The organism is Kribbella sp. NPDC051936 (genome assembly GCF_040680955.1).
Lineage (GTDB): Bacteria > Actinomycetota > Actinomycetes > Propionibacteriales > Kribbellaceae > Kribbella.
This window is the reverse complement of record NZ_JBFAXS010000007.1, coordinates 115,344-160,622: the sequence shown is the minus strand read 5'-3', so window position 1 is coordinate 160,622 and position 45,279 is coordinate 115,344. Positions and strand designations below refer to the sequence as shown.

General features: G+C 69.5%; 39 protein-coding genes and 1 riboswitch (1 of these 40 cut by a window edge). Of the genes, 11 read left to right on the top strand and 28 right to left on the bottom strand.

Annotated features, from left to right (window positions below; all coding sequences use genetic code 11):
• Positions 1-127: 127 nt before the first annotated feature.
• The 4 genes from AB0L64_RS25185 to lpdA all read right to left on the bottom strand — a co-directional run bounded on the left by AB0L64_RS25185 (position 128) and on the right by lpdA (position 6,355).
• Complete coding sequence (locus AB0L64_RS25185) at positions 128-1,906, bottom strand: DUF222 domain-containing protein (RefSeq protein ID WP_363713767.1); 1,779 nt, start codon at positions 1,904-1,906, stop codon at positions 128-130.
• 44 nt (positions 1,907-1,950) lie between these two features.
• A complete protein-coding gene (locus tag AB0L64_RS25180) occupies positions 1,951-2,838 on the bottom strand; it encodes a TIGR01777 family oxidoreductase (RefSeq protein WP_363713765.1) in 888 nt (295 codons plus the stop codon).
• A 99-nt stretch (positions 2,839-2,937) separates the two neighbouring features.
• The gene (sucB, locus tag AB0L64_RS25175; protein WP_363713764.1) at positions 2,938-4,842 is read right to left on the bottom strand and encodes a 2-oxoglutarate dehydrogenase, E2 component, dihydrolipoamide succinyltransferase; all 1,905 of its coding nucleotides are present in this window, start codon (positions 4,840-4,842) and stop codon (positions 2,938-2,940) included.
• Positions 4,843-4,981: 139 nt separating this feature from the next.
• On the bottom strand, positions 4,982-6,355 hold the full coding sequence (gene lpdA / locus AB0L64_RS25170; RefSeq protein WP_363713763.1) for a dihydrolipoyl dehydrogenase: 1,374 nt from the start codon (positions 6,353-6,355) through the stop codon (positions 4,982-4,984).
• 159 nt (positions 6,356-6,514) lie between these two features.
• Between lpdA and AB0L64_RS25165 the strand changes: the two genes are divergently transcribed.
• Positions 6,515-6,832, top strand: a complete 318-nt coding sequence (locus tag AB0L64_RS25165; RefSeq protein ID WP_363713761.1) for a hypothetical protein — start codon at positions 6,515-6,517, stop codon at positions 6,830-6,832.
• 25 nt (positions 6,833-6,857) lie between these two features.
• On the opposite strand, the gene AB0L64_RS25160 is transcribed toward AB0L64_RS25165, so the two are convergent.
• Complete coding sequence (locus tag AB0L64_RS25160; protein WP_363713759.1) at positions 6,858-8,363, bottom strand: leucyl aminopeptidase; 1,506 nt, start codon at positions 8,361-8,363, stop codon at positions 6,858-6,860.
• A 99-nt stretch (positions 8,364-8,462) separates the two neighbouring features.
• Here AB0L64_RS25160 and gcvT point away from each other — a divergent pair, with 99 nt between their 5' ends.
• The 6 genes from gcvT to AB0L64_RS25130 all read left to right on the top strand — a co-directional run bounded on the left by gcvT (position 8,463) and on the right by AB0L64_RS25130 (position 15,998).
• The gene (gene gcvT / locus AB0L64_RS25155) at positions 8,463-9,575 is read left to right on the top strand and encodes a glycine cleavage system aminomethyltransferase GcvT (protein ID WP_363713757.1); all 1,113 of its coding nucleotides are present in this window, start codon (positions 8,463-8,465) and stop codon (positions 9,573-9,575) included.
• A gap of 292 nt (positions 9,576-9,867) precedes the next feature.
• On the top strand, positions 9,868-10,875 hold the full coding sequence (locus AB0L64_RS25150) for an ABC transporter permease (protein WP_363713755.1): 1,008 nt from the start codon (positions 9,868-9,870) through the stop codon (positions 10,873-10,875).
• Between the two features lie 40 nt (positions 10,876-10,915).
• Positions 10,916-12,676: an ABC transporter substrate-binding protein gene (locus AB0L64_RS25145; protein WP_355688538.1), complete on the top strand. Its 1,761-nt coding sequence runs from the start codon at positions 10,916-10,918 to the stop codon at positions 12,674-12,676.
• 92 nt (positions 12,677-12,768) lie between these two features.
• Positions 12,769-13,761 carry an ABC transporter permease gene (locus AB0L64_RS25140; RefSeq protein WP_355688537.1) on the top strand — a complete coding sequence of 331 codons (993 nt, stop codon included), beginning with the start codon at positions 12,769-12,771 and terminating at the stop codon, positions 13,759-13,761.
• Complete coding sequence (locus AB0L64_RS25135) at positions 13,758-14,936, top strand: ABC transporter ATP-binding protein (protein WP_363713752.1); 1,179 nt, start codon at positions 13,758-13,760, stop codon at positions 14,934-14,936. The genes AB0L64_RS25140 and AB0L64_RS25135 overlap by 4 nt, the downstream gene beginning before the upstream one ends.
• A gap of 18 nt (positions 14,937-14,954) precedes the next feature.
• Positions 14,955-15,998, top strand: coding sequence for a dipeptide ABC transporter ATP-binding protein (locus AB0L64_RS25130; protein ID WP_363713750.1), 1,044 nt, complete (start codon positions 14,955-14,957; stop codon positions 15,996-15,998).
• Between the two features lie 55 nt (positions 15,999-16,053).
• On the opposite strand, the gene AB0L64_RS25125 is transcribed toward AB0L64_RS25130, so the two are convergent.
• The 13 genes from AB0L64_RS25125 to AB0L64_RS25065 all read right to left on the bottom strand — a co-directional run bounded on the left by AB0L64_RS25125 (position 16,054) and on the right by AB0L64_RS25065 (position 28,159).
• Positions 16,054-17,301, bottom strand: a complete 1,248-nt coding sequence (locus AB0L64_RS25125) for a sugar ABC transporter permease (protein WP_363713748.1) — start codon at positions 17,299-17,301, stop codon at positions 16,054-16,056.
• The gene (locus tag AB0L64_RS25120) at positions 17,298-18,116 is read right to left on the bottom strand and encodes an ATP-binding cassette domain-containing protein (RefSeq protein WP_355688531.1); all 819 of its coding nucleotides are present in this window, start codon (positions 18,114-18,116) and stop codon (positions 17,298-17,300) included. Before AB0L64_RS25120 ends, AB0L64_RS25125 begins: the two co-directional genes overlap by 4 nt.
• 30 nt (positions 18,117-18,146) lie before the next feature.
• A complete protein-coding gene (locus AB0L64_RS25115; RefSeq protein ID WP_363713745.1) occupies positions 18,147-19,232 on the bottom strand; it encodes a substrate-binding domain-containing protein in 1,086 nt (361 codons plus the stop codon).
• Positions 19,233-19,313: 81 nt separating this feature from the next.
• Positions 19,314-20,489 (bottom strand): ROK family transcriptional regulator, encoded by a 1,176-nt coding sequence (locus AB0L64_RS25110; protein ID WP_363713743.1) that lies wholly within the window; start codon positions 20,487-20,489, stop codon positions 19,314-19,316.
• An 80-nt stretch (positions 20,490-20,569) separates the two neighbouring features.
• Positions 20,570-21,343: an adenosylcobinamide-GDP ribazoletransferase gene (gene cobS, locus AB0L64_RS25105; protein ID WP_363713741.1), complete on the bottom strand. Its 774-nt coding sequence runs from the start codon at positions 21,341-21,343 to the stop codon at positions 20,570-20,572.
• Positions 21,340-21,867 (bottom strand): bifunctional adenosylcobinamide kinase/adenosylcobinamide-phosphate guanylyltransferase, encoded by a 528-nt coding sequence (locus tag AB0L64_RS25100; protein ID WP_363713739.1) that lies wholly within the window; start codon positions 21,865-21,867, stop codon positions 21,340-21,342. Before AB0L64_RS25100 ends, cobS begins: the two co-directional genes overlap by 4 nt.
• Positions 21,860-22,669 carry an ECF transporter S component gene (locus AB0L64_RS25095; RefSeq protein ID WP_363713737.1) on the bottom strand — a complete coding sequence of 270 codons (810 nt, stop codon included), beginning with the start codon at positions 22,667-22,669 and terminating at the stop codon, positions 21,860-21,862. Before AB0L64_RS25095 ends, AB0L64_RS25100 begins: the two co-directional genes overlap by 8 nt.
• Complete coding sequence (locus AB0L64_RS25090) at positions 22,666-24,276, bottom strand: ATP-binding cassette domain-containing protein (RefSeq protein WP_363713735.1); 1,611 nt, start codon at positions 24,274-24,276, stop codon at positions 22,666-22,668. Before AB0L64_RS25090 ends, AB0L64_RS25095 begins: the two co-directional genes overlap by 4 nt.
• Positions 24,273-25,358 carry an energy-coupling factor transporter transmembrane component T gene (locus tag AB0L64_RS25085; RefSeq protein ID WP_363713733.1) on the bottom strand — a complete coding sequence of 362 codons (1,086 nt, stop codon included), beginning with the start codon at positions 25,356-25,358 and terminating at the stop codon, positions 24,273-24,275. The genes AB0L64_RS25090 and AB0L64_RS25085 overlap by 4 nt, the downstream gene beginning before the upstream one ends.
• Position 25,359: 1 nt before the next feature.
• Positions 25,360-26,076: an SCO2322 family protein gene (locus AB0L64_RS25080; protein WP_363713731.1), complete on the bottom strand. Its 717-nt coding sequence runs from the start codon at positions 26,074-26,076 to the stop codon at positions 25,360-25,362.
• Positions 26,077-26,190: 114 nt separating this feature from the next.
• Positions 26,191-26,271, bottom strand: a riboswitch (cobalamin riboswitch).
• A 42-nt stretch (positions 26,272-26,313) separates the two neighbouring features.
• A complete protein-coding gene (locus tag AB0L64_RS25075; protein WP_167214214.1) occupies positions 26,314-26,523 on the bottom strand; it encodes a hypothetical protein in 210 nt (69 codons plus the stop codon).
• Complete coding sequence (locus AB0L64_RS25070) at positions 26,520-27,530, bottom strand: aldo/keto reductase family protein (RefSeq protein WP_355688516.1); 1,011 nt, start codon at positions 27,528-27,530, stop codon at positions 26,520-26,522. Before AB0L64_RS25070 ends, AB0L64_RS25075 begins: the two co-directional genes overlap by 4 nt.
• Positions 27,531-27,571: 41 nt before the next feature.
• Positions 27,572-28,159 carry a DUF3043 domain-containing protein gene (locus AB0L64_RS25065; RefSeq protein ID WP_363713728.1) on the bottom strand — a complete coding sequence of 196 codons (588 nt, stop codon included), beginning with the start codon at positions 28,157-28,159 and terminating at the stop codon, positions 27,572-27,574.
• A 167-nt stretch (positions 28,160-28,326) separates the two neighbouring features.
• Between AB0L64_RS25065 and AB0L64_RS25060 the strand changes: the two genes are divergently transcribed.
• The 4 genes from AB0L64_RS25060 (at position 28,327) to AB0L64_RS25045 (ending at position 31,789) form a co-directional block, all read left to right on the top strand.
• Positions 28,327-29,136, top strand: a complete 810-nt coding sequence (locus tag AB0L64_RS25060) for a PspA/IM30 family protein (RefSeq protein ID WP_355688512.1) — start codon at positions 28,327-28,329, stop codon at positions 29,134-29,136.
• Positions 29,133-29,408 (top strand): hypothetical protein, encoded by a 276-nt coding sequence (locus tag AB0L64_RS25055; protein ID WP_355484288.1) that lies wholly within the window; start codon positions 29,133-29,135, stop codon positions 29,406-29,408. Before AB0L64_RS25060 ends, AB0L64_RS25055 begins: the two co-directional genes overlap by 4 nt.
• 238 nt (positions 29,409-29,646) lie before the next feature.
• Positions 29,647-31,173, top strand: a complete 1,527-nt coding sequence (locus AB0L64_RS25050; RefSeq protein WP_363713725.1) for a sugar transferase — start codon at positions 29,647-29,649, stop codon at positions 31,171-31,173.
• A 46-nt stretch (positions 31,174-31,219) separates the two neighbouring features.
• Complete coding sequence (locus AB0L64_RS25045; RefSeq protein WP_359932978.1) at positions 31,220-31,789, top strand: sigma-70 family RNA polymerase sigma factor; 570 nt, start codon at positions 31,220-31,222, stop codon at positions 31,787-31,789.
• 42 nt (positions 31,790-31,831) lie between these two features.
• Here the strand turns inward: AB0L64_RS25045 and AB0L64_RS25040 are convergent, their stop codons facing one another.
• The 10 genes from AB0L64_RS25040 to AB0L64_RS24995 all read right to left on the bottom strand — a co-directional run.
• The gene (locus AB0L64_RS25040; RefSeq protein WP_363713723.1) at positions 31,832-32,188 is read right to left on the bottom strand and encodes a hypothetical protein; all 357 of its coding nucleotides are present in this window, start codon (positions 32,186-32,188) and stop codon (positions 31,832-31,834) included.
• A 5-nt stretch (positions 32,189-32,193) separates the two neighbouring features.
• Entirely contained in the window at positions 32,194-33,768 is a 1,575-nt protein-coding gene (locus AB0L64_RS25035) for a right-handed parallel beta-helix repeat-containing protein (protein WP_363713721.1), read from the bottom strand.
• Between the two features lie 11 nt (positions 33,769-33,779).
• Positions 33,780-34,991: a glycosyltransferase gene (locus AB0L64_RS25030; protein WP_363713719.1), complete on the bottom strand. Its 1,212-nt coding sequence runs from the start codon at positions 34,989-34,991 to the stop codon at positions 33,780-33,782.
• A complete protein-coding gene (locus AB0L64_RS25025; protein WP_359932990.1) occupies positions 34,988-36,223 on the bottom strand; it encodes a hypothetical protein in 1,236 nt (411 codons plus the stop codon). Before AB0L64_RS25025 ends, AB0L64_RS25030 begins: the two co-directional genes overlap by 4 nt.
• The gene (locus AB0L64_RS25020) at positions 36,220-37,851 is read right to left on the bottom strand and encodes a hypothetical protein (RefSeq protein ID WP_363713716.1); all 1,632 of its coding nucleotides are present in this window, start codon (positions 37,849-37,851) and stop codon (positions 36,220-36,222) included. The genes AB0L64_RS25025 and AB0L64_RS25020 overlap by 4 nt, the downstream gene beginning before the upstream one ends.
• Entirely contained in the window at positions 37,848-39,065 is a 1,218-nt protein-coding gene (locus tag AB0L64_RS25015; RefSeq protein WP_363713714.1) for a Wzz/FepE/Etk N-terminal domain-containing protein, read from the bottom strand. The genes AB0L64_RS25020 and AB0L64_RS25015 overlap by 4 nt, the downstream gene beginning before the upstream one ends.
• A gap of 68 nt (positions 39,066-39,133) precedes the next feature.
• Positions 39,134-41,059, bottom strand: a complete 1,926-nt coding sequence (locus AB0L64_RS25010; protein WP_363713712.1) for an alginate lyase family protein — start codon at positions 41,057-41,059, stop codon at positions 39,134-39,136.
• Positions 41,056-43,209 (bottom strand): bi-domain-containing oxidoreductase, encoded by a 2,154-nt coding sequence (locus AB0L64_RS25005; RefSeq protein WP_363713710.1) that lies wholly within the window; start codon positions 43,207-43,209, stop codon positions 41,056-41,058. The genes AB0L64_RS25010 and AB0L64_RS25005 overlap by 4 nt, the downstream gene beginning before the upstream one ends.
• Before the next feature lie 18 nt (positions 43,210-43,227).
• Positions 43,228-45,147 carry an asparagine synthase (glutamine-hydrolyzing) gene (asnB, locus tag AB0L64_RS25000; RefSeq protein ID WP_363713708.1) on the bottom strand — a complete coding sequence of 640 codons (1,920 nt, stop codon included), beginning with the start codon at positions 45,145-45,147 and terminating at the stop codon, positions 43,228-43,230.
• 1 nt (position 45,148) lies between these two features.
• Positions 45,149-45,279 carry the 3' portion of a glycosyltransferase family 4 protein gene (locus tag AB0L64_RS24995; RefSeq protein ID WP_363713706.1) on the bottom strand. Its footprint extends 1,108 nt past the window's final position, so 131 of the gene's 1,239 nt are visible here — the last part of the coding sequence; its start codon lies off the right edge, out of view; the stop codon is at positions 45,149-45,151.

Below are 45,279 nucleotides of genomic sequence, written 5' to 3'. Positions count from 1 at the left end.
GGTGTCGAGCTTGGGGTCGAGCTTGGGGTCGGGCCCAGTGTCGAGCTTGGGGTCGGGCTCAGCGTCGACTTCGGAGTTCAGCTTGGAGTCGAGGTGCGGTGTTGCTGTTTTGGGCAGGCGTGGTGGGTCAGAAAGGCGGGGGACCGAGGGGGCTGGATGACGGGTGGCGTGCGGGTGGGGAGGTTTGGGGGTGGTCGGTTGGGGGCGGGTCTTGTGGGGGTGCGATGGGGCCTCGGGCGGGTGGGACTGTGGTGTAGCGGTGGCCTGTGGGGGTTGTGAGTGTGACCGAGCCGTCGGGGTGAGGCGTTGTGGTCCAGCCCCAGGCCGGGGTGTCTTTGATGACGTGGTGGTACGCGCAGTACGGGATCAGGCCGGCGAGGTAGGTCTGTTTGGATTTCGCGAAGGGGGTTGCGTGGTCGCGGTGGCAATCGCGGGAGGTGCGGTTGCAGCCTGGCCAGGCGCAGACGGGGTGCCGGGCGAGGAGCGTTTCGGTGACGAGTACGCCGGGGTCGTGGCGGGTGGTGGAGGCTTCTAGGACTGTGCCGGTGGTGGGGTCGGTGAGGAGTCTGCGCCAGGTGCCGTCGGCGGCGATGCGGCGGGCCATGTCGGCGGGGATGGGCCCGTAGCCGGTGAGTTCGCAGGGGTCGTCGTCCATGCCGAGCAGCGTGGTGACGGGGATGAGGACCTCGATGTGCGGCCGTCTGCGGTGCTGATCGGGCAGGCGGCGGCCGAGCCAGTCCAGGCCGTTGTGCAGCATGTATTCGAACAGATCCGCCACGGCATCCGCGCGCCGCTGTTCCGCTGTCCGCTTTGGCCCCGCGGCTGGCTCTGGCGGGTCCGACGCTTGTGTGCCGAGCTTCTGTGCGCCAGGCACCGCCCGTTCCGATACTCCGGATTGGTGGGCGGCGTTGGTGGGTGGGGTGGATTCAGGAGTCGGGATGGTGCGTTTGGCGAGGGTGGCCATGGCTTGGATGACTACCCACATCTGCTGGATCTTGTCGGCGGTGTGGACGACCCAGAGGCCGGCCATGCCGTCGGAGAGGGGCACGATCTTGCAGGTCCGCTCGGTTGCGGCGGCTCGGTGGTGATCGGTGCCGCCAGGCGCGGCGTTGCGAGTGGTGTGCTTGGCGACCTGGCGGCGCAGAGAGGCGTTCAGGTTGGCGTGGGTCTGGCCGGGGGCGCGGCGCAATACGTGGGATTCGACGGCGTGCGCGGCGGCTGGGGGCAAGGGGCGGGTGGCCTCCGAGATCGCTAGTGCCTTGGACCAGGTGAGGGCCCCGCATCGGAGTGCTGTGTGGGTCGCGGTCAGCGCGCCGGTCAGATGGAGGGCGGTGTCGATGTGCCGGCCGACTGTCTGGGGCGACAGTTTGAGGGCGGCGGCGATCTCCGCCGACCAGGACCGCTCGGGGTCGATCGGGCGTCCGTGGGAGTCGAGTTGTGCCGGGCGGGGTGTGTCGACGGACTGAGCCTTGCGTTGCCGGTAGAACGACGCCATCGCGGCGGCCTTGATGGACGCGGCCCAGGCTTCCATCCGGGACGCGGCCTTCATCGCCTCGATCAGGGCGACGGGCGACTCGAGCTGCGGCCGCAGCTCTTGCAGGGCTGCCGCCAGCTCGGCGCCCGGCGGGAGGGACACCCACGCGGGCGCCTTCAGGCGCAGCATCTCCCGCTCGGCGGCGTCCTGATCGACGCCGGCCCACAACTCCCATTCGAGTTCGTCGACGCGCGACATCGGCGGCAGGTCGTCGTACAGATCCTCTTCGCTCAGGAAGCGCGGAGGCTGTGGGTCGTCAGGGTCGTACAGATCGTCGGGCGGAGGCCTGTACTGGTCCGCCTCGGCAGTCGTGAACCACGGCTCGGTCGGCGCTGGTGCGCCGAGGGGTGGGTTGATCGCGACGGCCGTCATGCGAGTACATTAGAACACCTGTTCGATTGGATCAAATCGAACAGCTAGGCGAGGGCGGCGGAGATGGCGGTGGTGATGGTGGGGTGGTGGAAGGTGAAGCCGGTGGATTGGAGGCGGGTGGGCAGCGCCCGTTTGCTGCCGAGGAGTTCCCAGGCGAATTCGCCGAGGGCGAGCTTCATGAGGATCGCGGGCACCGGGACGAACGCGGGGCGGTGCAGGGCGGTGGCCAGGGCTTCGGTGAGTTCGGAGTTCGTTGCGGGTGCCGGGAGGGCGACGTTGACGGGGCCGCTCACGGCGTCGTTCTCCGCGACGTGCCGGACGGCGCGGATCCAGTCGGTCAGCGAGACCACCGGGAAGTACTGCGTCCCGGAGCCGAACCGCCCGCCCAGGCCGATGCGGAAGGGAAGGGAGAGGAGTTGAAACGCCGGAGCCTTGCGGTCGAGGACGACGCCCGTGCGCAAAGCGGCCACCCGGCTGCCTGCCGCGCGGGCCGGCTCGAGTGCGCCCTCCCACAGCCGGACGACGTCGGACAGGAAGCCTTCACCGAGTTCGGAGTCCTCGGTGAGGATGCGGTCGCCGAGATCGGTGCCGTAGCCGCCGATCCCGCTCTGGGTGATCAGCACCGGTCGCCGGTCGAGCTGTCCGGCGGCCGCGGCCAGCGTCGCGGTCGTCGCGATGCGGCTCTCGCGGATCGTGCGGCGGTACGTCGGTGTCCACGGGCGGCCGATGTTCGCGCCGGCCAGGTTGACCAGGACGTCGGGATCGTCGAGCGCGCTCAGGTCGAGATCACCCGCCGCCGGGTCCCAGCGGACCTCGTCCGGGGCCGACGGCGGCCGCCGGACCAGCCGGACGACCTGGTGGCCGTTGGCAACCAAGTCGCGGGCGAGGGCCCTGCCGAGGAAACCGGAGGCGCCGGCCAGTAGGTACTTCATCCCGTTCAGCTCCTTGTCCGCTCACACCTGGCGCGTCAACATAACAGCGCCGGTGCCCATCTCCGGGGAGACGGGCACCGGCGCCGGTGTCCGATCGGATCAGACGTCGAACTGGGCCTCTTCGAGGCGCTGCTTGACCGCCGTCAGGTAGCGGGCCGCGTCGGCGCCGTCGACCAGGCGGTGGTCGTAGGTCAGGGCCAGGTACACCATCTGCCGGATCGCGATCGTCTCGCCGAGCTCCGGGTGGGTGATGACGACCGGGCGCTTCACCACGGCGCCGGTGCCGAGCATGCCGACCTGCGGCTGGTTCAGGATCGGGGTGTCGAACAGCGCGCCCCGGCTCCCGGTGTTGGTGATGGTGAACGTGCCGCCCGCCATCTCGTCCGGCAGCACCTTGTTGTTACGGGTGCGGTCGGCGAGGTCGGCGATCTTCTTCGCCAGGCCGGCGATGTTCAGGTCGCCGGCGTTGTGGACGACCGGGACCATCAGGCCGCGCTCCACGTCCACCGCGATGCCGAGGTGCTCGGCCGCGTGGTACGTGATCTCGCCCTTCTCCTCGTCGATCGACGCGTTCAGCTTCGGGTACTGCTTGAGCGCGTCGACCGCGGCCAGCGCGAAGAACGGCAGGAACGACAGCTTGACGCCCTCGCGGGCCTCGAACTCCGCCTTCTTCGCGTTCCGCAGCCTGGCGATCTCGGTGACGTCGACCTCGACCACGGTGGTCAGCTGGGCCGACACCTTCAGGCTGTTGACCATGTGGGCCGCGATCGCCTTGCGGATCCGGCTCATCTTCTCGGTGGTACCGCGCAGCGGGCTGATCGGCGCTGCCTTCGCGGCGGCCGGGGCCGGAGCCTGGGCGGCCGGCGCCGGTGCGGCCGCGGCGGCCTTCTTCGCCTCGGCGGCGGCGATCACGTCCTGCTTGCGGATGCGGCCGCCGACGCCGGTGCCCTGTACGGCGTTCAGGTCGACCTCGTGCTCGGCCGCGAGCTTGCGGACCAGCGGGGTGACGTAGTTCGGGCCGTCGGCGGCGGCGCCGTTCGGCGACACGGACGGAGCGGCCGGCGCCGGAGCAGCCTGGGCAGGAGCGGGAGCCTGGGCCGGAGCGGGAGCCTGAGCAGCCGGAGCCTGAGCAGCCGGAGCCTGCGCCGGAGCGGCAGCCGGTGCGGGAGCAGCAGCCGGGGCCTGAGCGGGAGCCGGAGCCTGAGCGGCCGGAGCGGGGGCCGGAGCCGGCGCAGCGGCGGGAGCAGGAGCGGCGGCAGGAGCAGGAGCGGCGGCAGGAGCCGGGGCCTCGGCGGGCGCGGCGGCGGCCGGGGCGGCCGATCCCGAGCCGACGATGGCCAGTTCGGCGCCGACCTCGACGGTTTCGTCCTCGGCGACCTTGATCTCCAGGAGCTTGCCGGCGATCGGGCTCGGGATCTCAGTGTCGACCTTGTCGGTGGAGACCTCGAGGAGCGGCTCGTCGACGGCAACGTCGTCGCCGACCTGCTTCAGCCAGCGGGTGACCGTACCCTCGGTCACGCTCTCACCGAGCGCGGGCAGTGTCACCGACGTACCCGAAGCAGACCCGCCGGCAGCCTCAGCGGCAGGCGCCGGAGCAGCAGCCTCGCCGGCCGGAGCGCTCTCCGCCGGCGCAGCCGCAGCAGCCGCAGCAGCCGCAGCAGCCGGAGCGGCCTCGGCAGCCGGCTCAGGAGCAGCCTCGGCCGCGGGCTCAGGAGCAGCCTCGGCGGCGGGCTCGGCCGGAGCCGCAGGAGTGGAGCCGGCCTCGCCGGCGTCGCCGATGACGGCCAGTTCCGCGCCGACCTCGACGGTCTCGTCCTCGGCAGCCTTGATCTCGAGCAGGGTGCCGGCGACGGGACTCGGGATTTCGGTGTCGACCTTGTCGGTCGAGACCTCCAGCAGGGGTTCGTCCACGGCAACCGTGTCACCGACCTGCTTGAGCCAGCGGGTGACGGTTCCTTCGGTGACGCTCTCCCCGAGGGCCGGCAGGGATACAGAGGTCGGCATGACGGTCGTTGCTCCTTCGTCTGATCGGTCGAGTGTCAGCCTACGGTGCCGCCTGAGCGCGCGGGATCCGGGTCACACGGACCCGCACGCTGCACACGGCTCTAACCTACTCGGGCAATCCAGCAGGCTGCCGGGTAGCTCAGTCATGGAAGTGCAAAGGTTTCCCGGCGAGCGCGAGGTGGGCCTCGCCGAGGGCCTCGGTCTGGGTCGGGTGCGCGTGCACGAGCGGCGCCACGTCCGCCGGGTACGCCTCCCAGTTGTAGATCAGCTGGGCCTCGCCGATCAGCTCGCCGACACGCGAACCGACCATGTGCAGACCGACGACCGCACCGTCGCGGGCGCGGACGAGCTTCACGAAGCCCGCGGTCTTCAGAATCTGCGACTTGCCGTTGCCGCCCAGGTTGTAGTTGAGGATCTCCACGTCGCCGTACTTCTCCCGGGCCTGCTCCTCGGTCAGCCCGACCGACGCGACCTCGGGCTCGGAGTACGTGACGCGGGGGATACCGGCCTCGTCGATCGGCGTCGGCGCCAGGCCCGCGAGGTGCTCGGCGACGAAGATGCCCTGCTGGAACCCGCGGTGCGCGAGCTGCAGCCCCGGCACGATGTCGCCGACCGCGTACACGCCCGGCACGCTCGTCTGCAGCGTCGCGTCGACGGTCACGAACCCACGGTCGAGAGCGACACCTACCTCTTCATAGCCGAGGCCCGTCGTGTTCGGCCCGCGGCCGACCGCGACCAGGAGGACCTCGGCCTCGATGACCTCGCCGCCCGCGATCCGGACCTGCACCCCGGAATCGGTCAACGAGACCGACTCGAACGGCGTACCGGTCTTGAACGCGATCTTCCGCTTCCGGAACGCGCGCTCCAGCGTCTTCGAACAGTCCGCGTCCTCGGCCGGGACCAGCCGGGGCAGCGCCTCGACGATCGTCACGCGCGTGCCGAACGAGGTCCACGCGGACGCAAACTCGACGCCGATCACGCCGCCGCCGAGGATCACCGCGGACTCCGGCACCCGGTCCAGGGTCAGTGCGTGCTCGCTCGCGATCACCCGGTGCCCGTCGAGCTCGAGACCGGGGAGCGAGCGGGAGTAGGAGCCGGAGGCAAGAATGATGTTGCGGCCGGTGTACGTCGTGTCGCCGACCTGGACCGTGGTGGGGGAGGTCAGCCGGCCCTCGCCCTCGATCACCGTGATGCCGCGGGCCTTCAACTGACCCTGCAGCCCCTTGAACAGCCGGTCGACGACGCCGTCCTTGTACTTGTTCACACCGCCCATGTCGACGCCCTCGAGCGTCGTCCGGACACCGAACTGCTCACCCTCGCGGGCCGAGTCCGCGACCTCGGCGGCGTGCAGCAGCGCCTTGGTCGGGATGCAGCCGCGGTGCAGACAGGTCCCGCCGACCTTGTCCTTCTCCACCACCGCCACCGACAGGCCGAGGGTCGCGGCGCGTAGTGCGGCGGCATAGCCACCGCTGCCGCCGCCGAGAATCACCAGGTCGTACGTCGTACCAGTCACAGGTTCCTCCGGATCGCGGGTTCCAACCTCGGCGTCATCTTGTCACCGATCGCGGCCGGATCCATCCCCGGGCCGCCCGTGGCGCGCAGGCCGGATCCGGCCGCAACCGTTATCCAGGATTTCGGCCGGGACTTGCACAGATAGTGGACACTTACTCCCATGAAGTGGTTCGGTCGCCGGCAGAAAGCCGGAACGATGCGCCGGTCGGACAACCCCGACCAGGCGCACCTGCGGGAGTTCGCGCAGACCCGTCAGGGAGTGGAGGGCTTCGTCGAGCCGCGGACCGCGGTGACCGACTACACCCTGCTGCTGGTCGCGGTCGACGGCGAGTGGACCCGGCGCCGGGTCCCGTCGGTCAAATGGGCGCACGACTTCGCGAACCGCCTCGGCATCCCGTCGTACGACGCGGCCGTCGTCGGCTACCCGCCCCGGATGCGTGAGTACAACGCGCGGATGAAGCGGAACGGCGGGGCCTGACCACCGGCCAGACCCCGCACAGGACTCAGCTCGCCGAGGCGGCGAGTTCCACCAGGGTGCGGACGGCGTAGCCGGTGCCGCCGTTGGGGGTGTAACCGGAGGCGCCGCCGTCGTTGAAGGCGGGGCCGGCCACGTCGAGGTGCACCCAGTCGATGCCATCGGCAACGAAGTCGCCGAGGAACGCGGCCGCCGCGAGCGCGCCGCCCCATGCCTCGCCGGTGATGTTGGCGAGGTCCGCGACCTTGGAGTGCGACTTCAGCTTGTCGAGCATCTCGGCCGGGATCGGCAGCGGCCACATCGACTCGCCGGCCGCCACCGCCGCGTCCACCACTCGGTCGCGGGCGGCGTCGGTGTTGCCGAACGCGCCGGCCACCTTGGTGCCCAGGGCAACGACGCACGCGCCGGTCAGGGTGGCCACGTCGACGATCAGGTCGGGCTGGTCCTCGCCGGCCCGGACCAGCGCGTCGCCGAGCACCAGCCGGCCCTCGGCGTCGGTGTTCAGCACCTCGACGGTCTTGCCGCCGTACATGGTCAGCACGTCGGACGGGCGGGCCGCCGACCCGGACGGCATGTTCTCGGCCATCGCGGCGTACGTCGTCACCTGGACCGGCAGCTCGAGCCGTGCGATCGCGATCGTGGCGCCGATCACCGCGGCGGCACCGGCCATGTCGGACTTCATGCTGACCATGCCGGACGACGTCTTCAGCGACAGGCCGCCGGAGTCGAACGTGATGCCCTTGCCGACGAACGCGAGATGCGTGACTGGCTTGCGCGGCGTGTAGGTCAGCCGGACGAGCCGCGGCGGGTTGGCCGAGCCCTGGCCGACCCCGAGGATGCCGCCGTACCCGCCCTTCGCGAGCGCCTTCTCGTCGAGCACCTCGACCTTGACGCCGTACTCCTTGCCGAGCTTGACCGCGCCGGCGGCGAACTCGGCCGGGTGCAGGTCCGACGGCGGGGTGTTGACCCAGTCCCGCACCTGCGCGACGGCCTCCGCGGTCACCTGGGCCCGCTCGAGCGCGGCCTTGGCCTCCTTGTTCCGGGCCAGGTCGGTCAGCACCGTCAGGTTGCCGGGGGCTTCGGCCGGGCCGTCGGAGGACTTGTACGCCGTGAACGAGTAGCGGCCCATCAGCGCGCCCTCGGCGATCGCCCGCACGCACTCGGCGTCCGGCGTCGGCAGCGCGAAGGCGACCGACTGCGCCGCCTTGGCGGCGCGGACGCCGGTGCCGGCCGCGGCCCGCAGGTCCTCGGTCTTCAGTTCGCCGTCGGGCGCGGCGCCCAGGCCGACCGCGATCAGCGTGGCCGACTTGCCCGGCTTGTTCAGGTGGGGCCCGGGCACCTTCGTCACCTCGCCGGTCTTGCCGGTGGCGCCGAGACCGGACAGCACCTCCACCAGCTTCCCGCCGTACGCGGCGTTCAGCGACTCGGTACCGGCCGGCAGGGTGACGCCGCCGCCGAGTTTGACCACGCCGATGACCACGGCGTCGCTCTTGACGCCGGCGGCATCTGACTTGCTCAGGGTGATGGTGGTCACGAAATCCTCAGTCCTCCTTGACCGGCGACTCAGATGCGCCGGTCGTGACGGTACGTGCAAGCTGCCTCCGCATGCTACGCGTCAGGTAGTTTGCGCTCCATGACCACGTCACCGACACCGTCGACCGAGTTGAAGAAGTCCCCGCTGCACGAGCGCCACGTCGCGCTCGGCGCCAAGTTCGCCGAGTTCGGCGGCTGGGAGATGCCCCTGGAGTACTCCGGTGTGGTGGCCGAGCACACCGCGGTGCGGACATCGGTCGGAGTCTTCGATGTCAGCCATCTCGGCAAGGCCACGGTCAAGGGACCGGGCGCCGCGGCGTACGTGAACGCGTGCCTGACCAACGACCTCGGCAAGATCGCGCCCGGGCAGGCGCAGTACACGCTGTGCTGCAACGAGCGCGGGGGAGTGGTCGACGACCTGATCGCCTATCTGCACGCCGACGACGACGTGTTCCTGATCCCGAACGCCGCGAACACCGCCGAGGTCGTCCGCCTGCTCCAGGCCGGCGCCCCGGACGGCGTCGAGGTCACGAACGTGCACGACGACTACGCGATCCTCGCGGTGCAGGGCGCGCACAGCGACGAGGTGGTGTCCGCGATCGGGCTGCCGACCGGCCACGACTACATGTCGTTCGCCACGGCCGACGTCGACGGTACGCCGGTGGTGGTGTGCCGCACCGGGTACACGGGCGAGCGCGGTTTCGAGCTCGTCGTACCGAACGCCGCCGCGGTGGCCGTGTTCGACGCGCTGCTGGCAACCGGCGAGCAGTACGGCATCGTCCCGGCCGGGCTCGGGGCGCGGGACACGCTCCGGACCGAGATGGGGTACCCGCTGCACGGTCAGGACATCTCGCCGGACATCACGCCCGTCCAGGCGCGGTCCGGCTGGGCCGTCGGCTGGAAGAAGGAGCACTTCTGGGGCGACGAGGCCCTGCGGGCCGAGAAGGAGCGCGGACCGGCCCGGATCCTGCGCGGCCTGCTGGCCACCGGCCGGGGTATTCCGCGGCCGCACATGTCCGTTCTGGCGCATTCCGGAACGGCGCTCGGTGAAGTGACGTCCGGCACGTTCTCGCCGACGCTGAAGAAAGGTATTGCGTTGGCACTGCTCGACGCGTCGGTGAAAGAAGGCGAACAAGTGACCGTCGACATCCGCGGCCGCAAGGAAACCTTCGAGGTCGTGAAACCGCCCTTCGTGACGGTCCACGTGCGCTGACCGCGATCTGCACCGTTTGTGTCTTTTCGTTACATTGCGTGAGATCTTGGCACAAAATGGCCACTGTCGGTGCTGTGCCGACGCGTTTTGCGCAGGCTCGACTGCGGGCAGTGACGAAATGGGGCAAATGTTCCATCGGGGTACGCGGTCCGGTAACGATTTGTGCACTGCTGCCGGACACCGCTGGTTTGGTGTCACGGTGTCGGGCAGGCTAGCGCGCGGCTGTGCGGACAACGCCTGTCAAGAGAATTTGACGGACCGAAATCCGGTCGACTGAAGCTACGGAGTGCGAATGACAATTGGGTCACCCGACTCGACCGTGGGGATCGAAGAACACCCGGCGTCGGCGGAACCAACTCGGGGTTCTGCTGTACCGCACGGCAAGTCCCCCACCCGGGTGGCAGTGGACCGGCTCCGCAAGGACCGAGTCGCCGTGGTCTGCGCCGGAGTGGTGCTCTTCTTCATCCTGATCGCGGTCCTGGCACCGTTGCTGACCAAGATCGAGGGCAGCGACATCGGCACGTTCCACCCGGAGCTCGTCGACGAGTACGGCTTCCCGACGTTCGCCGCCAACGCGCAGCACTGGTTCGGCGTCGAGCCGAAGACCGGGCGGGACAACTTCGCCCGCTGGGTGTACGGCGCCCGTCCGTCGCTGGTCGTCGCGTTCGTCGCGACGCTGTTCGGCACCATCGTCGGCGTGCTGATGGGCCTGCTCGCGGGCTTCCTCGGCGGCTGGGTGGACCGGGTCATCTCCTGGCTGGTCGACTTCGTGCTGAGCCTGCCGTACCTGCTGTTCGCGATCGCGCTGGTGCCGATCGTCGAGAGCATGCGCGGCGGGTCGTTCAACCTCTCGCCCGAGGAGCAGGCCTCGACCCGCTTCATCGTGCTGATCTTCGTGCTGTCGTTCTTCGGCTGGGCCGGTCTGGCCCGCATCATCCGAGGCGAAGTGCTGTCCCTGCGCGAGCGTGAGTTCGTGCTCGCGGCGAAGGCCATCGGCGTCCCGACCTCGCAGGTCCTGTTCAAGGAGCTGCTGCCGAACCTGGTCGCGCCGATCGTGATCTCGGCGTCGCTGGCCCTGCCGGCGTACGTGACCGCGGAGGCGGGACTGTCCTTCCTCGGCGTCGGTCTGATCGAGCCGGTCCCCTCCTGGGGCCAGACGATCGCGACCGCGACCAACTGGTTCAAGGCGGACCCGCTGTACCTGTGGCTGCCCGTGCTGGGTATCACCGCGCTGGTTCTGGCGCTGGCCCTGCTCGGTGACGCAGTCCGCGACGCCTTCGACCCCAAGACTCGCCGGTAGCCCGGCGTTGCCCCAGCGGCAGAAAAGGAGAAACACAACAATGCAGTGGAAACGGATCACCGCTGTCACGGCGACGGTCATGCTGGCCGCCGTGGCCTGTGGCAGCCCGTCGTCCAACAGCGGCAAGGACGGGGCCAACGCGGGTGACGCGGGTACGGCCCAGGAGAAGGCCACCGACGCGACCGCGAAGGGCCCGGCTCCGGAGCTCGAGGGTGCCAAGAAGGGCGGCACCGTGAGCGTCCTGTCGGACGTCTCGCCGGACACGATGGACCCGACGAACATCTACTTCACCGACACGAACCAGATCGGCAAGTTGATGTACCGGGCGCTGACCCAGTACCGCCTGGACGGTGACAGCCACAAGCCGGTGCTCGTTCCGGACCTCGCCGAGGACCTGGGCACGAAGTCTGCCGACGGCCTGACTTGGACCTTCAAGCTGAAGAAGGGCATCAAGTACATGGACGGCACGCCGGTGAAGGCGGCCGACTACGCGTACGCGATCAAGCGGTCCTTCGCGCACGACCTGTACGACGCCGGACCGGTGTACCAGGACCAGTACTTCAAGGACGGCAAGACCTACAAGGGCCCGTACGGCCCGAACGGCGCCAACTACTCCGGTGTCGAGACGCCGGACGACAACACCCTGGTCATCCACCTGGCGGAGAAGTTCGACGACCTGCCGTACTACGCGGCGTTCCCGATGTTCACGCCGATCCCGCAGGCCAAGGACACCAAGAAGTCCTACGACCTGAAGCCGATGACCACCGGCCCGTACCAGGTCGACTCCTACACGCCGGGTTCGGAGCTGAAGCTCAAGAAGAACCCGAACTGGGACCCCAACACCGACCCGGTGCGGTACCAGTACCCGGACGCCTTCGACTTCAAGTTCGGTCAGGACACGCTGAAGGTTCAGCGTCAGGTGCTGGCCAGCAACGGTCCGGACGCGAACGCGCTGAACTACTCCGACCTCGACTCCAGCCTCGTGCCTGAGGTCAAGGACCAGAGCCAGCTCGTCACCGGTCCGCAGCCGTGCACCACGGTCTGGGGCCTGGACACCCGGAAGATCCCGATGGAGGTCCGCCAGCTGATCGCCAAGGCGTACCCGTTCGACACCTACCGCAAGGTTGCGGGTCTGACGCCGAAGAGCGCCATCCCGGCGTCGACGATCATGCCGCCGGCCGTTCCGGGCTACGAGAAGTACGAGCTCCCGGGCCTGGTCGGTACCGGCAAGGGCGCTGAGGACCCGGCCGTCGCGAGCGAGGTCAAGGCGAAGCTGAAGGAGCTCGGCAAGGAGAACTTCGAGCTCAGCTGGTACTACGCCAACGACGACAAGATCGCCACGCAGGTCACCCAGCTGCGGACCCAGGTCTACACCTCGGCCGGCTTCAAGGTGAAGGCCATCGGTGTCGCGAAGGCCAAGCTGCGGACCTTCCGCAACGACCCGGCTGCTCCGGTCAACATCGGCCAGGGTCCGTCGGGTTGGTGCTCCGACTGGCCGTCGGGTGCCAGCTGGTTCCCGGTCCTGTTCCGGTCCGACGCCGTCGAGCTGAGCAACAGCATCGGCATGCTGCAGGACAAGGCGCTGGACGCCGAGCTCAACCGCGTCAACGCCCTGAGCGCTGACGAGCAGCTCAAGGAATGGCCGAAGGTCGACAAGATGATCATGGAGAAGTACCTGCCGCTGATCCCGCTGTACTACAGCGCGAGCAACTACCCGGTGGGTAAGAACCTCGGCCACGTCATCAACGACCCGACGCAGGGTCTGCCGGAGTTCACCTCCATCTTCCTGAAGCAGCCCTGATCGGCCTTCGGGTAACAGCAGTCTGATCGTCTGACGACGGATGGTGGCCGGACCCCGGTCCGGCCACCATCCCTCAGCGAGGAGAATCCTTCGTGCTCTACTTCGTGGCGCGCCGGCTGGTGAGCGCGCTGAGCGTCGTGCTGGTCACGCTGATCGTGACTTTCGCGCTGTTCTTCGTTGCGCCGACCGACCCGGCCGGCGCGATCTGCGGTGATCGCAACTGCACCCAGGAGCGATACAACGAGATCAAGGAAAACCTGCACCTGGACCGGCCGCTGGTGCAGCAGTTCACCGAGTACACGGTGGGCATCTTCGCCGGACGTACCTTCGAGACGGCCGGCGTCAAGCAGCACTGCTCGGTGCCTTGCCTGGGCTTCTCCTTCAAGAACGACCGGCCTGTCACCCAGATGCTGAAAGAGCGACTACCGGTCACGGTGTCGCTGGTCGCCGGCTACGCGGTGATCGTCCTCACGATCGGTGTCTTCGTGGGCTCGATGGCCGCGAAGAGACGGGGGACGCTGGGCGACCGCGCGCTGATGAGCAGCACGCTGATCCTCAGCTCGGTGCCGTACTACATCGTGGCGCTGATGATCTCCCTCTACCTGACGATCCTCTACCAGATCCTGCCGCGCGGCGGATATACGCCGTTGACCGAGAATCCGGTGTCCTGGTTCACCGGGCTGCTGACCCCGTGGTTGGTGCTCGGTCTCTACAGCTGTACGCAGTACGCGCGGTACTCGCGCGGCTCGATGGTGGAGGCGCTCAGCGAGGACTACATCCGGACCGCGCGGGCCAAGGGCCTGTCGGACCGGGTCGTCACCTACAAGCACGGCCTGCGCTCCGGCATGATCCCGGTCATCACGATCTTCGGCCTGGACATCGCCGGCAGCCTCTCGGGCGCGATCTTCACCGAGCGGATCTTCGATCTGCCGGGCCTCGGCAACCTGGTGCTGGAAAGCCTGAGCAACTACGACCTGCCGCTGATCATGGGCACGGTGCTGGTCTCTGCGGCCATCCTGGTCGCGATGAACTTCCTCGTCGACATCGCCTACTCGCTGATCGACCCGCGGGTGAGGCTCGCATGACGACACCAGCCAACGACGACGGTAAGGACGTTCAGGACAACATGCCGGAAACGTCGGAAACGCCGGCCGCGGACGCCGGCGCGGCCGCGGCCAAGCGCGGCCCGGCGGTCGCCACTCGTGAGCGCCGCCAGGGCGCGACCAACCCGAGCGGCGAGACGCCGTACCTGGTGGTCGAGGACCTGGTCGTCAAGTTCCCCACCGCCGACGGCGTGGTGAGCGCGGTGAACGGGCTGAGCTACTCGGTCCCGCTCGGCCGCACGCTCGCGATCGTCGGCGAGTCCGGTTCCGGCAAGTCGGTGTCCAGCATGGCCGTGATGGGCCTGCACGACCGCAAGCGGACCCGGATCACCGGGTCGATCCGGCTCGGCGGCGAGGAGCTCATCGGCCTGTCCGAGAACGACCTGATGAAGGTCCGCGGCGACGCGGTGTCGATGGTCTTCCAGGACCCGCAGTCCTCGCTGCACCCGCTGTACACGATCGGCAACCAGTTGGTCGAGGCGTACCGCGTGCACCACAAGGTCTCCAAGGAGGTCGCGAAGAAGCGGGCCCTGGAGATGCTCGACCTGGTCGGCATCCCGAACCCGCAGCGCCGGTTCGCGCAGTATCCGCACGAGTTCTCCGGCGGTATGCGGCAGCGCGCGATGATCGCGATGAGCCTGATCAACGACCCGAAGCTGGTGATCGCCGACGAGCCGACCACGGCCCTCGACGTCACCGTGCAGGCGCAGATCCTGGACCTGCTGAACAACCTGCAGAAGGAGTTCGGCTCCGCGATCGTGCTGATCACCCACGACCTCGGGGTGGTCGCCGAGATGGCCGACGACGTCCTGGTGATGTACGCCGGGCGCTGCGTCGAGTACGGCACCGCCGAGGACGTTCTGGCGAACCCGCGGATGCCCTACACCTGGGGCCTGCTCGAGTCGATCCCGACGGTCTCCGCGGCGAACGAGAAGCTGCGTCCGATCAAGGGCCTGCCGCCGTCGCTGCTGAACCTGCCGGGCGGCTGCTCGTTCAACCCGCGCTGTCCGTACAAGGACCGGGTCAAGGGCGAGCTCTGCACGACGCAACTGCCGGAACTGCTGCCGGTCGACGGCGCCGGTGCGCACACGTCCCGTTGTCACCTGCACGACAAGGTCTCGATCTACGAGACCGAGGTCGCGCCGAGACTGGGCTGACGAGGGGACTGAGGAGCCATGAGCCAAACTGTGAGCGAAACCGGGAGCGAGACTCTGCTGCAGGTCCGCGACCTGAAGATGCACTTCCCGATCAAGGAGGCCGCCGGCCTCGGCCGGACCAAGAAGGTCGTGCAGGCCGTCGACGGCGTCGACTTCGACCTGAAGGCGGGCGCCAGCCTGGGCCTGGTCGGCGAGTCCGGCTGCGGCAAGTCGACCACCGGCCGGATGATCACCCGGCTGCTGACGCCGACGTCCGGCCAGATCCTGTTCAAGGGCACGGACATCGCGCAGCTGAAGGAGAAGGACCTCCGTCCGTTCCGCCGCCAGCTGCAGATCGTCTTCCAGGACCCGTACAGCTCGCTGAACCCGCGGCAGACGGTCAGCAACATCATCAGTACGCCGCTGCGCGTCCACAACCTGGTGCCGAAGGGCAAGGAGCTCGGACGGGTCCAGGAGCTGCTGGAGCGGGTCGGCCTGAACCCCGAGCACCACAACCGCTACCCGAACGAGTTCTCCGGCGGTCAGCGGCAGCGCATCGGCATCGCCCGGGCGCTCGCGGTGGAGCCGGAGGTGATCATCGCCGACGAGCCGGTGTCCGCGCTCGACGTGTCGATCCAGGCACAGGTGATGAACCTGCTCGAGGAACTGCGCAAGGACCTCGGCATCGCGTTCGTGTTCATCGCGCACGACCTCGGCGTCGTCCGGCACTTCTGTGACGAGGTCGCGGTGATGTACCTCGGCAAGATCGTCGAGCAGGGCAGCCGGGACCAGATCTACAACGCGCCGCAGCACCCGTACACGCAGGCGCTGCTGTCCGCGGCACCGGACCTCGGCACGATCCGCGGCGTCCCGCCGAAGGAGCGGATCCGGCTGGTCGGCGACGTACCCTCGCCGATCGACCCGCCGAGCGGCTGCCGGTTCCGGACCCGCTGCTGGAAGGCAGAGGACATCTGCGCCACGCAGGAGCCGCTGCTGGAGATCAAGCCGCAGTCGAGCACCGGCCACACGGCCGCCTGCCACTTCGCGGAGCCGAAGGTCGATCTGATCGCGGAAACCGCCTGAGCGCAAGTAAGCCCTCCGTCAAAGGCGACGGAGGGCTTACTTGTGTCTTGACTGGTTATGCTCGCCCATGCGCCTGCCGGCTGCGGCGGCTGAGCGAGTCGATGGTGACGGCGATCAGCAGGACGCCCGCGGTGACGATGTAGCGGACGTTGGAGTCCAGGCTGAGCAGGGCGAGGCCGTTGGAGATCGACATGATCACCAGCGCGCCGAGCAGGGCGGAGTACGCCGAACCGCGGCCGCCGAACAGGCTGGTGCCGCCGATGACGGCCGCCGCGATGGCGTTCAGGTTGGTGTCCGTACCGCCGCTGGCCTGCCCGACCGCGACCAGCCGGGCCGCGGCGAGGATGCCGCCGACGGCCGCGAACGTCGAGCACGCCGCGAACACCGTCAGATAGATGGTCCGGACGTTGATACCCGCCCGCCGGGCGGCCTCGACGTTGCCGCCGACGGCGAACACCGAGCGGCCCCAGCGCGTCCGGCGGACGGCGAGGTCCGTGATCACCACCAGCGCGAGGAACAGCAGGAACATCGACGAGACGCCGCGGTCGCCGTTCAGGATCGCGACCGGGATCAGGAGCACGACCGCGAGGCCGGCGGCCTTGATCGCGATGACCGAGGTCGGCGCCGCGGACAGACCGGCGGCCGCCCGCGCCGTCCGGCCCTGCAGCCGGGTGAGTGCGTAGGCGACGACGACCAGCGCGACCAGTGCGTAGGCCATCGCGGGCGGCAGGAAGCTCCGCGTCGCGAACCCGACCAGCGCGGAGTCGTACGGCAGGTTGATCGTGCCGTCCTTGCCGAGCACAAGCAGTTGGAGCCCGAGGAAGCCGAGCAGACCGGCGAGCGTGATCACGAAGCTCGGTACGCCGAACCGCGTGTACAGCAGACCGTAGAACAGGCCGACGGTCACGCCGAGCGCGACGCCGGCGACCAGCGACAGGACGAGCGGCCAGCCCTGGTTGACGAAGGTGACGCCGACGAGTGCGGCCGCGACACCGCTGACCGAACCGACCGAGAGGTCGATCTCGCCCAGCAGCAGGACCAGGACGATGCCGAGGGCAATCACTCCGACCGAGGTGGTCTGCAGCGTGAGGTTGACCAGGTTGCGGCTGGACAGGAACGAGCTGTTCGCGATCTGGAAGACCACCCAGATGATGACCAGCCCGACGACCACCGGGACCGATCCCAGGTCACCGGAGCGCAGCCGCGCGGTGAACGCCGACACGGCGCCGCTGATCCCGCTGCTCGCGATCAGCCGTTCGTCCTGGAGGTCGGCCGGAAGCTGGGCCGAGTCTTGCGCGGTCATGAGTCCTCCCGGCTTCGGCGCGCGGCGCGCTCGGAGACGGCGTTGTCGGTGGCGCCGGTGATCGCGGCGATGATGTCTTGCGTCTTGGTCTCGCTGACCACGAAGACGCCGTTGTTGCGGCCGAGCCGCAGCACGGCGACCCGGTCCGCGACCGCCATCACGTCGGCCATGTTGTGGCTGATCAGGATGACGGCCAGGCCGCGTTCGCGCAGCCGCTCGACCAGATTGAGGACCTCGGCGGTCTGAGCTACGCCGAGGGCCGCGGTCGGTTCGTCCAGCATCACGACCTTGGGCCTGCCGAGCAGGCTGCGGGCGATCGCGACGGTCTGCCGCTGGCCGCCGGACAGGCTGGCGACCGGGATCCGAACCGACGGGATCTTGGCGGAGAGCTGGCGGAGCAGTTCCCAGGACTGCCGCTCCATCTCGACCTCGTCGAGCACCCGCCCCTTGCGGAGCTCGCGGCCCAGGTACAGGTTCGCGACGACGTCGAGGTTGTCGCACAGCGCCAGGTCCTGGAACACGGTCGCGATGCCGAGTTGCTGCGCCTCGGCCGGGCTGCCGACCCGGACCGGCCTGCCGTCGAACACCATCGACCCGTCGTCGGCGGTGTAGACGCCCGCGATGGTCTTGACCAGCGTGGACTTGCCGGCGCCGTTGTCGCCGACCAGCGCCAGCACCTCGCCGGCCCGGACGTCGAGCTCGATGTTCTTCAGGGCCTGGACGGCGCCGAACCGTTTGGAGATCCCCTGCAGCGTCAGCACCGTGCCGGCGCCGACGTCCAGGGGAGCGGGAGTAGCAGGTGGAGTCACAGTCACTCGATCAGCCTCCTGGGCATATCCTGCTGGTCAATTTGTGGTAAGGCCAGCATTCAGGCATGCGGCCGCGAAGGACGCGGTGCAGATGTCGGTGACCTTGTAGATGTTGTCCTTGACCACGGTGTCCTTGATGTTGTCCTTGGTCACCGCGACCGGGTCGAGGATCGTCGACGGTACGCCGTTCTTCTCGGTGGTGGACTCCGGCTTGCCGCCGTTCGCCAGCGCCACGGCGCCCTTGGCGGCGGCCTCGGCCTGCGGCTTGACCGCCTTGTAGATGGTCATCGCCTGGTCGCCGGCGACGATCCGCTGGATCGCGGCCAGTTCGGAGTCCTGCCCGGTGACCGGCGGCAGCGGCGTCACGCCACCGCCCTTGAGCGCCGCGATCGCGCCGCCCGCGGTGCCGTCGTTGGCGGCGTACACACCGACCAGGCCGTTCTTGATCGCGCTGAGCTGGCCTTCCATCCAGGCCTGCGCCTTGTCCGGGCTCCAGTCCGGGGTGTCGAACTCGGCGGCGACCTTGTAGCCGCTGGAGTCGAGCACGCTGTGCGCGCCCTTCTTGAAGTCGGCGGCGTTCGGGTCGGTCGGCGAGCCGTTGATCATGGCCAGGTTGCCGGAGGTCTTGCCGGCCGCCTTGAGGGCGTCGACCAGGGTCTGGGCCTGCAGCTTGCCGACCGCCTCGTTCTCGAACGACACGTAGTAGTTGGCGTTGTCGATGAACCGGTCGTACGCGACCACCGGGACGTTCTGGCCCTTGGCGGAGTTGACCACCGCGGCGGCGGCCTTGCCGTCGACCGGGTCGAGGACGAGCACGTTCGCGCCTTGGGTGAGCGCGGCCTCGGCCTGCTGTTGCTGCTTCGCGGCGTCCTGGTCGGCGTTGCTGTAGATCAGCTCGCAGTTCCCGCAGGCCGCCTTCAGCGCCTCGGTGAACAGCGGGCGGTCGAGCGCTTCGTACCGGGTGGTCTTCGACTCGGGCAGCAACAGCGCGATCTTCTTCGCGCTGCCTGAGCCGCTGCCGGAGTCGTCGCCTCCGTCGTCCTGGCCACAGGCCACCAAGGAGACGGCGAGGGCCGAGACGGCGATGCCGAGCCCGACGAGACGTGTTGCGGAGAGGGACATATGGCGACTCCTTGACGGAACAGGCCCTGATTGGCCTGCCCGAAGTCAAGCTGTCCGGCGTCTTGGCGTCAAGACTTGAATTCAAGAAATGGAGATATTGGTGTGACTCAGCATCGACGCGCGGTGGATGGCGCCGACGATGTCCGCCTCGTCGCCGAGCTCGGCGGGCCGCAGGTCGACGGTCGCGGCGGCACTCGGGATCGCGCACCGGTCCAGGGCCTCGCGGAGCGGGCCGAGGATGAGTTCACCGGCCTCGGCCATCAGGCCGCCGACCACGATGGTTTCCGGGTTCAGCAGGTTCACGACGCCGGCGACAGCGACGCCGACGCGCCGGCCGGCGTCCTCGATCACCCGGCGGCAGCCCAGGTCGCCGCCGAGCGCCCGGGTCACGATGTCCTTCAGCCGCAGCGGTCCGTGCGACGCGGCCAGGCTGGTGATCAGCGCCCGGGAGCCGACGAACGTGTCCAGGCAGCCGCGGTTTCCGCAGCGGCAGATCGGCCCGTTCTCGTCGATCGTGACGTGCCCGATCTCGCCCGCCGTACCGGCCGAGCCGCGGAACACGTCGCCGTTGATCACGATGCCCGCGCCGACGCCGTACGAGAACTTCAGGTAGCAGCCGTTGCGGACCCCGCGCAGCGCGCCGGCGTGGAGTTCGCCCAGTGCGGCGAGGTTCGCGGTGTTGTCGAGTGCGACCGGGGCGCGCAGGTAGCCGGACATCGCCTCGGTCACGTTGACGCCGCGCCAGCCGGGAAGTACTGCGTCCGAGCCCGCCTCGCCGCTGATCGCGTCGACGGGCATCGGCAGTCCGAATCCGATCGCGGAGATGTCCTCGACGCCGGAGCTGACGGTTTCGGCCAGGTCCGCGAGGAGGCGGGCGGCGCGTTCCATCCCTTCGTCGGCGACATGGTCGGCCTGCAGCGGCATCAGTTGCTGGGCGAGGATCTCGCGGGAGCCGTTCGCGACCGCGACGCGGACGTCACGCTCGCCGAACGCGACCCCGGCCAGCAGTCCGCCGCCGGACGCCAGCGAGACCAGGACCGCGCGGCGGCCGTTGCGGATGCTGCGGGACAGGCCGACCATGCCGGCCTGGTCCAGCTCGCGGACCATGTTCGAGACGGTGGCGGCGGAGAGTCCGGAGGCGGCCGCGATCTCGACCTGGGTGAGCGGGCCGTGCTGGCGGACCACGCCGAGAACGCGCGCACGGTTGGCCTCGCGCAGCGAAGCCTGCGAGCCCGGGGCCGGGCGGGTTGCGTTCATTACATAAAGATAACGGATAGCGGTGCACTCACGAGCGCGACAGTAGACCACCATGGCGGCCGTGCGAGGGAGGGGAGCGCTCACACGGTCAGGGCGAGTGTCACCAGGGCCACCGGGAGGGCCAGCTCGACGGTCGCGCCGAGGACGTCGCCGGTGGTTCCGCCGAGTGCCCGGCGGGCTCGACGGCTCGTGACCAGGCTGGTCGCGACAGCGAGCAGGACCGCGGCCGCGGCGCCGATCGTCCGGGGCGGCACGGACCAGGCGAGGCTCGCGGCCGCGGCCAGGACGACAACTGTCGCCGTCACAGCCGTCACTGGCCGGACGGTCGCGGCGACCAGGCTTCCCAATCCGTCCGGGCGGGCCGCGGGGATGGATCTCAGGCAGGACCACGGGAGCGTGAGGCGGCTCGCTGTGGCCCCGATCAGGATCGCCTGCCAGCCGAAGCCGGCCTGCACACAGGCGGTGAGGGCGGCGACGTCGAGCAGCAGGACGGCGACGATGGCGACCACACCGAACGGACCGATGTCACTCTGCTTCATGATCCGTAGCATCGTCTCTCGATCCCGCCGGCTGCCGAGCGCGTCGGCGAAGTCGGCGAGCCCGTCGAGATGCAGGCCGCCGGACAGTCCTGCGACGACGAGGACGCCGAGCACGGCCGCGAGCAGGTCCGCGTCCGGATTCACCAGTTGCGCCAGCACCACGACCGCGGCTGCGATCCCACCGACCAGCGCCCCGACCATCGGGGCGAGCGCCATCGCCCGCCCGCCCACAGTCCGATCCACTCGCGAGGGCATGCCGGCGGGCAGCACGCTGAGCGTGCCGAGCGACAGCCGCGCCGCGTCGGCCCAGCTCATGTGAGAGGCAGGATTCGGCCGGCGATGGTCCAGAGGACCTGGTCCGAGGCCAGCGAAACCGTGGTGTTGAGGCGGCCCATGAGGTCGCGGAACAGGCGCGTGCCGGCGTCCGCGGGGACGATGCCGGAGCCTACGTCATTGCTGACGGCAACTACGTGGCGCGGGGTGGCGGACCAGGCCTCGGCGAGCGCGGTGATGTGGGTTTCGACCTCGCCCGCACGGGACAGGTCGGACCACACGTGAAGCCTGTCCATCGTGCGCGACAGCCACAGCGTCAGGCAGTCGATCAACAGCGGTGGCCCGGCGGACTCGAGCAGCGGGACCAGGTCGATCGTCTCGGCCAGACCCCACGTCGCGGGCCGGCGGGCCCGGTGCTTGGCAACCCGCTCGGCCCACTCGGAACTCCCCGAGTCGTCTCCACCAGTGGCGACGTACACGACGTCCGGTACGTCGGCGAGCAGCCGCTCCGCGGCGATCGACTTGCCCGAGCGGGCGCCGCCGAGTACCAGGATCCGGTCAGCCATGCGTCCTCCCGGACTCGAAAACCACCGGCGCCTCGAAGGCCGCCTTGCGGGCGGTACGCCGGAACGCGTTCAGCATCGGCCGCCCGAGGGTCAGGACCAGCGCCGCGGACAGGATGCCGCGCGGGATGTCCCATCCGAGTGACGTCGCCACCACGAACAGGAAGTACCGGTGCAGGTTCGCCGCGAGCACGTCGCCGGGGACGAACGAGAAGTCGCTGCCGAACGTCGCGTACGGCCAGAACCACAGGTTCATGATCACGCCGTACAGCACGCCCGAGACCAGCGAGTACGCCGCGAGCATCAGCACCTCGAGCCGCCCGCCGACCCGCGGCAGCAGCCCCGCCAGGCACCCGACCCACGCGCACGCGAACATCTGGAACGGCATCCACGGCCCGACCCCGCCGCTGATCATCGCCCCGCCGAGCAGCGACACCGCCCCGAGCACGAACCCGAACCCGGCCCCGAACGCCCGGCCCGCCAGCACCAGCAGGAAGAACCCCGGCTCGAGCCCCGCGGTCCCCGGTCCCAGCGCCCGCAGCGCCGCGCCGATCGCGGCGAGCATGCCGAGCAGTGAGATCACCTTCGCGTCGATGCCCGCCTCGGACAGCTCCGCGAGCACGACGGCGACCAGCAACGGCAGCAGCAACACGAACAGCCAGGGTGCATCCGTTGTGTGGCCGATGGCCGACTCGCCCGCCTGTGAGGTCCGGAAGACCAACGGCCACCCGAACGCCAGCACACCGACCGCCGACGCGATCAGCAACATGACCGTGCTCCGCGGCCTGAGCAGGATCAGCTTCACGATGCCCGATCCAGCGCGTCGGCGACCTCGCCGACCGTCAGGAACGGCAGCGGCGCCAGGATCTTCGCGACCTGCGGAGCGAAGGCCGGTGACCCGGCGATCACTTCGGCGGTGCCGCCGTCACTGACCAGTTCGCCGTCAGCGAGCACCATGACCCGCGTCGCGACCTCGGCCACCATTTCCACATCGTGCGTCGACAGCACCACCGCGTGCCCGGCAGCGGACAGTTCCCGCAAGATCGCGACCAGCCGGCGTTTGGCGCCGTAGTCGAGCCCGCGCGTCGGCTCGTCCAGCAGCAGCAGCGGGGGCGCCCCGCACAGTACGACGGCCAGCGCCAGACACAGCCGCTGTCCCTCGGACAGGTCGCGTGGGTGGGCTTCCAGCGGCACGTCCGGCGCCAGCCGTTCCAGGAGCGCGCGGCAGCTACCTGCGGGCACACCGAAGTCGGAGTCCGCGGTGGCGCACTCGTCCGCGACGGTCGCGGCGTACAGGAGGTCTGCCGGCTCCTGCGGGACCAGTCCGACCGCCTTGACCAGGTCGCTCGGCTTGGTGCGTCGCGGGTCTGCTCCGGATGCTGTCGCAGTACCTGACCGGGCCGGCAGGATGCCGACCAGTGCGTTGAGCAGCGTCGACTTGCCTGCGCCGTTGCGGCCCATCAGCGCGACGATCTCACCGGCCTTGATGCTCAGCGACACGCCACGCAGCGCGGTGACGGCGCCGTACCCGACGACAAGGTCGGTGCAGCGCGCCAGCTCCGCACCGAGTGCGGCCGCGGGACGCGCCGGTGCGGTGGAGCCCAACTCGCTTCGCAGGACGACGGCGGCGCGTCGCGCGTCTCGTACCGACAGGGGGAGCGGTGACCATCCGGCCAGCCGTCCCAGCTCGACAACTGGCGGTGCGACCGGTGCGGTCACCATGCGCTCGGCCGGGAGCCCAGTCGACACAGCCGCCGCGCGACCAGGCACTTCGATCACGCGGTCGGCGTACTGGATCACGCGCTCCAACCGGTGCTCGGCCATCACCACCGTGACGCCCAGGTCGTGCACCAGCCGCTGCAGCGCGGCCAGCACCTCCTCGGCCGCCTGCGGGTCCAGCGCGGAGGTGGGCTCGTCCAGCACCAGTACGGCGGGGTGTGACGTCAGCGCTGCTCCGATAGCGGTCCGCTGTCGCTGGCCACCCGACAAGGACGTCAGCGCCCGGTCCCGCACGTCCGCCAACCCGAGCAGGTCGAGTGTCTCCTCGACGCGCCGCCGCATGACGTCGGGTGCCACGCCGAGTGACTCCATGCTGTACGCCAGCTCGTCCTCGACCGTGTCGGTGACGAACCCCGCCATCGGGTCCTGCCCGACCATCCCGACCACGTCCGCGAGATCGCGCGGCCGGTACTCGCGGGTGTCCCGCGCGTCGACGAGCACCCGCCCGGCCAGCGTGCCGCCGGTGAAGTGCGGCACCAGGCCGTTGATCGCCCGGAGCAGCGTGGACTTGCCGGAGCCGGTCCGCCCGATCACCAGCGCGAGCTCGCCCTCGGGCACGGTGAAGCTGACGTCCCGCAGCGCCGGTTCACGCGCACCGTCGTACGTCATGGTCACGTGGTCGAACTCGATCATGCCGCCGCCTTCTTCACGGGTGGTGCAGCCAGTGCGGGAACCAGTCCGACCAGAACGCCGACAACCGGCAGTACCGGTACTGGTGGGACGACCAAAGGGCCCGCCAGCAACAGACCGTTCACGCCACGGACCGCTGCGAACACCATGGCTCCTGCCGCTGCCGCACCGGCCGTGACGACGAGCCACTCGGGCAGCGCCCAGGGATCAGGGCGGTAGCGCGTTCGGGAGACCCGCTGCCGCCCGATCGCCATGGCGGCGACCGCCAGGAGCACACCGGCCGCCAGTGCGCCGGCCGCGAACGGGAACGCCATGGAGTCGGTCAACAACGCATACACACCGAGCAGGATCCCGAGCAGCCCCAGCAAAACGCACAACGCGGTCAGTCGACGGTGGACCTTTGAAGCTTGCGCCGTACGACCGTAGCCGCGTGAGTCCATTGCGGCTGCCAGCTCGACCGATCGGTCCAACGCACCCTCCAGGACCGGCATGGCCGTCGTGCGGAAGGAAGCGCGCGTACGGCCGCGCAGCCGGCGTGCTGCCCGGACACGGCGGCCGTCGGTCACCAGTTGTGGCGCGAAGGTGAGTGCTACGACACAGGCGACGCCCATCTCGTAGAGGGCCCCCGGCAACGACTTCAGCAGCCGCCGCGGGCTGGCCAGAGCGTTCGCGGCGCCCACGCAGCAGAGCATGACGGCCAGTTGCGCACCGTCGTACAGAGCTGTCACCAGTGCCTCCGCCGTGACCTCACCGCCGAGCTTGACGCCCGCGGCCCAGCCGGGCAGCGGGATCAGCGGCAGCGTGAACAGCACCGTGTTGCCCTGCGAGCGCGTCGACAGCAGCGCCTGCAGCACCACGCGGACGCCGATGACCAGCAGACCCAGCTTCAGGAACGCAGTGAAACTGTGCGCCCACGGTGCGTCGCTCCGCCGGGCCGCCACCACGAATCCGGTCACGGCGAGAATGAGGGCCAGCAGGACCGGGTTGCGGGTCCTGCTGGCCGCAACAGCCATGCACAGCGCCCACAACCACCAGGCCCCCGGGTGCAGTGCCCGGGGGAGTGTGAAGCGGTGGACGGCGCGCACTCTACTTGGCCGCGGAACGACGGCGGCTGAGGATGAGCCCGCCACCGGCCAGCAGGGCGACCACGACGATCGCGATGATGATGCCGGTCCACGGCGTGCTGCTGTCTTCTTCCGAAGAGGCGGCCGGGGACGGCTTGGCCGAGGACCCCACGCTTGCACCGATCTGCAGCGTGACCTGGGCGTCGGTGGCCGGGACGTTGATGTTCTTCACCTGGTCGCCGCAGCCCTTGGCCGGGTAGCCGGCGACGCCGCAGGTCAAACCCTTCTCGATCCGGACAGGGCCGACCGCCGCGAGGATCTTCGCGCCGTTCGACGCCGGGTCGGTCACCACGCAGGTGCCGGTGGCCTGCCCGGGCGTCTCTCCGGCGGCCGCGTCCTCGGGCGTCCCGGGGTCGACGACCACCGCGACACGCTTCTTGCCGGTCTCGGCCGGGGTCTTCCCGCAGATCGCCTCGAAGTCGCCGGCGGCGCGCGGTACCCGGGGCTTGGCGCCGCCGAGCGCGAACCGCCAGCCTTCGACGGCCCCGTCGGCCGGGACGTAGGCGTCGGCGCCCTTCTGGGAGAAGGCCCACTGGCCGTTCGTCCACTGGTAGTAGCCCCAGAAGCGGTAGCCGTCCTCGGCCTGGGCAGCGGTCGCTGTGACGGTCGCGACGGTCCCCGCCAGCAGGAAACCCGCCAGCAGGCTGAGGACCAGTCGTGCGGTCCGATGTGCAGTCATTGTCGTTCCTCGGTCGGGCCGCAGCCCGGTGGAGGAGGTCCCGCCTGCACCGGCAGGGTAGGGGCTCCACCCGCGGACCACGGCGGGTAGTCGAGCCTGACCGCCTGCGTCACAGTGTTCCGGCTCGCCACCCCGGCGCCGAAGCGCTGCGGTGGCCTACGGTTGCGGGTCAGCGCCGGACTCGGACCGGCTTCCCTGTGACGCAGGCGTGTGGTTCGAACGAATCCTACTCTGCGGTCATTCGGCCGAGGACAGGCTCATCGGGCCGTAGACCTCGCGGCCGTCCTCCAGCAGGTACACCTGGCCGACGCCGCGGTCGGCCAGGTCACGCCAGACCTCACCCAGCCAGCTCTCGGCGTCGCCCTGGGCGGAGAACTCCGCCCCGCCGACCTCGCCCGGGTCGACCAGCGCGCCACTCGCGGTCTCGAACCGCCAGCTCCAGCTCACGAGTTCGGCCGCTTCTGTGGGGCGTTCTGCGCGGTCTTGGCCGGGTCCTTCTCGACGATGTGGCCGAGCACCTCGTCGATACCCTTCAGCAGGCCCTCGTCCAGCGTGACGCCGGCGGCCTTGACGTTCTCGGTGACCTGCTCCGGCCGGGACGCGCCGATGATGGCCGACGAGACGTTGCTGTTCTGCAGCACCCACGCGATCGCGAGCTGGGACAGCGACAGCCCCGCCTGCTCGGCGAGCGGCTTCAGCTCCTGGACCCGGGTCAGGACGTCGTCGGTGAGGAACCGCTTGATGAAGTTCGAGCCGTTGGCGTCGGTCGCCCGGGACCCCTCCGGCGGCTGCTGACCCGGCAGGTACTTGCCGGTGAGCACGCCCTGCGCGATCGGCGAGAAGACCACCTGGCCGATACCGAGCTCCTCCGACGCCGGCACCACCTCGGCCTCGATCACCCGCCAGAGCATGCTGTACTGCGGCTGGTTCGAGACGAACGGGATGCGCAGCTCGCGGGCGAGCCGGTGGCCCTCCTGCAGCTGCTCCGCGGTCCACTCCGACACGCCGATGTAGAGCGCCTTGCCCTGCCGCACGACGTCGGCGAACGCCTCCATCGTCTCCTCGAGCGGCGTCTCGGTGTCGAACCGGTGCGCCTGGTAGAGGTCGACGTAGTCGGTGCCGAGCCGCCGCAGCGAGCCGTTGATCGACTCGTGGATGTGCTTGCGGGACAGGCCGGTGTCGTTCGGTCCGCCGGGACCGGTCGGCCAGTACACCTTGGTGAAGATCTCCAGCGACTCGCGGCGCTCGCCGGCCAGCGCCTCGCCGAGCACCGACTCGGCCTTGGTGTTGGCGTAGGTGTCGGCGGTGTCGAACGTCGTGATGCCGGCGTCCAGGGCGGCCCGCACACAGGCCTTCGCCTGCTCGTTCTCCACCTGTGAGCCGTGCGTCAGCCAGTTGCCGTACGAGATCTCGCTGACCTTGAGACCACTGTTGCCCAGATAGCGAAAGTCCATACCGGAACCCTACTGTGCAAGAGCTAAGGACGGGTCAGAGCTCAGGACGGCTTCTCGCCGCGCTTCACCATCGGCTTGGGCAGCCGCCAGCGGCGCATCTGCATGGTCCGCCGGACGGCGTAGAACGCGATGCCCTTGGTGGACTCCTTCGGGAACTTGATCCTCACCTGCTTCTTCAGGCCCGAGGTGAGCAGGAACCAGTCCGCGGCGATCAGCAGGATCATGAACAGGAACAGCAGGTTCACCATCCCGGCCAGCCACGGGAACTGCGGCGAGAACACCACGCCGATCAGCGACACCACCAGCAGCACCGGCAGCGCGAACTCCATCACCGAATAGCGGGCGTCGACGTAGTCCCGGGCGAACCGCCGGACCGGGCCCTTGTCGGCGGCCGGCAGGTACCGGTCGTCGCCGGTCTGCATGGCCGCCTGCATCTTGGCGCGCTCGGTCCGCACCTTGTCCCGCCGGATCGCCGAGGCCTCCTTGCGGTCGCGCGGCTTCTTGAAGGCTGCCTTGCGGGCCGCCTCCGCCTCCTTGCGGCTCGGCGTCGGACGGCCCTTGCCGCCCGGCTTGCCCTGGGGTTCGGCGGGTACGGTGGTAGCTGTCTCAGACTTGGTACGACGGAACACGGGGTCAGAACCTCATTCGCAGGGCAAGGTCGCGACTCGGGGTGGTCCCCGGACCTTCCCACTACTTTATCCGGGCCCGTCCTGATGGTGTCGTGACCCGGTGGGACATAGGGTGGAAGGCACGCACGCCGGGTCGTCAGTCCGGCACAGAAGGGGTACGGATATCGATGAGCATCTTCAAGCGGATGTCGACGATCTTCAAGGCCAAGGCGAACTCCGCCCTGGACAAGGCCGAGGATCCTCGCGAAACCCTTGACTACTCGTATCAGAAGCAGCTCGAGCTGCTGCAGAAGGTGCGGCGTGGCGTGGCCGACGTGGCCACCAGCCGGAAGCGGGTGGAGCTGCAGGCGTCACAGCTGCAGTCCCAGTCGGCCAAGCTGCAGGAGCAGGCGCAGAAGGCGCTCTCGATGGGCCGCGAGGACCTGGCCCGCGAGGCCCTGACCCGTAAGTCCGGGCTGCAGGGGCAGATCGACGACCTGCAGACGCAGCACGCCCAGCTGCAGGGCGAGGAGGAGAAGCTGACGCTCGCCTCCCAGCGGCTGCAGGCCAAGGTCGAGTCCTTCCGGACCCGCAAGGAGACCATCAAGGCCACCTACACCGCGGCCGAGGCGCAGACCCGGATCAACGAGGCCTTCTCCGGCATCTCCGAGGAGATGAGCGACGTCGGCCTCGCGGTGCAGCGCGCCGAGGACCGCACGCAGCAGATGCAGGCCCGGGCCGGTGCGATCGACGAGCTGCTCGCCTCCGGCGCGCTCGACGACGCCACCGGGACCAACAAGGACAACATCACGCTCGAGCTCGAGCGGATGTCGTCCGGCTCCGACGTCGAGAACGAGCTGGCCGCCATGAAGGCGCAGCTGTCCGGCGGCAGCAGCACGCCCAAGGAGCTCTCCGGTGAGGCGCAGCAGTCCGCCCCCCAGACCGCCCAGCAGCCGGCAGCCGAGCCGGCGCGACCTCAGGACGGAGATGTTCGGTGATCGTTCGGATCATGGGTGAAGGCCAGTGGCGACTGGCCGACGAGAAGCTCGATGCGCTCAACGCGGTCGACGGCGACCTGGAGAAGGCCGTGTCGTCCGGCGACGAGACGACGTACCAGGCCGCGTTCGCGGCGCTGCTGGACTTCGTCCGCTCCGGTGAGAAGGTGCCGGACGACGAGCTGCACGACTCCGACGCCATCCTGCCCCCGTCGGACAGCTCGCTGGCCGAGATGCGTGAGCTGATCAGCGGCGACGGTCTGATCGCCGGCTGACGTAACACCCCTGATCAGTGCCCCGACCCGGCGATTGATCACATCAAGTAGTCATTTGAGGCCCCTGGGAACCCGGAAATTGGGAACCCGGGGGTCTCTGCTGTCAGTGCTTCTTATGTTCGCGTCCACGTAGTACTCTCTGGTTCACGCCGTTGTGGGGGCGGCGTTTGGACGAGGTCCGTGACGGGGTGTGGGTTGGTCACGGGTTTCGGTTTTCACCTGTGGGGGGTGACTGTGCGTGACTGATTTTGTCATGTCCGAGGGGTTGGCCGAACCGGCTGACCTACGGCCGGCGCCGTCGGGGGAGCGTCGCCGGCCGGTCTGGGTGGTACCGGACGAGGTTCCGGCGGTCGTGCCGCGCGCGGCACGGTTCACCGAGGCGCGCTGGGTCGCGAAGTACCGGTGGGCGGCGCTCACCGGCGACCTGGGGGCCGCGCTGTTCGGTGTCTCGCTGGCCCTGGTGGTCCGGTTCGGGGCCCAGATCAACCTCGGCTATGTGCTGCTCGGCGCCGTGCTGCCGATCGCCTGGCTGGTCTGTGTGGCCCTGGAGCGGGGTTATGAGACCCGCTACTTCGGCACCGGACCGGAGGAGTTCCGTTCGATCATCCGGGCCGCCGTCGCGCTGACCGCGGTGGTCGCGGTCACGTCGTACGCGACGAAGAGCCAGGTTGCGCGCGGTTTCGTCGTGCTGGCGGTGCCGATGACCTGCTTCGCGGCGATGTTCGCCCGCTGGGTGCTGCACCGGCAGATCTCCAAGCGGCGGTTCGTCGGCCGGTGCATGCGCAAGGTGCTCGTTGTCGGACGCAACGACCAGGTGATGACGCTGCGCCGGCACCTGGAGGAGCGCAAGACCGACGGGTACGTCGTGGTGGCGAGTTGCCTGCCCCGCGGCGACGCCTTCGAGGAGCCCGAGCCGGAGCGCCTGGGGCGCGGCGAGATGGACATCCTCAAGGCGGTCGACGAGTGGGACGTCGAGGTGGTCGCCGTGGCGGCCGACCCGGAGCTGTCCGGGCACTCGCTGCGCAAACTGTCCTGGGCGCTCGAACAGCGCGGCGTGGAGCTGATCGTCTCGCCGGGCATCGTCGAGGTGGCCGGTCCGCGGATCTCGATCCGGCCGGTCGCCGGGCTGTCGCTGCTGCACCTGGAGCGGCCGTCGGTGAGCGGTGGGCCGCACGTCCTGAAGAACGTCTTCGACCGGGTGGTCGGCTGCTTCCTGCTGCTCGCGGTGGCGCCGATCCTGCTGGTCACCGCGGTGCTGGTGAAGCTCACCAGCCGCGGTCCGGTGCTGTTCCGGCAGACCCGGGTGGGACGCGGTGGCGAGCAGTTCCAGATGCTGAAGTTCCGCACGATGGTGATCGACGCCGAGGAACGCAAGGCGGAACTGCATGCGCTGAACCAAGGCAACGGGGTCCTGTTCAAGCTCCGCGACGACCCGCGGGTGACCAGGATCGGCCGGTACCTGCGACGGTTCTCGATCGACGAACTGCCGCAGCTGGTGAACGTGCTCCGGGGGGACATGTCACTGGTCGGCCCGCGCCCGCCGCTGCCCGCCGAGGTCGCGCAGTACGCGATCGACGACGCGCGGCGGATGCTCGTCAAGCCGGGCCTGACCGGCCTGTGGCAGGTGAGCGGACGCAGTGACCTGACGTGGGAGGAGTCGATGCGACTCGATCTGCGGTACGCCGACAACTGGTCGATCGCACTCGACCTGCTGATCCTGTGGAAAACCGCTCGCGCCGTGCTGGGGAGCGACGGCGCCTACTGAGCACCGGCCGGTGCCGAGCGGTGTTTTGTTCCCGAGGGGGGAATCCGTGACTGCAGTACTGGAAAGGTCGGCCGTCGCCCGGTCCGACGCTGCGACCCTGGTGATCAGGGCCGCCGAGGGGGACCAGGGCGCGTGGAGTCAACTGGTCGATCACTACGCGCGGCTCGTCTGGGCCGTGACCCGCAGCTTCCGGTTGAGCGACAGCGACGCCGCTGACGTCTCGCAGATGGTGTGGCTGCGGTTGCTCGAACACATCAACCGGGTCGACCCCGAGCGGGTCGGGGCCTGGCTGGTCGTCACCACGCGCCGGGAATGCCTGCGGGTGCTGGCGTTCCGCAAGCGGGTGCTGCTGACCTACGAGGCGACCGCGTTCGACGACGTGGCCGGCGACCAGCCCGAACCGGACGCCGAGCTGCTCGCCGGCGAGCGCGCCGACGACGTCCGCCGGGCGCTCGAGAGCCTGCCGGACCGCTGGCAGCAGCTGCTCGGCATGCTGATGGCCGACCCGCCGGCGCCGTACGCCGAGATCTCCGCGACGATCGGCATCCCGATCGGCAGCATCGGCCCGATCCGGGGCCGGTGCCTGGAGAAGCTCAGACTGCTGCTTGCCTCCTGAAGCAGCACCGGACCGGTCCGGACCGACCGGGATCATGCCGTCTCACAGCATGATCCACGCGGTCCGGACCGGTCTTTGGCTGCCGCCCGGCCAGCGCAGCAGGAAGCTCACCAGCTGGGTGTGCCCGGGCCCGTCGCCGCCGCGGGCCTCGACCACGACCGGACCGGCCGGCAACACCCGCAGCTCCACGGTCTCGGCGGCCCGTTCCACGTCCAGCGTCACGCCGTGCCCGGCGAAACGCAGCCGCCGTACGCCGACCTCGCCGGGTGTGTCCACGAGACTGTCGAAGACCAGGTCGAGCACGTCGAGATCCCGCTCGTGCCGTCCGAACGCGGCGTACCCGACCGACCGGAGCAGCGCGATCTGCTCGCCGGCGACTCGCTCCGGAGGCCCGATCATCGCCCTCAGCGCTCCCCGGTCACCTTGATCACGCTGTCCTGGTCCTGTCCGTACGGCGCGCCCTGCCAGGCTGCCCAGTTCACCGAGTTGCCCTGCTCGTGGACCATGAACTTCCACGGCCCGCTGTAGGTGTTGGAGAAGAACCGGTTTCCCTGGTGGAAGGTGATCGCGTCCTCGACGACCCGGGCCTTGTACGGCGACCAGTCCGGGAACGTACCCCAGTTGGCGAAGATGCCGTTGTAACCGCAGCCGCTGCGGGACGCGCAGCTGTCGCCGAGCTTGTCCGGGTTCAGGGTGAACACGTTGTCGTGGACGCGGACGTTCTGGGTCTTCCAGCGGCAGTCGCCGAGGTACGGCTGGTTCTTGATGTTCGCGGCATTGCAGGTCTCGTTGGTGACCACGGTGGGGTTCACCAACGTGCCGGAGCCGGTGCTGGTGTTGGCGGCGGACCCGGCGAACCGGTCGGCGTTCTCCCACAGGATCACGCCGGCCCAGTTGTCGGTGAACACGTTGCCGCTCACCTCGAAGGTCTGGTTGAACATCCCCGGCACCCGCTTGTCGGCGCCGGACTCGGACAGGTACAGCGCCGGCGCCGGGAAGCCGTCGTTGTCCGGTCCCTTGCCGAGACCGTTGCGCAGGAAGGTGTTGGCCCGGATCGCGGCGTTGTAGCTGGTCTCGAAGATCATGCCCTCGGCGACGTTGTCGGAGATGTAGTTGCCCTCGACCGCGAACGCGGAGTTGTTGGTGTCGGCCCACATCCCGGGCCCGTTGTTGTCGTGCAGCCAGTTGCCGCGCACGATCGCGCCCGCCACCGACCAGAACTTGCCGCCGCCGGTGCAGCCGCAGCCGGGCCGCAGGGTCTCCCAGTTGTCGGTGTTGTTGGCGGTGATCTCGTTGCGCTCGATGACGATGCCGGCCACGCGCTGCGGGTGGTAGGCGTTGAAGCCGTACTGGCCGTTGTTCCGCAGGCAGTTGCCGCGGACGACGTTCTTGCTGCCGATCATCAGGCCGGCGCCGGCGTTCTTCTGGATCGTGTTCGCCTGGATCACCCAGCCGGAGCCGGAGTCGTGGTTGACGACGCCCTCGTCGTTGTTGCCGCGCGCGGACCCGAAGTTCTGGATGGTCAGGTTGCTGATCACGACCCGCTCGGCGGAGCCGGTGAACGCGTACTTGTTGCGGTTCGCCCCGTCAAGGATCGCGCCGGGCGCGCCGATGTAGCGGTTGCCGTCCTTCGGGATCACCTGGACGAACGCGCCGTTGCTCAACCGGTGCCGCCCCGGCGCGAGCCAGAACGTCGTACCGGCCGGGTGCGCGGCGGTGAGGGTCTGCAGGTTCTGTTTGGTGCTCACCACGACGGCGCCGGCGGGCGGGGCGGCCGGGCCTGCCAGGGCCTTGGCGTTGCCGCAGATCCTGGCCGGGGGAGCGGTGGGCGCGGTGGCGGGTGCGACGGCGGGGGTGGAGGCGGAGCGGGGTTCGTCAGGGTTCCGCGAGGGGGAGCCGTCGGCGACCAGTGCGGCCACGGACAGCACACCGACGAGCAGTGCGGCACCGCCGGCGAGGAGGTTGCGGCGCTTGGCCATGAGCGATCCTTCTACTTACCGTGCTGGTCGGCGTGGACGGGGTTCGCCACGGCGAAGCGGTACACGTCCAGGAGTTGCGCGAGGTTGCGGTGCGGGTCGTGCTTGGTCTCGTACGTCGTGCGCGCCGCCCGGCCGAGCTCGACGTACCTGTCGGGGGCGGTGTCGACGTCGAGGAGCAGCTTCGCGAGCTCGTCCGGACGCCCCGGGTCGAACAACGCGCCGTCGGTCCCGTCGGTGACGAGCTCCGGGAACGAGCCGTGGGAGGCGGCGAGCAGCGGTACGCCGACCGCCATCGCCTCCACGACCACGAGCCCGAAAGTCTCTTCCCACTCCGACGGCAGCACGACCGCGCGGGATTCGCGGATCAGCGCGAAGACCTCCGGCTTGGTCATCAGTCCGCGCAGTTCGACCGAGGGCCGCTCGGCCGCCCACGCGGTGACCTCGTCGAGCATCGGGCCGCCGCCGGCGATCACCAGCCGCAGCGCGTCGTCGCCGGCGATCTCGCGGTACGCGTCCCAGCCCTTCATGAGCAGTGGCGCGCCCTTGGCCGCGTCCAGCCGCCCGACGTACGTGACCTGGCGGCGGGGCGTCGCCGCGACCGGACCGTCGTACGGGACGTAGTTGTAGCGGACGAAGCTGCGGTCCGGGTCGAAGTCCATACCGGCCAGCAGCCTGCGCTGCGACTCCGACACGAACAGGTACGCCGACACGAGGTTGCGCCACGTCCGTCGATGGGATCTGGTGTTGAGGACCGTGGTCGCGGTCGCGAGCTTGGAGCCGCGGTAGCAGCTGTGCTTGACGGCCGGGATCGGACTGCCGCCGGCACAGTCGTGGCAGACCGCGCCGTCGCGGTAGAAGTCACCGCTCGCACACAGCAGCTTGTAGTTGTGCAGTGTGATGACCACGGGCACCTTGGCATCGCGGCAGGCGTACAGCACCGACGGGCTGAGCACCGGGAACGTGTTGTGGACGTGTACGACGTCCGGCCGGAACTGACGCAGCGTCTCGGCCAGGTCGCGTTTGCTGGCTGGATTCCATACCACCCGGGCCGGCAGGGTGGCCTTCTTCCAGGCCGGCCAATCCTCGATCTCGTCGCTGTGCCGTTCGAAGACAAGCACGTCGTGACCGAGCTCCGCGAGTGCTTCGTGCTCCTGGTCGACGACCCGGTTCTCACCGCTCGGAGCGGTCGACCGGTACCTGTTGTGCACCAGCAGGATCTTCATCGCACACCCTCCTGCTCCGGCGGTCGTGAGTACACCAAGGTCGCTGCCAGCGTGAGCTCGAGCAGGTACGGCGACGCCTCGCTCAGACCGGTCTCGGTGAACGACGCCACCACGCAGTACGCGACCAGGAAGAGTGCGAGCGCCCGTCGTGGGCCCTGCGGCGTGAACCACGCGCTGATGAAGACGAACAGCACCATCGCGATACAGAACGCCATACCGAGCAGGCCGACGTCGTAATAGGTACCGAGCCAGTTGCTGTCGATGGGCAGGCCGTTGAACGACTTGTTGGACAGGCCGAAGCCGAACAGCGTCTGCCACGTCGACCGCGGCTGCGCGATGATCGAGTCCCACACCGCGCGCCGTCCGGTCAGCGCGGCGACCTGGTCCGCGTCCTGGCCACGGGCCAGCCACGTGGTGACCACCGAACCCAGCGACAGCGCACCGACGGAGAAGACACCGATCGCGATCGCGAACGATTTACGGACCCGGGAGCGGTACGTGAACAGGCTCAGCCCCGCGACCACCGCGCCCGCCAGCAACGCGACCAAGGCTGTCCGCGTGTGGGTCAGCAGCAGGATCGGCACGCAGACGACCACACTGGCCAGGGCGACGTAGCGTTTGAGCAGTCCGGCCATCCACAGCACCGCGGTCAGTCCGATCGCCATGGCCGAGTAGTGACCCGCCTGGGTCGGCGGGATCGGCCACAGGATGCCGGCCAGCCGCTCGTCGGCCATCGCGGTCCCGGGTGCCACCAGCAGACCGACCGCGACGGAGCCGACGATGCACCACAGGACCATGAGATGCGTCCGCACCAGCAGCAGGTCCTTGCGGGTCCACCACGGCGACAGCATCCAGAGCACCGCGACGAACAGGAACAGCCGCGCGGACCGGTACATCGCACCGAGCAGGAACTCGGCGCGGAGGCTGGAGATGACCGCCTCGCTCACCAGGAGCGTGGCGAGGAAGATGTAGACGCTGGGCCGGACCCGGGCCGGCCGGTTGACGGTGAGGATCAGCAGCGCGCCGAGGAGCAGCGAGCCCTGGGCGATCAGCTTCCCGATCGGGCCGGGGATCGGCAGGATCAGGCGCGAGTCCGGGAAGAACGTCAGCACGTTCAGCACCAGCATCGCCCAGACCAGCTGGACCCGGCGCCGCCGGCGGCGTTCCGGCGCGACCGGCCGGAAGCCCGGTTTGGGCCCCAGTCGGCTCCGGATCGTGGCGACGGCGGTCATCGCGCGAACATCTCGAGGTCGACGGTCGTGGTGGACGCCTCCGCGTCCGTGACGCCGACGCCCTCGTCGGTGCGGTCGGCATCGAGCACGACCGCGGTGTCGATCTCCAGCCCGGCCAGCCGCAGCATCTCGCCGGTCGCCCGGACCTTGGCCGCACTGGACCGGCCGGCGGTGACCACGACCGCGGCCCGGGAGGCCCAGCCGGCGAGGTGATCGGCGCCGATCGCCGGCGACAGAACGGCCAGGGTCAGGACCAGGTCGGCGACGTCCCAGGCCGCGTCGAGCTGGACGTCACCCGAACCGCTCGGCCGGTTGTTCTCGCCGAGCCGCAGGTAGCAGCCGTCGGCCGGCAGACCCTCCGGGTCCGGCAGGTAGACGTCGATCCGCCGGCCGGCGTCGCTGAACCGCGATTCCCGGGTCCCGACCTCGTTCACCCCGAGCTTGCGGGCGAGCGCGCCGGTGCCGGTCAGGTCGGCGACGAGCACATGTTTGCCCTCGTCGGCGAGCGCGACCGCCAGGGACGCGACGGCCAGCGCACAGGCCGGTACGTCGTCGACACTGACCACCGCGAGCGCGGGGGTCGGCCGCTTCGACCAGATGATGCGCTGGCCGAGGTGCTGCGACAGCAACCGGATCTCCGGATGCCGCGACTGCGACGACCGCAGCACGCGGCGGAACGGCAGCCACGAGCGCGGCGGACGGCCCGTGCTGAGCCGCACGCGGGCGCCGAGCGCGTTCGAGATGTCCTGCCGCTTCCACAACCGGTCCGAGATCAGCGCCCGGATGATGACGAAGCCGAGCCCGACGAACAGGCCCGCGATCAGGCCGGTCCCGGCCTTGAGCGCCAGGGCCCGCTTCGCCGACACGATCACCGGCGAGGGCTCGTCGAGCATCCGGCTGGCGTTCATCTTCGACGCCCGGACGCTCTGGTCCAGCAGCTGCTGCTGGACGAAACGGTATTTGTCCGCGGCGGCGTTCAGCTTGGCCATCTCGGGGCTGTTCGGGTTGTCCGGATCGTTCGGGTTGTCGCCCGCGGCAACCACTGCCTGCCGGGCCAGCGCCACCTCGTTCGACGCCGCGGTCAGGTCCTTCTTCAGCGGGGCCTCGTCCAGACCGAGCTGCTCGCGGCGGAAGATCAGGTAGGTCTGGCCGACCGTCGTGGCCAGCTTGGTGGCCTGCTCGTCGGTCGTCGCCGACGCCTTGATCTCCAGCACCCGGTCGGTGAGCTTGGTCGCGGAGTACTCGGCGAGCAGGTCGTCCGGCTTCTGGGGCAGCTGCAGCAGCGCGATCACCCGCTCGGCCACGGTCCGGCTGGTGGCCAGGCTGATCTCGGTCGCCATCGCCTTGACCGGGTCGTCGCCCTCGCGGGTGGTGATCAGCATCCGGGCCGCCGCCTGGTGCGGGGCCGGGAACGCGAAGTACGTCGCCAGGCCGCCGGCGAAGCCGAGGATCGCCAGCGCCAGCCAGATCCGGGCATGCCGGACCACGGCGTCGCGCAGGAACCGCACTGTGACCAGGCTGTCCGGCGGGTACGCCGCCGAGCGGTCGTCGGCGAACAGCCCGTCGTTGTCGTCCATCCAGCCGGTGCTGATGCCGTTCTGCGACTCGGAGAACTGCTGGTTCGTCATCGGGTCCGCCTTGCCGTGCCGGTGAGAAGCGTGGGTAGCCGCGAACCGGTGCGGCGTTGCGCCTGCGCGACCCGGCCGATGGTGCGGTCGAACGGATCGGGATCGGTGACCACGAGGCCGTCGATGGCGCGGTCGTCGGCGACCGTGGCGACGGCCAGCCGGGCCAGTTCCTCGGCGGTCACGGTGCCCGCCGAGAGCGCGATGATCGTGCGGGTGGTCCGCTCGGTGCCGTCCAGGTGCGGTGCTTCGCGGTCGACCAGGACCAGGTGGATCTCCAGCGCGACCTCACCGGACGGCTTGTCGTGGTGCTGGTCGATCACCAGCGAGCTGGAGATCCCGACGGTGCCGGCGAACGCGGCCAGCTGCGGACCGAGCGGGCGGGCCTTGTCGTCGTCCGCGAACGAGATCACGGTCAGCGAGACCTGCCGCCCGCCCTTCACGTCGAGTGCGAGGTTGTGCAGCACCTTGCGCAGTGCCCACGCGTCGACCGCGGTCGGCGTGTAGTGCTCGAGCAGGTTCGCCCAGTCGGACGGATCGGTCGCCCGGTACGACGACACGGAGGCGAGCACCGGAAGGCCGACGGCGTCGGAGATCTCGTCCCGCAGCCGGAGCCGGCGGTCGCCACGCTCCCGGGCCAGCACGATGACGGCTCCGGCGATCGCGCCGAGCAGTGCGCCCAGGCCGCCGTAGATACCGGTGTGGACGATCATGCTGCCGCCGTGCGCGTTGACGGCCTCTTCCAGGATCCGGGCACCGGTGCGCTTGCCGAGGTCGCCGGGCAGCTTCTGGTCGGTCGTGATGAACACCAGGTAGACCTGTGCGACCGCGTTGGCCAGCCCGGTCGCCTGCTTGGCCGACGGGCCCTTCGCGTCGATCCGGATGACGTCCTCGGTGACGGCGGTCGCCTTGACGCGGGCCCGGGTGGCCTCGGTCGACAGCGTCGGCGTGACGTTCTGGCCGGCGCTCAGCAGTACTGGTCCGCTCTCGGCGATGTAGACCTGCGTGTCGATGCTCTGCGCACCCGTGGCCGAGCCGGCGGCGGACGCCGGCGGCGGCGGGAGCACGATCAGTGCCGAGGCGTTGTACATCGGCGGCTGCAGGAAGGCGTAGCCGATCCCGCCCAGCAGGCCGACAGCGGCCGCGGCGGCCACCAGCAGGCGGCTGCGCCTGATGGCCCGCCACGATTTCTTCACGTCCAGCTGCTGTGCGCTCACAGGCCCCCTCCAAGCGAACGTCTGTCGGTACGGAGTAATAGAGGGGCGGACCGCGGCGCTGATACACCTCAGGTGCGGAAGCGGAAGATGGTGGTTGCGGGCGAGTCGGGGTTCGAGGTGCCGGTGCCGATCAGAGTGGTGCTCGGGACCTTGTGGCCGAAGCGCGGTGAGTACCAGCCCAGCAACGGGTTGTCGTCGCCGCGGCGCGCTGTCCAGGTCAGCCCGGCCGGCAGTTCGACGACCGCTGAGCCCGTGGACCACGTCAGTTGTCCGGTCGGCTCGTCGAACTCGACTTCCGGCCCCAGGTGCCAGGCGAGCCGTACGTCGGCGGGCGCGTCGAGGTGGTCCTCCACGCGCAGTACGCCCTGCTCCAGTACGGCGCTACGCCGGTGCGTCACGGGCGCGTAGCCGTCGTGCTCAGCCTCCCAGGCGTTCCCGGAGTACCGACGGAGTACGCCATTCGCGCCGCGCAGCCAGAGGAACGGGCCGCCCCAGGTGGACTGCTCGGCGCCGGCTACCTCGACAGTGTTGTGGGCGATGGTGGAGCGGAAGTAGTCCCGCCACTCCGGCTCGCCGTGGTAGCAGTACGTGCCGGGGTCGGCGAGGACGTCGACGCCGTCGACGCGCACCTCGAGGGACAGGGCATCGGAGTGGGCGTGCGCGGCGATGGAGAGGAAGCCGTGCGGACCGGTATCCGCGCGGCACCAGATCTCCGGACCAGTGTCCCGGCTGCGCAGAATGACCAGGCCGGCGTCGCGGAAGCAGTCCGGTCGCTCGGCCGGGCGGTCCTGCTGCTTCTTGCTGATCAGCGAGCCGACGATGACGGACGTCGCCGTGGGCTCGCTGTCGGGCCACCAGGGTGCCCGACCGACGACCGCAGCACCCAGCGAGAGGTAGGCCGACCAGTTGCCGGCATCTGGTGGGTCGAGAACCAGGACCATGCCCTCGTCGTCGTCACCTTGGCGTGGTGGGCGCAGGGTCGTGTCGATGATTGCTGCGGCCACATCGACCGTGCGGGTCAGCAGCGCCCACGTCTGCGCGCTGAGCGGGTGCCCGGCGGCTTCTGCTTCCACCGCGGCGTACAGACCGAGCTCCGACACGAAACGGTGGTAGTCGGTGGCCAGCTCGCGGTTCACACCGGAGGGGAACGTGTTGGCGTCGAGTTCCTTCTCCAGCAGGGCTGCCGCGTCCGTGCGCCAGCGGTCGCTCTTGCTGAACCAGGGGAACGCACAGGCGCCGACGAGCTGTCCGGCCGCCTCGGCGATCACATGGTTGTTCGCCGACGAGCCGTGACTGCGGAACGCGGCGAGGTAGCGCTGGTGCCAGTAGATCTGCTGCAGTGCCAGCTCGTTGTGCTCGAACAGGTCGGTGACATCGGACCAGTCGTTCAGCAGCCGGCGGATCCATGTCCAGCTGATCAGCCGCAGGCCGATCTCGATACCGCTGGCCCAGTGCACGCCGGACAGGAACGGGTTGGAGCGCCACCAGTCGTTCAGGTGGTCGGCGACGCGTTCGGCGTACCGGTCGTCATGGGTCAGGTACCAGGCGGCGGCCAGCTGAGTCAGGTGATGGTGGCGGGACAGCTCCCACACCTGCTTGATGTTGCCGACCGCCTGCTCGTTGCGGTGGTTCAGCTTGAAGACGTACTGCGCCGGGTCGGACCGGCGGCCTGTGGTCGGGTCGCGGAACCAGTCCGGTGCGCGCAGGTCCGTGCGGTCGACACCGAGGACTTCGAGGTTCCCGGCCAGGATCGCGTCGGCCTGGGCGATCACCGCCTTGCGGGCGTCTTCCGGTACATCGGTGCGCGACGGGACCGTTGCGCCGAACGTGAGGTGCTTGCGGAGCGGGAGGTTCAGGCTTCCGTCCTGCCCGGGCCTGACCTGCTGGTAGGCCCAGGCAGAACGGCGTCCGGCATCGCGGGTACGCCAGATGAGTTCGGTGGGGGACATCCGGCGGAGGCGGCGGACGTACCAGCCCAAGGGCTGGCGGCTCACAGTTTTTCCGGCCGGCCGCTGGCCAGGCTGCGGTCGACGGCGATCGTCGCGCGGGTGGTGGCGACCAGGGCGTCGAACGGGATGGGCATCGGGCCGCCGGACTTCACCGCGGCGACGAAGCGCTCGAGTTCGATCCGCTGGCCCTTGTCGGTACTGCGGGACTTGCGGGTGGACGGTTTACGCCCGGTCCACACCGACGCGCTCTGGAAGTTGTCGAACCGGGCGTTGCGGCCGCCGCCGGTGATGTCGATCGTCTCCTTCGGGAAGCGCGCGCTGCCGCCGCCGACGTAGCTGATCGTGGCGACCGAGCCGTTCGCGAACCGGAGCGTGACGACGACGTCGCCGGTGTCCGGGCCGGGGACGGCGTACACCTCGGTCGGGAGGCTGTTCAGCCACCAGGTCAGGGTGTCGACGAAGTGGCCGCCTTCGCCCGCGAACCGGCTGCCTTCCTTGCCGGCGTCGAGGTACCAGCTGGTGGAGTCGAGCTTGCCGGCGTTCACCAGGTAGCGGAGCGAGAACGCGCCGCCGGGGTCGCCGAAGCGGTTCTTCAGGTCGGTGAGCAGCGGGGCGAACCGGCGGTTGAAGCCGACCATCAGGCGGTCGTTGCCGGTGGCATCCACTGTGGCGACGATCCGGTCGAGTTCCTCGTCGGTGAGCGCGAGCGGCTTCTCGACGAAGACTGCCTTGCCGGTTTCGAGGGCGCGGCAGGCCAGGTCGGCGTGGGAGCTGTGGCGGGTCACCACGAAGACGGCGTCGAGGCTCTCGTCCGACAGTACTTCGTCGGCGTCGGTGGAGAGTGCTTCGAAGCCGAACCTTCGTTGGGCGTTGGCGGCTGACAGGGACTTGTTGGTGGCTACTCGGGCCAGGACGGCGTTTTCGTTCTTCTGCAGGTGCGGCAGGAGCATGCTCGATGCGTAGTTGCCCGCCCCGACGAAGCCGATCCGCACGGCGCCGGCGGAGGGCGCGAAACTCCTGGAATTGGTGGTCGCGGCGGTTCCCGGGTGGCTGTCGGTCGCCAGATCTTCCTTTGGGTACTCGAAGAGGAAACCCACGCCTGGGTACTCGCCTGTGCTCAACTTGGAGTAGACGTCGGTGGCGTCCGCGATCGGGAACGTGTTGGCGATCAGGGACGCCACGTCGATCTGTTCGCGGGCGATCAGGTCGACGAAGCATTCGAGGTTGCGGCGTTCGGTCCAGCGGACGTAGCCGGCCGGGTAGTCGATGCCCTGGAGTTCGTAGCGGTCGTCGTACCGGCCGGGGCCGTACGAGCGGGAGAACCGGACGTCCAGCTCCTTGTCGTAGTACGCGTTCCACGGCAGGTCCAGCTTGGTCTTGCCGATGTCGACGACGCGGGCGCGATCGCGGGCCAGGCGCGCCGCGGTCTCCACCGGGCCGTTCGAGTGACCGCCGGCGGCCAGCAGGATATGGTCGGCGCCCAGGCCGTTCGAGGCCTGCAACAACGAACGCTCGAGAGCGTCGATCCCGTCGGGGGAGGAGCAGGCGAGCGCGCCGGCCTTCTCCGCCATCCGGCAGCGGTCGGAGACGGTGTCGATACCCCAGACTCGCACCCCGGCCGCGACCAGCAGCCGTACGACGAGCTGCCCGACGAGCCCGAGCCCGATCACCACCGCTGTGTCACCGAGCTGTACCTCGGCCTGCCGCACGCCCTGCATCGCGATCGCGCCGACGGTCGAGAAGGCGGCCTGCTCGGGCGGCACCCCGTCCGGCACCGGCACGCAGAGGTTCACCGGCACCCAGTTGTACTCCGCGTGCAGCGCGTACTCGTTGCCCGCCGCGGCGACCAGCTGACCGACGCTGAACTCCTCGGCGCCGGCGCCCACCTCGACCACGACACCGCACAGCGAGTACCCGAGCGGCGTGTACGAGTCGAGCTTGTTCATGACCTTCTTGTAGGTGCTCATCACACCTTGCTGCGCGACGGTGTCCAGCACCTTGCGGACCTGGTCCGGCCGGGCCTTCGCCTTGCCGACCAGCGACAGCTTCGCCTCGCCGACCTTCATCAGCTCGGTCCCGGTGGAGATCAGCGAGTACAGCGAACGGACCAGCACCCCGCCCGGCGCACAGCCCGGCGGCGGTACGTCGAGAACCGCCAGCTCACCGGACTTGTAGTTCTGCGCAACCTGCTTCATATCCGTCCTTCGCGAAAGTCAGAGGGAGGTGATCGTGACGCCGAGGGACCGCATGTTCCGGGTCCAGGTCTCCAGCGTCAGCAACTGCCAGATCTGCTTGGAGTAGTCCTCGCGCCCGGCCCGCTCGTCGTCGACCAGCTTCTGTACGGCGGCCTGCCGCAAGAACCCGCTCCCGACCAGTTCCCCGCACAGCAGCACGTCGTCCACCAGTTCGCGCAGGTCGTTCCGCACCCACGCCCGCAGCGGCGCGCTGAACGACGCCTTCGGCCGGTAGATGATCTCCTTCGGCAACCAGGCCTCGGCCGCCTTCTTCAGCGCCAGCTTGCCGACCCGGCGGTGGATCTTCTCGGCGCCCGGGATCGAGAACGCCGCGCGTGCCACGACCGGGTCCACGAACGGCGTCCGTACCTCGGTCGACGCCGCCATGCTGGCCCGGTCCGTGTAGGCGAGGTTGAGTCCCGGCAGGAACAGCCGCGAGTCCGCGAGGCACATCCGGTTCACATGGTCGTCGAGCGTGGTGTCGTGGTAGATGTCGCTGTGCTCGGCGAGCAGCTTCCCGACGTACGGCTCGAGGTCCGGGTTGAGCAGGCCTGCCAGCTGGTCGCCGTCGTACATGGTGTAGCTGCGCCGGAACGCGGTCTCCTCGGGCAGGTTCGCGAACGTCTCGAACCGTTTCGCCCAGCGTGCGTAGCGCAGTCCGCGACCGTTCACGGTCACCGGGAGGCGGCGTACCGCGGGCCCGACCAGACCGTTGCGCAGAGCGCGGGGAAGTCGTTGGTACTGCGCTCCCATCACGCACGCGAGGTGCTTGCGGTAGCCACCGAACAACTCGTCGGCGCCCATCCCGGACAGCAGCACCTTCACACCCGCGTCCCGTGCGGTGTCGCACATCAGCAGCGTGTTGATCGCCGCCGGGTCGCCGATCGGCTCGTCGAGGATGTCGACGATCCGCGGCAGCAGGCCGACGACGTCGGGCGCGATCTCGATCTCGTGCAGGTCGATCCCGAACTGCTGCGCCAGCTTGCGCGCGTAGACCGCGTCGTCCGGCATCGCCTCGAGTTTCTGGTCCTGCGCGCGGAACGTGATCGTGTACGAGTCGACGCTGGGGTCCATCCGCTTCGCCAGCACTGTGACCAGGCTGGAGTCCAGGCCGCCGCTCAGGAACGTCGACACCGGCACATCGGCCACCAGGTGCGCGGCCACGGACTCCTCGATGACCTGGCGCAGGTCGGCCCGGGGACCGGCCGCGGCCTCGGTCGCGACGTCGGTCACCCGCCAGTACGTCGCCTCCCGGCTGCTGCCGTCCGGCCGGAACTCCGCCCACGAGCCGGGCGGCAGCTTCTCCACACCGTCGATCGCGCAGCGCTGCTCGGGCAGCCAGTAGTAGAGCATCGACGCGATCAGCGCGCCCGGCTCGGTGCGCAGCTCGGAACCGACGGCGGTGACCAGGGCTTTCAGCTCGGACGCGAAGATCACGCCGCCCTGGCGACGCAGGAAGTACAGCGGTTTGATGCCGAGCGGGTCGCGGGCCAGGAACAGGCTGCCGCTGTCCTCGTCCAGCATCGCGAACGCGAACATGCCCCGGAAACGCCTGAGCGCGTCCGGGCCCCAGCGGCGCCACGCCTCCAGCACGACCTCGGTGTCGCCGTGGGTGCGGAAGTGCACGCCGGCCTTCGAGAGCTCGGCGCGCAGTTCCTGGTAGTTGTAGAGCTCGCCGTTGTAGCAGATCGTCAGGCCCTGCTTGCTGAACGGCTGGTCCGCGGCCGAGGACAGGTCGATGATCGACAGCCGGCGGTGCGCCAGATGGGCGTTCACATCGGTCTGTTCGAACCGGTAGATCTGGTGTGCGTCCGGTCCGCGATGCGCGATCCGGTCGCTCATCGCCTCCGCGAGGGCGAAGCCGTCGCGCTGCTGGTAGCAGCCGGCGATGCCGCACACCTCAGGACCCCGCGGCGTTCTTGATGCCGGTGACGTCGGCGAGCCGGCTGACGTGCCCGGTGAGCTGGTCGTACACCCCGAGGTACGCCTTCTGCTGGTGCCGCCACGCCAGCACCCGCTCGACCCGTTCGC

Bases quoted from the DNA above. Each gene is read 5' to 3' on its own strand.
- AB0L64_RS25060 (WP_355688512.1), top strand. From the start codon at position 28,327: ATGAGCATCTTCAAGCGGATGTCGACGATCTTCAAGGCCAAGGCGAAC.
- AB0L64_RS25115 (WP_363713745.1), bottom strand. From the start codon at position 19,232: ATGTCCCTCTCCGCAACACGTCTCGTCGGGCTCGGCATCGCCGTCTCG.
- AB0L64_RS25030 (WP_363713719.1), bottom strand. From the start codon at position 34,991: ATGAAGATCCTGCTGGTGCACAACAGGTACCGGTCGACCGCTCCGAGC.
- AB0L64_RS25185 (WP_363713767.1), bottom strand. From the start codon at position 1,906: ATGACGGCCGTCGCGATCAACCCACCCCTCGGCGCACCAGCGCCGACC.
- sucB (WP_363713764.1), bottom strand. From the start codon at position 4,842: ATGCCGACCTCTGTATCCCTGCCGGCCCTCGGGGAGAGCGTCACCGAA.
- AB0L64_RS25145 (WP_355688538.1), top strand. From the start codon at position 10,916: ATGCAGTGGAAACGGATCACCGCTGTCACGGCGACGGTCATGCTGGCC.
- AB0L64_RS25020 (WP_363713716.1), bottom strand. From the start codon at position 37,851: ATGACGAACCAGCAGTTCTCCGAGTCGCAGAACGGCATCAGCACCGGC.
- cobS (WP_363713741.1), bottom strand. From the start codon at position 21,343: ATGAGCTGGGCCGACGCGGCGCGGCTGTCGCTCGGCACGCTCAGCGTG.
- AB0L64_RS25130 (WP_363713750.1), top strand. From the start codon at position 14,955: ATGAGCCAAACTGTGAGCGAAACCGGGAGCGAGACTCTGCTGCAGGTC.
- AB0L64_RS25165 (WP_363713761.1), top strand. From the start codon at position 6,515: ATGAAGTGGTTCGGTCGCCGGCAGAAAGCCGGAACGATGCGCCGGTCG.
- AB0L64_RS25110 (WP_363713743.1), bottom strand. From the start codon at position 20,489: ATGAACGCAACCCGCCCGGCCCCGGGCTCGCAGGCTTCGCTGCGCGAG.
- AB0L64_RS25040 (WP_363713723.1), bottom strand. From the start codon at position 32,188: ATGATCGGGCCTCCGGAGCGAGTCGCCGGCGAGCAGATCGCGCTGCTC.
- AB0L64_RS25035 (WP_363713721.1), bottom strand. From the start codon at position 33,768: ATGGCCAAGCGCCGCAACCTCCTCGCCGGCGGTGCCGCACTGCTCGTC.
- AB0L64_RS25180 (WP_363713765.1), bottom strand. From the start codon at position 2,838: ATGAAGTACCTACTGGCCGGCGCCTCCGGTTTCCTCGGCAGGGCCCTC.
- AB0L64_RS25005 (WP_363713710.1), bottom strand. From the start codon at position 43,209: ATGAAGCAGGTTGCGCAGAACTACAAGTCCGGTGAGCTGGCGGTTCTC.
- AB0L64_RS25090 (WP_363713735.1), bottom strand. From the start codon at position 24,276: ATGATCGAGTTCGACCACGTGACCATGACGTACGACGGTGCGCGTGAA.
- AB0L64_RS25125 (WP_363713748.1), bottom strand. From the start codon at position 17,301: ATGACCGCGCAAGACTCGGCCCAGCTTCCGGCCGACCTCCAGGACGAA.
- AB0L64_RS25025 (WP_359932990.1), bottom strand. From the start codon at position 36,223: ATGACCGCCGTCGCCACGATCCGGAGCCGACTGGGGCCCAAACCGGGC.
- AB0L64_RS25135 (WP_363713752.1), top strand. From the start codon at position 13,758: ATGACGACACCAGCCAACGACGACGGTAAGGACGTTCAGGACAACATG.
- AB0L64_RS25100 (WP_363713739.1), bottom strand. From the start codon at position 21,867: ATGGCTGACCGGATCCTGGTACTCGGCGGCGCCCGCTCGGGCAAGTCG.
- AB0L64_RS25080 (WP_363713731.1), bottom strand. From the start codon at position 26,076: ATGACTGCACATCGGACCGCACGACTGGTCCTCAGCCTGCTGGCGGGT.
- AB0L64_RS25150 (WP_363713755.1), top strand. From the start codon at position 9,868: ATGACAATTGGGTCACCCGACTCGACCGTGGGGATCGAAGAACACCCG.
- gcvT (WP_363713757.1), top strand. From the start codon at position 8,463: ATGACCACGTCACCGACACCGTCGACCGAGTTGAAGAAGTCCCCGCTG.
- AB0L64_RS25070 (WP_355688516.1), bottom strand. From the start codon at position 27,530: ATGGACTTTCGCTATCTGGGCAACAGTGGTCTCAAGGTCAGCGAGATC.